54 protein-coding genes and 2 pseudogenes (1 of these 56 running past the window's edge) are annotated in these 57,125 nt (G+C 66.4%); 36 read left to right on the forward strand and 20 right to left on the reverse strand.

The window, feature by feature from the left end; all coding sequences use genetic code 11:
• Positions 1-2,253: transglycosylase domain-containing protein (locus AC1D1G_RS12325; RefSeq protein ID WP_477952305.1), on the forward strand; the 2,253-nt coding region annotated here is incomplete at its 5' end.
• A gap of 22 nt (positions 2,254-2,275) precedes the next feature.
• The gene (locus AC1D1G_RS12330) at positions 2,276-3,880 is read left to right on the forward strand and encodes a glycosyltransferase family 87 protein (RefSeq protein ID WP_477952306.1); all 1,605 of its coding nucleotides are present in this window, start codon (positions 2,276-2,278) and stop codon (positions 3,878-3,880) included.
• Here AC1D1G_RS12330 and AC1D1G_RS12335 read toward each other — a convergent pair.
• Positions 3,877-4,164: a CD225/dispanin family protein gene (locus AC1D1G_RS12335; RefSeq protein WP_009476441.1), complete on the reverse strand. Its 288-nt coding sequence runs from the start codon at positions 4,162-4,164 to the stop codon at positions 3,877-3,879. The two genes, AC1D1G_RS12330 and AC1D1G_RS12335, sit on opposite strands and share 4 nt — an antisense overlap.
• A 111-nt stretch (positions 4,165-4,275) precedes the next feature.
• On the reverse strand, positions 4,276-6,567 hold the full coding sequence (locus AC1D1G_RS12340) for an ATP-binding protein (protein ID WP_477952307.1): 2,292 nt from the start codon (positions 6,565-6,567) through the stop codon (positions 4,276-4,278).
• Between the two features lie 222 nt (positions 6,568-6,789).
• On the opposite strand from AC1D1G_RS12340, the gene AC1D1G_RS12345 reads away from it, so the two are divergent.
• A complete protein-coding gene (locus AC1D1G_RS12345; protein ID WP_477952309.1) occupies positions 6,790-8,436 on the forward strand; it encodes a flavin-containing monooxygenase in 1,647 nt (548 codons plus the stop codon).
• Between the two features lie 28 nt (positions 8,437-8,464).
• The gene (locus AC1D1G_RS12350) at positions 8,465-9,409 is read left to right on the forward strand and encodes an alpha/beta hydrolase (RefSeq protein WP_283333284.1); all 945 of its coding nucleotides are present in this window, start codon (positions 8,465-8,467) and stop codon (positions 9,407-9,409) included.
• 25 nt (positions 9,410-9,434) lie between these two features.
• On the opposite strand, the gene AC1D1G_RS12355 is transcribed toward AC1D1G_RS12350, so the two are convergent.
• The 3 genes from AC1D1G_RS12355 to AC1D1G_RS12365 form a co-directional block, all read right to left on the reverse strand.
• A complete protein-coding gene (locus tag AC1D1G_RS12355) occupies positions 9,435-10,019 on the reverse strand; it encodes a GNAT family N-acetyltransferase (protein WP_283333283.1) in 585 nt (194 codons plus the stop codon).
• Positions 10,016-11,377 carry a glycosyltransferase 87 family protein gene (locus AC1D1G_RS12360; RefSeq protein ID WP_009476436.1) on the reverse strand — a complete coding sequence of 454 codons (1,362 nt, stop codon included), beginning with the start codon at positions 11,375-11,377 and terminating at the stop codon, positions 10,016-10,018. The genes AC1D1G_RS12355 and AC1D1G_RS12360 overlap by 4 nt, the downstream gene beginning before the upstream one ends.
• Positions 11,378-11,438: 61 nt before the next feature.
• Positions 11,439-11,660, reverse strand: coding sequence for a hypervirulence associated TUDOR domain-containing protein (locus AC1D1G_RS12365; protein WP_280779753.1), 222 nt, complete (start codon positions 11,658-11,660; stop codon positions 11,439-11,441).
• Between the two features lie 161 nt (positions 11,661-11,821).
• Here AC1D1G_RS12365 and rpsF point away from each other — a divergent pair, with 161 nt between their 5' ends.
• The 6 genes from rpsF (at position 11,822) to AC1D1G_RS12395 (ending at position 18,446) form a co-directional block, all read left to right on the forward strand.
• Positions 11,822-12,109, forward strand: coding sequence for a 30S ribosomal protein S6 (rpsF, locus tag AC1D1G_RS12370; RefSeq protein WP_005249677.1), 288 nt, complete (start codon positions 11,822-11,824; stop codon positions 12,107-12,109).
• 65 nt (positions 12,110-12,174) lie between these two features.
• A complete protein-coding gene (locus tag AC1D1G_RS12375; RefSeq protein ID WP_005249678.1) occupies positions 12,175-12,696 on the forward strand; it encodes a single-stranded DNA-binding protein in 522 nt (173 codons plus the stop codon).
• A gap of 38 nt (positions 12,697-12,734) precedes the next feature.
• Positions 12,735-12,977: a 30S ribosomal protein S18 gene (gene rpsR, locus AC1D1G_RS12380; protein WP_005249686.1), complete on the forward strand. Its 243-nt coding sequence runs from the start codon at positions 12,735-12,737 to the stop codon at positions 12,975-12,977.
• Positions 12,978-12,994: 17 nt separating this feature from the next.
• Positions 12,995-13,450 (forward strand): 50S ribosomal protein L9, encoded by a 456-nt coding sequence (rplI, locus tag AC1D1G_RS12385; protein WP_009476433.1) that lies wholly within the window; start codon positions 12,995-12,997, stop codon positions 13,448-13,450.
• Positions 13,451-14,023: 573 nt separating this feature from the next.
• A complete protein-coding gene (gene dnaB, locus AC1D1G_RS12390; protein WP_317571469.1) occupies positions 14,024-16,666 on the forward strand; it encodes a replicative DNA helicase in 2,643 nt (880 codons plus the stop codon).
• A gap of 319 nt (positions 16,667-16,985) precedes the next feature.
• A complete protein-coding gene (locus AC1D1G_RS12395; protein ID WP_283352208.1) occupies positions 16,986-18,446 on the forward strand; it encodes a glyceraldehyde-3-phosphate dehydrogenase in 1,461 nt (486 codons plus the stop codon).
• Between the two features lie 279 nt (positions 18,447-18,725).
• Here AC1D1G_RS12395 and AC1D1G_RS12400 read toward each other — a convergent pair whose 3' ends face one another.
• The 5 genes from AC1D1G_RS12400 to AC1D1G_RS12420 all read right to left on the reverse strand — a co-directional run bounded on the left by AC1D1G_RS12400 (position 18,726) and on the right by AC1D1G_RS12420 (position 23,342).
• On the reverse strand, positions 18,726-19,931 hold the full coding sequence (locus tag AC1D1G_RS12400; protein WP_477952312.1) for an alkyl sulfatase dimerization domain-containing protein: 1,206 nt from the start codon (positions 19,929-19,931) through the stop codon (positions 18,726-18,728).
• 48 nt (positions 19,932-19,979) lie between these two features.
• Complete coding sequence (locus AC1D1G_RS12405; RefSeq protein ID WP_477952314.1) at positions 19,980-20,303, reverse strand: DUF202 domain-containing protein; 324 nt, start codon at positions 20,301-20,303, stop codon at positions 19,980-19,982.
• Positions 20,294-20,671 (reverse strand): YidH family protein, encoded by a 378-nt coding sequence (locus AC1D1G_RS12410; protein WP_280779362.1) that lies wholly within the window; start codon positions 20,669-20,671, stop codon positions 20,294-20,296. Before AC1D1G_RS12410 ends, AC1D1G_RS12405 begins: the two co-directional genes overlap by 10 nt.
• Positions 20,659-21,978 carry an alkyl sulfatase dimerization domain-containing protein gene (locus AC1D1G_RS12415; protein ID WP_477952315.1) on the reverse strand — a complete coding sequence of 440 codons (1,320 nt, stop codon included), beginning with the start codon at positions 21,976-21,978 and terminating at the stop codon, positions 20,659-20,661. Before AC1D1G_RS12415 ends, AC1D1G_RS12410 begins: the two co-directional genes overlap by 13 nt.
• 134 nt (positions 21,979-22,112) lie before the next feature.
• The gene (locus tag AC1D1G_RS12420; protein WP_477952316.1) at positions 22,113-23,342 is read right to left on the reverse strand and encodes a PucR family transcriptional regulator; all 1,230 of its coding nucleotides are present in this window, start codon (positions 23,340-23,342) and stop codon (positions 22,113-22,115) included.
• Between the two features lie 150 nt (positions 23,343-23,492).
• Here AC1D1G_RS12420 and AC1D1G_RS12425 point away from each other — a divergent pair, with 150 nt between their 5' ends.
• The 4 genes from AC1D1G_RS12425 to AC1D1G_RS12440 all read left to right on the forward strand — a co-directional run bounded on the left by AC1D1G_RS12425 (position 23,493) and on the right by AC1D1G_RS12440 (position 29,381).
• Complete coding sequence (locus AC1D1G_RS12425; RefSeq protein ID WP_280779365.1) at positions 23,493-24,671, forward strand: CaiB/BaiF CoA transferase family protein; 1,179 nt, start codon at positions 23,493-23,495, stop codon at positions 24,669-24,671.
• 54 nt (positions 24,672-24,725) lie between these two features.
• Entirely contained in the window at positions 24,726-26,060 is a 1,335-nt protein-coding gene (locus AC1D1G_RS12430; protein ID WP_283333275.1) for an MFS transporter, read from the forward strand.
• A gap of 199 nt (positions 26,061-26,259) precedes the next feature.
• Positions 26,260-26,922: an enoyl-CoA hydratase/isomerase family protein gene (locus AC1D1G_RS12435; protein WP_477952318.1), complete on the forward strand. Its 663-nt coding sequence runs from the start codon at positions 26,260-26,262 to the stop codon at positions 26,920-26,922.
• Positions 26,919-29,381, forward strand: coding sequence for an acyl-CoA dehydrogenase (locus tag AC1D1G_RS12440; RefSeq protein ID WP_477952319.1), 2,463 nt, complete (start codon positions 26,919-26,921; stop codon positions 29,379-29,381). The genes AC1D1G_RS12435 and AC1D1G_RS12440 overlap by 4 nt, the downstream gene beginning before the upstream one ends.
• 199 nt (positions 29,382-29,580) lie before the next feature.
• Here the strand turns inward: AC1D1G_RS12440 and AC1D1G_RS12445 are convergent, their stop codons facing one another.
• The 3 genes from AC1D1G_RS12445 to AC1D1G_RS12455 form a co-directional block, all read right to left on the reverse strand.
• Positions 29,581-30,162 carry an NAD-dependent epimerase/dehydratase family protein gene (locus AC1D1G_RS12445; protein WP_283333272.1) on the reverse strand — a complete coding sequence of 194 codons (582 nt, stop codon included), beginning with the start codon at positions 30,160-30,162 and terminating at the stop codon, positions 29,581-29,583.
• Positions 30,163-30,705: 543 nt separating this feature from the next.
• Positions 30,706-31,518, reverse strand: a complete 813-nt coding sequence (locus tag AC1D1G_RS12450) for an MIP/aquaporin family protein (protein ID WP_477952321.1) — start codon at positions 31,516-31,518, stop codon at positions 30,706-30,708.
• A 197-nt stretch (positions 31,519-31,715) separates the two neighbouring features.
• The gene (locus AC1D1G_RS12455; protein WP_477952322.1) at positions 31,716-32,216 is read right to left on the reverse strand and encodes a carboxymuconolactone decarboxylase family protein; all 501 of its coding nucleotides are present in this window, start codon (positions 32,214-32,216) and stop codon (positions 31,716-31,718) included.
• Between the two features lie 47 nt (positions 32,217-32,263).
• On the opposite strand from AC1D1G_RS12455, the gene pdxR reads away from it, so the two are divergent.
• Positions 32,264-33,703 carry a MocR-like pyridoxine biosynthesis transcription factor PdxR gene (pdxR, locus tag AC1D1G_RS12460; protein WP_477952323.1) on the forward strand — a complete coding sequence of 480 codons (1,440 nt, stop codon included), beginning with the start codon at positions 32,264-32,266 and terminating at the stop codon, positions 33,701-33,703.
• An 81-nt stretch (positions 33,704-33,784) separates the two neighbouring features.
• On the opposite strand, the gene AC1D1G_RS12465 is transcribed toward pdxR, so the two are convergent.
• The gene (locus tag AC1D1G_RS12465; RefSeq protein WP_283352358.1) at positions 33,785-34,324 is read right to left on the reverse strand and encodes an LOG family protein; all 540 of its coding nucleotides are present in this window, start codon (positions 34,322-34,324) and stop codon (positions 33,785-33,787) included.
• Positions 34,325-34,707: 383 nt separating this feature from the next.
• Here AC1D1G_RS12465 and AC1D1G_RS12470 point away from each other — a divergent pair, with 383 nt between their 5' ends.
• Positions 34,708-36,024 carry an HNH endonuclease signature motif containing protein gene (locus AC1D1G_RS12470; RefSeq protein WP_283333267.1) on the forward strand — a complete coding sequence of 439 codons (1,317 nt, stop codon included), beginning with the start codon at positions 34,708-34,710 and terminating at the stop codon, positions 36,022-36,024.
• A gap of 493 nt (positions 36,025-36,517) precedes the next feature.
• Here the strand turns inward: AC1D1G_RS12470 and AC1D1G_RS12475 are convergent, their stop codons facing one another.
• Complete coding sequence (locus tag AC1D1G_RS12475; protein ID WP_280779375.1) at positions 36,518-36,967, reverse strand: hypothetical protein; 450 nt, start codon at positions 36,965-36,967, stop codon at positions 36,518-36,520.
• A gap of 234 nt (positions 36,968-37,201) precedes the next feature.
• On the opposite strand from AC1D1G_RS12475, the gene AC1D1G_RS12480 reads away from it, so the two are divergent.
• From AC1D1G_RS12480 to AC1D1G_RS12510, 7 genes and pseudogenes are all read left to right on the forward strand, one after another.
• Complete coding sequence (locus AC1D1G_RS12480; RefSeq protein WP_283333266.1) at positions 37,202-39,340, forward strand: catalase; 2,139 nt, start codon at positions 37,202-37,204, stop codon at positions 39,338-39,340.
• A gap of 305 nt (positions 39,341-39,645) precedes the next feature.
• Positions 39,646-39,849: a hypothetical protein gene (locus tag AC1D1G_RS12485; protein ID WP_283333265.1), complete on the forward strand. Its 204-nt coding sequence runs from the start codon at positions 39,646-39,648 to the stop codon at positions 39,847-39,849.
• 88 nt (positions 39,850-39,937) lie between these two features.
• A complete protein-coding gene (locus AC1D1G_RS12490) occupies positions 39,938-40,189 on the forward strand; it encodes a hypothetical protein (RefSeq protein WP_283333264.1) in 252 nt (83 codons plus the stop codon).
• A gap of 14 nt (positions 40,190-40,203) precedes the next feature.
• Positions 40,204-40,449 (forward strand): hypothetical protein, encoded by a 246-nt coding sequence (locus AC1D1G_RS12495; RefSeq protein WP_283333263.1) that lies wholly within the window; start codon positions 40,204-40,206, stop codon positions 40,447-40,449.
• A 3-nt stretch (positions 40,450-40,452) separates the two neighbouring features.
• Positions 40,453-41,234 (forward strand): annotated as a pseudogene (locus AC1D1G_RS12500) (ferritin-like domain-containing protein).
• 66 nt (positions 41,235-41,300) lie between these two features.
• A complete protein-coding gene (locus AC1D1G_RS12505) occupies positions 41,301-41,858 on the forward strand; it encodes a CsbD family protein (protein ID WP_477952324.1) in 558 nt (185 codons plus the stop codon).
• A 29-nt stretch (positions 41,859-41,887) separates the two neighbouring features.
• On the forward strand, positions 41,888-42,571 hold the full coding sequence (locus tag AC1D1G_RS12510) for an IF2 family translation initiation factor (RefSeq protein WP_477952325.1): 684 nt from the start codon (positions 41,888-41,890) through the stop codon (positions 42,569-42,571).
• 21 nt (positions 42,572-42,592) lie between these two features.
• On the opposite strand, the gene AC1D1G_RS12515 is transcribed toward AC1D1G_RS12510, so the two are convergent.
• The gene (locus AC1D1G_RS12515; RefSeq protein WP_477952327.1) at positions 42,593-42,916 is read right to left on the reverse strand and encodes a MerR family transcriptional regulator; all 324 of its coding nucleotides are present in this window, start codon (positions 42,914-42,916) and stop codon (positions 42,593-42,595) included.
• Here AC1D1G_RS12515 and AC1D1G_RS12520 point away from each other — a divergent pair.
• Positions 42,904-43,221: a hypothetical protein gene (locus tag AC1D1G_RS12520; protein ID WP_477952328.1), complete on the forward strand. Its 318-nt coding sequence runs from the start codon at positions 42,904-42,906 to the stop codon at positions 43,219-43,221. The two genes, AC1D1G_RS12515 and AC1D1G_RS12520, sit on opposite strands and share 13 nt — an antisense overlap.
• A gap of 437 nt (positions 43,222-43,658) precedes the next feature.
• Here AC1D1G_RS12520 and AC1D1G_RS12525 read toward each other — a convergent pair whose 3' ends face one another.
• On the reverse strand, positions 43,659-44,159 hold the full coding sequence (locus tag AC1D1G_RS12525) for a hemerythrin domain-containing protein (RefSeq protein WP_477952329.1): 501 nt from the start codon (positions 44,157-44,159) through the stop codon (positions 43,659-43,661).
• 265 nt (positions 44,160-44,424) lie between these two features.
• On the opposite strand from AC1D1G_RS12525, the gene AC1D1G_RS12530 reads away from it, so the two are divergent.
• Together AC1D1G_RS12530 and AC1D1G_RS12535 are read left to right on the forward strand one after the other, a co-directional pair.
• A complete protein-coding gene (locus AC1D1G_RS12530) occupies positions 44,425-44,823 on the forward strand; it encodes a DUF4383 domain-containing protein (protein WP_477952330.1) in 399 nt (132 codons plus the stop codon).
• 397 nt (positions 44,824-45,220) lie between these two features.
• A complete protein-coding gene (locus AC1D1G_RS12535) occupies positions 45,221-45,901 on the forward strand; it encodes a GAF and ANTAR domain-containing protein (protein WP_477952332.1) in 681 nt (226 codons plus the stop codon).
• A gap of 45 nt (positions 45,902-45,946) precedes the next feature.
• Here the strand turns inward: AC1D1G_RS12535 and AC1D1G_RS12540 are convergent, their stop codons facing one another.
• Complete coding sequence (locus AC1D1G_RS12540) at positions 45,947-47,155, reverse strand: fatty acid desaturase family protein (protein WP_477952333.1); 1,209 nt, start codon at positions 47,153-47,155, stop codon at positions 45,947-45,949.
• A 176-nt stretch (positions 47,156-47,331) separates the two neighbouring features.
• On the opposite strand from AC1D1G_RS12540, the gene AC1D1G_RS12545 reads away from it, so the two are divergent.
• Both AC1D1G_RS12545 and AC1D1G_RS12550 read left to right on the forward strand, forming a co-directional pair.
• Positions 47,332-47,682, forward strand: a complete 351-nt coding sequence (locus AC1D1G_RS12545; protein WP_477952335.1) for a YtxH domain-containing protein — start codon at positions 47,332-47,334, stop codon at positions 47,680-47,682.
• 106 nt (positions 47,683-47,788) lie between these two features.
• Positions 47,789-48,472, forward strand: a complete 684-nt coding sequence (locus tag AC1D1G_RS12550) for a PAS and ANTAR domain-containing protein (RefSeq protein WP_477952337.1) — start codon at positions 47,789-47,791, stop codon at positions 48,470-48,472.
• A gap of 48 nt (positions 48,473-48,520) precedes the next feature.
• On the opposite strand, the gene AC1D1G_RS12555 is transcribed toward AC1D1G_RS12550, so the two are convergent.
• Both AC1D1G_RS12555 and AC1D1G_RS12560 read right to left on the reverse strand, forming a co-directional pair.
• Positions 48,521-49,012: a hypothetical protein gene (locus AC1D1G_RS12555; protein WP_280779391.1), complete on the reverse strand. Its 492-nt coding sequence runs from the start codon at positions 49,010-49,012 to the stop codon at positions 48,521-48,523.
• A 60-nt stretch (positions 49,013-49,072) separates the two neighbouring features.
• Positions 49,073-49,438 (reverse strand): HNH endonuclease, encoded by a 366-nt coding sequence (locus AC1D1G_RS12560; RefSeq protein ID WP_280779392.1) that lies wholly within the window; start codon positions 49,436-49,438, stop codon positions 49,073-49,075.
• Between the two features lie 92 nt (positions 49,439-49,530).
• Between AC1D1G_RS12560 and AC1D1G_RS12565 the strand changes: the two are divergent.
• From AC1D1G_RS12565 to AC1D1G_RS12600, 8 genes and pseudogenes are all read left to right on the forward strand, one after another.
• Positions 49,531-49,734: pseudogene (locus AC1D1G_RS12565) on the forward strand (winged helix-turn-helix domain-containing protein); the annotation flags it as partial.
• 61 nt (positions 49,735-49,795) lie between these two features.
• Positions 49,796-50,128: a hypothetical protein gene (locus AC1D1G_RS12570; protein WP_477952355.1), complete on the forward strand. Its 333-nt coding sequence runs from the start codon at positions 49,796-49,798 to the stop codon at positions 50,126-50,128.
• A 258-nt stretch (positions 50,129-50,386) separates the two neighbouring features.
• Positions 50,387-51,286 (forward strand): MurR/RpiR family transcriptional regulator, encoded by a 900-nt coding sequence (locus AC1D1G_RS12575; protein ID WP_477952339.1) that lies wholly within the window; start codon positions 50,387-50,389, stop codon positions 51,284-51,286.
• A 128-nt stretch (positions 51,287-51,414) separates the two neighbouring features.
• Positions 51,415-52,878: a tyrosine-protein phosphatase gene (locus AC1D1G_RS12580; protein ID WP_477952351.1), complete on the forward strand. Its 1,464-nt coding sequence runs from the start codon at positions 51,415-51,417 to the stop codon at positions 52,876-52,878.
• Positions 52,879-52,929: 51 nt separating this feature from the next.
• On the forward strand, positions 52,930-53,964 hold the full coding sequence (locus AC1D1G_RS12585) for an ABC transporter substrate-binding protein (RefSeq protein WP_477952340.1): 1,035 nt from the start codon (positions 52,930-52,932) through the stop codon (positions 53,962-53,964).
• Entirely contained in the window at positions 53,948-55,618 is a 1,671-nt protein-coding gene (locus AC1D1G_RS12590; RefSeq protein WP_477952341.1) for an ABC transporter permease, read from the forward strand. Before AC1D1G_RS12585 ends, AC1D1G_RS12590 begins: the two co-directional genes overlap by 17 nt.
• Positions 55,619-55,646: 28 nt before the next feature.
• Positions 55,647-56,750 (forward strand): ABC transporter ATP-binding protein, encoded by a 1,104-nt coding sequence (locus tag AC1D1G_RS12595; protein WP_477952342.1) that lies wholly within the window; start codon positions 55,647-55,649, stop codon positions 56,748-56,750.
• A 23-nt stretch (positions 56,751-56,773) separates the two neighbouring features.
• Positions 56,774-57,125: the 5' portion of a histidine phosphatase family protein gene (locus AC1D1G_RS12600; protein ID WP_477952352.1), read on the forward strand. Its footprint extends 197 nt past the window's final position; the window shows 352 of its 549 coding nt (coding positions 1-352); the start codon lies at positions 56,774-56,776; its stop codon lies off the right edge, out of view.

Consider the following 57,125-nt stretch of genomic DNA (forward strand, 5'->3'; position numbering starts at 1 on the left):
GGGGGGCGCCCGCCGGGACCTCCGCCGTCGAACGGTCGCAAGACCGGCGGCGGCCGCGGTGGCGAACCGCCCMAGGGTGGAAAGAAGACGGCTGTGAAGAAGTCGCGGTGGAAGATCGTTCGCCGGACGGCGTACGCGTGCGTCGCGATGGGTCTGATCATTCCGATCCTGCTGTTCATGGCGGCGTACGTCGTCCAGGACGTCCCGCGGCCCGGCGACCTCAAGACCAACCAGGTGGCGACGATCTACGCATCCGACGGAACGTCGGTGCTGAGCAAGGTCGTGCCGCCGGAGGGCAACCGCACCGAGGTGACGCTCGACCAGATCCCGAAGCACACTCGTGACGCGGTGCTCGCTGCCGAGGACCGGGACTTCTACTCGAACCCCGGCTTCTCGATCGGTGGGTTCGCGCGTGCCGCCCGCGACAACGTCCTGGGCAAGGACAGCGCCGGCGGTGGCTCGACCATCACGCAGCAGTACGTCAAGAAGACGATGGTCGGTTCCGAGCGTTCGCTGACGCGAAAGATGAAGGAACTCGTCATCTCGTCGAAGATGGCCCGCGAGTGGTCCAAGGACGACATCCTCGCCGCGTACCTGAACACCATCTACTTCGGGCGTGGTGCGTACGGCATCGCGGCCGCGTCGAAGGCGTATTTCAACAAGCCCGTCGACCAGTTGACGGTCGAGGAGAGCGCGGTGCTGGCGTCGTCGATCCAGCTGCCGTCGCTGCTCGATCCGGAGAACAACCCGGAGGGTGCGCAGGCGCGCTGGAACTACGTGCTCGACGGCATGGTGTCGGCGGGAACTCTGGAGCAGTCGGCCCGGTCGGTGATGCAGTACCCGCCGTACGTGCCGATCGCGCAGGTCGACAACGGCAACCAGGACTCCGGGCCGGAGGGCCTGATCAAGAACCAGGTTCTGCGGGAGCTGGGTGAGGCGGGGATCAGCGAGCAGCTGCTCAACACCGAGGGTCTCGAGATCACCACGACGATCGACCCCGTCGCCCAGGCGGCGGCGGTGGATTCGGCGCGCTCCAACATGGAGGGTGAGCCGGAGAACCTGCGGACCGGTGTCGTGTCGGTCGATCCGAAGACCGGCGCGGTGCGCGCGTACTACGGCGGCGAGGACGGCGGCGGGTACGACTTCGCGAACGCGGGACTGCAGACCGGTTCGTCGTTCAAGGTGTTCGGTCTCGCCGCGGCCCTGGATCAGGGCATTCCGCTGTCGCAGATGTACGACAGCTCGGAGCTCACGGTCAACGGCATCACCATCAGCAACGTCGAAGGCGAGGGCTGCGGCACCTGCACGATCGCCGAGGCGCTGAAGCGTTCGCTGAACACCAGCTTCTACCGTCAGGAACTCGAACTAGACGGTGGACCGCAGGCGATCGCCGAGATGGCCCACAAGGCGGGCATCCCGAAGGAGATCCCCGGCGTCGGGCCGTCGCTGACCGAGCCCGACGGCAGCGGTCCGAACAACGGCATCGTGCTCGGCCAGTACCAGTCGCGGGTCCTCGACATGGCGTCGTCGTACGCCACGTTGGCCGCCTCGGGTACGTACCACGCGCCGCACTTCGTGCAGAAGGTCGTCAGCGCCGACGGAACGGTCCTGCTCGACCGCGGCGGTGACACCGGTGAGGACCGCATCGACAAGGACGTCGCCGACAACGTGACGTCGGCGATGGAACCCATCGCCGGGTACTCGCGCGGCCACAACCTGGCGGGCGGACGCCCGTCGGCGGCAAAGACGGGTACCGCGCAGCTCGGTGACACCGGCAAGAACAAGGACGCCTGGATGGTCGGGTACACCCCGTCGCTGTCCACGGCGGTCTGGGTGGGCACCACGGACGGTCAGGCGCTGGAGAACAGCAGCGGCGCCATGATCTACGGTTCCGGTCTGCCCTCCGACATCTGGAAGGACACGATGGACGGCGCCCTCGAGGGCACGGACGTCGAGAAGTTCCCGAAGCCGGGTGCGATCGGTGGCCAGTCGGGTATCCCCGCCTATTCGGCACCGGCACCGACCAAGACGTCGGCGCCGCCGACGAGCACGTTCCAGCTGCCGACGGAGCTCGTGCCGCCGGTGGTCGTGACGCCGTCGCCGGTCGAGATCCTGCCCGGGATCACCATTCCGATTCCGGGTCTGGCACCGAGGCCGACCACCGCGGCCCCGGCGGTTCCGGAGGAACCGGAGACGACGACGCCGCCGAACGCCGGTAACGGCAACGGCCAACAGCAGGTTCCGGCCCGTTAACGGCGACCGGTAGCCTCGCGGAGTGGCCGACAACCCTGACGCGCACGCCGTCCGCGACGCGGGTGAGACGGGATTCGTCTCGCCCGCGCCGCTGGCGAAGGATCGGCGTTCCGCGGATTGGCGGGACCTTCCCGGGCGCACCGACCCGCTGACCGCCGACCTCTCCGGGGTGATCGGTGGTCCGGTCGGACGGCATGCGGTCGTCGGGCGCAGCCGGTTCTTCACGCCGATGCGCGCCATTCTGTTGTTGGCGATCGTGTTTCTCGCGCTCGGCTGGTTCGCGAAGGCGCCGTGCATTCAGCAGGCGCCGGTCGGCGAGAACGGCGCGCTCGGGCTCGACTGGAGTGGCAGCCGGCAGTACGTCGCCATGTGCTACTCGGACACGGTCCCGCTGTACGGGGCGGAACGGTTGAACGAGGGCGCCTTCCCTTACAAGAAGTGGTGGGAGGAGGACGCCGGCAACGGCCAGACCCAGCGCCGCTACATGGAGTACCCGGTGATCTCCGGGCTCTACCAGTACGGCGCGATGACGATCGCGAAGTCGTGGGATGCGGTGCACTGGCTGCCCGGTGCGCTGCAGGTAGCGATCTATTTCAACGTCGTCGCGTTCGGTCTGGCGCTGGCGTGGCTGGTCACCGTCTGGGCGAGTGCGCTGCTGGCCGGACGGCGCATCTGGGATGCCGCGCTGATCGCAGTGTCCCCGCTGGTGATCGTGCACGTGTTCACGAATTTCGATCCCCTCGCAACGGCTTTCGCTACGGGTGGGCTGCTGGCGTGGTCGCGGAAACGGCCGGTTCTCGCCGGAATCCTGCTCGGGCTCGGTGGTGCCGCCAAGCTGTATCCGCTGCTGCTCCTCGGACCTCTGCTGGTGCTGTGCCTGCGCACGGGCAGGGTCCGTGAGTGGTCGGTGACGGCGCTGACCGGTATCGGCGCGTGGCTGGCGGTCAATCTGCCGATCGCCCTGCTGTTCCCACGCGGATGGGCCGAATTCTTCCGGCTCAACTCCGAACGCGGCGCCGACCCGGACTCCGTCTACAACGTCATCTCGTCGTTCACGGGCTGGACCGGATTCGACGGGATCCTGTCGGCCGGTCAGGCGCCCACCGTGCTCAACGCGGTGTCGTTCCTGCTGTTCGCCCTCGTGTGTGTCGGGATCGGGTACATCGCGCTGACGGCGCCGCGACGGCCGCGGCTGACCCAACTGTGTTTCCTGCTGGTCGCGGGTTTCCTCCTCACCAACAAGGTGTGGAGCCCGCAGTATTCGCTGTGGCTCGTCCCGCTGGCCGTGCTCGCGTTCCCGCACCGGCGGATCCTGCTGGCCTGGATGACGATCGACGCGCTGGTGTGGGTGCCGCGGATGTTCTACTACCTTGGCGTGTCCAACAAGGGACTCCCCGAGCAGTGGTTCACCGCCGCGGTGGTGGTCCGCGACATTGCGGTCGTGGTCATCTGCGCGCTGATCATCCGCCAGATCTACCGGCCCGGCGAGGACCTCGTGCGATACGGCTTCATCGACGATCCGGTGGGCGGCGTGCTCGACCAGGCGCCCGATGCGCAGCCGCGGTGGCTGCCCGCCTGGCTACGGCCGCGGCCGCCGGTAGAATCGGCTCCCGCTCACAGCGTTTAGGGCTTCGACAGCACCAGCGCCGCCCCGACCGCGAACACCGCGATCGACAGGCCGAGGGCGATGGCGCGGATCGACCACTGTCGGGCGTCCGCGGCGGCGCGCACCGAAAGGTCGTATTCGCCCCGCTCCCACAGTCGGTGGACGGTGAGCGAGCGCAGCAGTGCAACGATGCCGAACGGCACGAACGCGATGATCGCAACAATGGCCAGCGGCAGACTGCTGGCGGGCGGCGGTGCCAGCGGCCCGCTGTGGTCCGCCGAGGTGTCCTGCTGCTGCGACGTCATGCGTTGCCTCCCCGTGGTGGAGCCCACGACCGTGGGCGACGAGGTGGAGTATAGACCGTCGAGATTCCCGACTGTGCAGTGCCTTTCGCGCGGCGGGCGGTAACGGTCCGGTTATCGGCCGGTCTCCACGGCGGGCGGATGAGCCCGGGCGGCGACCCACGCCGCCACCTGCGTGCGGGAGCTGACGGCCAGCTTGTCGAAGATGTGCTCGACGTGTCCGTCGACGGTGCGCCGCGAGATCACCAACGACTCGGCTATCTGCCGATTGCTGAGGCCCTGGGCGAGCAGGCCGGCGATTTCCTGTTCCCGTTTGGTGAGCGGTGACGCCTCGGCGCGAGGTGCCCTGTGCTCGGTGGGGGTTCCCAGTGCGAGGTCGACGGCCTCCTCGATCGTGAGCCGGACCGCAGGCGTTGCGAGCTGGGCGAACTCGTCCGGTCCCACGATGCGGGCCGCGGTGCGCTCCGACGAGAGAGAGTCGTCGGTGATGTGCGGGCCGAAGGCCGCGACGGACGTGCCCAGCCGATGCCACACGCCCTTCGCGGCGCCGCACAGCCTCGCCGCCGCGTTCGCGTCACCGCTCGACGTGGCCACCCACGACAGCACCTCGATCGACAGGGCCGTGCAGATCTTGTCCTTGAAGTCGCGTTGGATCCGCAATGCTTGCTGGGCGGCATCGACGGCATCGTCGTCCCGGCCCAGGTGAAAGTACGCGACGCTCGAAACCCACAGGGCGTAGGCCTTGTTCCACTTCTCGCCGTGCACGTCCGCCACCGCGATCACGTCGCGGCACGTCTCGAGGGCGTCGTCGAGTCGCCCGTCGTAGGTCTGCGCCATGCCCATCTCGAACGATGCGGTCAGCACCGAGGCCGTGTCGCCGACGGCGCGGTGAACGGCAATGGCATCACGGAACAGTCCGATGGCGTCGTCGGGGCGGCCGGAGAACACGGCGTGGATCCCCGCCCAGTGGTCGGCGTGCGCGCGCAGTCGTTCGTCACCGAGCGTGGTCGCGATCGCCGTGCACTCGTCGAGGTGCTCGCGCGCGGCGTCGCGGTCGCCCTGGATCAGCGCGGTCCACGCGGTCACCCACAGCACGTCGCCCCGTTCCCGGGTGGGTTCGGTGAGCCGTAGCAGTATCCGCTCGAGCCGGGTCCTCCCGTCGGACAGGTTGCCGCCCGCGATCCAGTGGTACCGCAGCGAGACGGCCAGTTCCGCGGCCGCCGCCCGCTGCGAGTCGTCGTGCAGGGCCCAGTCCAGGGCGGCCACGAGGTTGGGGTGGTCGATCCGCAGTTCCGCGAGGATCTCGGATTGTCCTGGCCCGCACCAGTCGAGCGACGACCGGCGGGCACGCTCCGAATAATGCTCGAGATGTCGCCGATACAGCTCGTCGCGCTCCCCGCTCAGCTCGAGGAGCTCGTGCCCATACTCTCGCACCGTCATCAGCTGCGAGTAGCGGAGACGCTCGGTCGAACGGTCCACGGTGACAAGACATTTTCCGACCAGGCGGTCGAGGACGTCGATGACCGGCGAGTCCGACAACGCACCGAACCCGCTGATGGCTTCCGCGGCTTCGAGATCGAAGCTTCCGGGGAACACGGCGAGCCGCGACCACAGCAACCGCTCGGTGCCCGAGCACAGTTCGTAACTCCAGTCGATGAGGGCGCGCAGCGTCTGCTGGCGGGGCATCGCCGCCCGGTCACCGCCGGTGAGGAGTGCGAAACGCTGGTCGAGTCGTTCGACGAGCTGCGACGCGGACAGCGACCGCAGCCGGGCCGCGGCGAGTTCGATGGCGAGCGGGATCCCGTCGAGCTGATTGCACAGCTGCGCGATGGCGGGGGCGTTCGCGTCGGTGAGGCGGAAGTCGGCGACGACGCCCTGCGCGCGCTCGACGAGCAACGACACCGATTCGAACGGGGCGATGTCCGCGGCGCGGCAGTCCTCGATTTCACCCGGAGTGCTCAGTGGCGGAAGGAGGTACGTGAATTCGCCGGCGATCCCGAGCGGTTCGCGACTCGTGGTGAGGATCCGGACCTCCGGCGCCGAGGCGAGGACGGCACCGACGAATTCGCTTGCCGCGGACAGTAGGTGCTCGCAGTTGTCGAGGACGACCAGCATATGTCGGGACTGCAGTTGGTCGATCACCTTGTCCATCACCGCACGGCTCGACTGGTCGGTGACGCCGAGGGCGGCCGCGGCCGCGGAGGGCAGCGCGGCGGGATCGCGGACGGGCGCGAGGTCGATCCACCGGACGGAATCGCGGAAGGCACGCGCGGAGCGGACCGCGAGTTCCTCGGCCAGCCGCGTCTTGCCCACGCCGCCGGCACCGAGCAGCGACACGAGCCGGGATTGCTGCAGTCGTGCGCGGGCTTCCTCGATCTCGCGGCGCCGGCCGACGAAGCTGGTCATCGACCTCGTGAGTTCTCTCGAGCGAGTCAGTGGATTTCTCCCGTGTCCGGTGGCCAGGTGTGGAACGAAACCTACCCCCATCGAATGTGACGGACAACACAGGTAACCGAGGGGGTGTTTTACCCGGTGTGGGGGTGATGTGACGTGGGTCATTGTCGTTGGCATACCCCGGTTGCCCGCTCGACTCCGGCCGGAACCCATCGCCTCGAGGAGCTCAACACCATGTCAAAGCCCATTTCTTCTGCCGACGTCGATGTCGTCGTCGTGGGTGCCGGATTCGCCGGCCTCTACGCGCTGCGCAAGCTGCGCGACACGATGAAGCTGTCGACGCGGGTGTTCGAAGCCGGCTCGGACGTCGGCGGCACCTGGTTCTGGAACCGGTACCCCGGTGCCCGCTGCGACATCGAGAGCGTCCACTACTCGTACTCGTTCGACGAGGACCTGCAGCAGGAATGGCAGTGGAGTGAGAAGTTCGCCGGACAGCCGGAGATCCTCCGCTACCTCGAACACGTCGCCGACCGCTTCGACCTGCGCAAAGACATCACGTTCGACACCCGCGTGGTCGGCGTGCACTGGGACGACGAGAACTCCGTGTGGACGGTCCGCACCGACGACGGCGCCGTCGTGCGCAGCCGGTACTTCATCTCGGGGGCAGGCAACCTGTCGGTGCCGAAGACACCGGAGTTCGGCGGTATCGACAACTTCCGCGGCGAGGTGCTGCTCACCGGAAACTGGCCGCGTGAGGGCGCCGACTTCACCGGCAAGCGGGTGGCCGTGATCGGGACCGGGGCCAGCGGCATTCAGGCCATCCCGTTCATCGCCGAGGACGCCGCCGAACTGGTGGTCTTCCAGCGCACCCCCAACTTCGCGACCCCCCTCGGCAACGGTCCGATCGACCCGAACGAGGTGGCGGATATCAAGAGCAACTACGCGGAAGTGCGGAACGCGGCCCGCAACCACTTCCTCGGCGTCCCGTTCACTCAGGTGCAGCCGTCCGCGCTCGCCGTCGATGCCGAGGAGCGCCGCCGCACGTTCGACGAGCGCTGGAACGCCGGCGGGTTCCGGTTGTTCATCGACTCCTACCAGGACATCCTGTTCGACAAGAAGGCCAACGACACGATCGCCGACTACATCCGGGACCGGATCCACGAGCGCGTGCAGGATCCGGCGAAGGCCGCGACGCTGGCGCCGACGGGCTACGCGTACGGCACCAAGCGTCCCCCGCTCGAGACCAACTACTACGAGGCGTTCAACCGCGACTCGGTGAGCGTCGTCGACGTGAAGTCCACGCCGATCGACGAGATCACCGAAACCGGAGTCCGGGTCGGTGACCGCACCTACGAGGTCGACACCATCGTCCTCGCAACCGGATTCGACGCGATGACCGGTCCGCTGATGGCCATGGACATTCGCGGTCGCGGCGGTCTGCCGCTGGCCGAGAAGTGGGAGCACGGACCCAAGACCTACCTCGGCATCATGGTCAACGAGTTCCCGAACCTGTTCCTCATCACCGGACCGCAGTCGCCGTCGGTGCTCTACAACATGCCCCTCGCAATTGAGGACCACGTCGACTTCGCGACCGACGCGATCGATTACCTGGACCGCCGCGACCTCGACGTCATCGAGCCCACCGCGCAGGCCGAAAGCGATTGGGGTGCCTTGACCAACGACATCGCCAACCAGACCCTGCTGCCGGAGACGAACTCGTGGTACATGGGCGCGAACATTCCCGGCAAGCCTCGTGCCTGCATGGTCTACCTCGGCGGCGCCCCCACCTACCGGGCGACGTGTGACGAGGTGGTGGCAGGCGGCTACTCCGGTTTTGCACTCTCCCGGGCGGAGGCCCGCGTGGCCTCCACCGTGTCCTGACCCCAAACCCCCTACGAAGGAGACCGACATGGCACTCGACGCACACGCAGCAGAATTGATCGCCGGACTACAGGCGCAGGGGCTGAAGGCTTTCGAGCACAGCACCGTGGAGGAGGCGCGGGCGGTGGTGGCGACGTTCACCGGACTGCAGGCGCCGCCCGAACCCGTCGCCCGGGTGGAAGAAGCGCACTACGAGAGCGGCGGAGCGCAGATCGCGCTGCGGGTCTACGTGCCGGAGGGCCGGGCGCCGCACCCGGTGGTTCTGTACTTCCACGGCGGCGGGTTCGTCGCCGGCGACATCGACGTCGTCGACGAACCGGCGCGGGCGGTCGCGAACGGCGCGGGCGTGATCGTCGTCGCCGCGACGTACCGCCGCGCGCCGGAACACCGGTTCCCGGCCGCCGCCGACGACGCGTCCGCCGCCCTGCAGTGGGTGGCCGACAACGTCGAAAGTTACGGCGGTGACCCCGGCAACGTCGTCGTCATGGGTGACAGCGCCGGCGGCAACCTGGCCGCCGTCACCGCGCTGCGGGCCCGGGACGAGGGCGGACCGCGCCTGCGGGGGCAGGTGCTGATCTACCCGGTGATCGATCCGAACGCGGACCTCCCGTCCAAGACGGAGTTCGCCGAGGGGTACGTGATCGGCGCCGGGGACCTCGACTGGTTCTGGAGCAACTACCTGTCCTCCCCCGAGGATGCGAAGCACCCGTACGCGGTTCCGAGTCGCGCCGGCGGTCTCGAGGGGTTGCCGCCGGCCCTCGTGCTCACCACCGAGAACGAGGTGGCCCGCGACGAGGCGGAGGCATACGCCGAGTCGTTGCGGCAGGCGGGGGTCGACACCGAGGCGATCCGCTTCGACGGGCTGATGCACGGCGCGTTCTGGATGTCCGGGGCGGTTCCGCGCAGTGCCGAAATGCGCTCGGCGGTAGTCGAGTTCGTGAAGAGAGTGACAGCCACCGCACCCGTCGCGTGACGTGACGTGACGTGACGTGACCGTGTCAGCCCTCGACTCGTGCCTCGAGTCGGGGGCAGATGCGCGGCCACTCCTCGTCGATCATCGAGAACAGTGCGGTGTTGCGCCACGTTCCGTCGCGGCGACGTCGGTGCTTGCGAAGGATTCCCTCGAACTCGGCCCCCAGCTTCGCGATGGCGCCGCGGGAGTGGGCGTTGCGTTCGTCGGTGTGCCATTCGACGCGGACCGCGCCGAGGTCTTCGAACGCCCGCCGCAGCAACAGCAGTTTCGCCTCCGGATTGATGAGCGTGCCCTGCGCGGAACGGGACAGCCAGGTGTGCCCGATCGCGAGGCTGCGGTTCTTCGGGTCGATCAGATACAGCGACGTCGAGCCGACGATCCGCTCGGTGGTGATGTCGATCTGCGCGTACGCGAGGCGGGTCGGATCCTCGTCGGCGGTGCGGACGAACGCCACCGCGTCGTCGCGATCGGCGATGGCGGCGGACGTCCAGTGGAAGATGCGGGGGTCGTCGGCGGCGTCCAGCAGGCCGTCGACGTGGTCCTCGCCCAGCGGTTCGAGTCGGACGTGCCGTCCGGTCAGTGTGGGGTGCGCGAACCAGGATTCGCTCATCGCACCGGCTCGGGAGATTTCAGCACCGGCCGCCGGCCGGATTCGGGACCGGTGCGCCCGCGGACGGGCGGATGTCGTTGGGCGGCGCGCAGGAACACGAAGAACAGCACCACCAGCAGTCCCGCGCGGCCCCAGACCCCGAACTTCACGAGAACCTCGAACGTCGACGCGTCGGTCTGGGCGGCGAGCGCGCCGAAGTATTTGAAGACGCCGATCCCCATCGACAGGTCGGCCACCAGATACGCCGCGACGAGCCCCCACGGGACGCGCAGCAGGACGAAGAAGGGGATGAGCCACAACGTGTACTGCGGCGAATGCACCTTGTGCAGCAGCAGGAATCCGCAGAGCATGGCGGCGCTGACGGCGATCCACGGGTAGGCGCCGTCGCGTTGGAACCGCAGCCAGCCGAGACGCAGGGCGATCGCGAACGCCGCGCACACGAGGAGCGGCGACAGCAGGCTCACCGTCTGGTCGTACGCGGGGAGCGGGACGTCGTCGGCGACCGGACCGAACAGCGGCCTCAGGCCCCAGTACCAGATGGAGTTGGTGGTGAGGTCGGCCTGACGGTTCTCCTGGAACGTGAACGACGCCCGCCACCCGCTGTAGGAGATGAGGGCGAACGGCAGGTTCACCGCCACGACGGTGGTGATCGCGGCCACCGCGACCATCACCGCGCCGCGCACGTCGTAACGCCGCCCGGCGGTGCCGTTCCGAGTGAGGACGTAGGCGATCAGCGGAAGCACGAACGCACCCGGATACACCTTCAGGCAGAAGCCGACGGCGAGGAGCACCGCCGCGAGGACAGCACGGGCGCGGAGGGGGATCCGTTCGAGTGTCATGACGAAGATCGCGGCCACCGACGTCGCGACCACGGGCAGTTCCCAGTTGTGGAAGGCATACAGCACCAGCGGCGGAGTGGCCGACCACAGCAGCGCCCACCAGCCGGCCAGCCGTCCCAGCATCCACGCCGTGAGCAGGCCGAACGGGGCGAGGATCAGCGCCGAGTGCAGCAGGAAGTCGGCGTCGGTGTGTGAACCGATGCCGCCGAGCCACATCAGCACACCGCTCAGCACCGGGTACTCCACGGTGCCGCCGGTGAGGATGCCGTCGGCGTTGATTCCCCCGGTGACGTAGGGAAAAACGTGCAGGTTGACGTCGCGTCCGAGCCACAGGAACTGGATGTCGGAGTAGCAGACCTGTGTGTCCTTGATGCGGTCGAAGATCAGGCTTCGCCCGACGCCGTCGAACGGAGCCCCGGCGCACCGCGCCTTCTGCAGATAGCCGGCGAGCATGGAGAGGCCCGCCAACCCGACGACGAGCGCCGTGATCGGCGACCGCTGCCGAGCTCCGATATGCATGAATCCACATTAGGGTGCGCGGGCCTCCACGTGCGAAGCGGAAACGCCGCGGGTGCGGAGGTCAGTCGCTCGGCCGGCGCAGGGCGTCGGGTCTGTGGACGGCGTCCCGCCCGCTCTTGTCGCTGACGACGCGGTACTGCGGGTCGTCCTCGGACGCCCGCACCGTGCGGCCCGCCGCCTCGGTGTCCTCGGTGATCTTCTCCTCGACCGTCCCCGACGTGGTGGTGCCGTGGGTGTTCCACTCCACCTCGTCGCCCTGTCGGAATTTCTTGTCCTCTGCCATCGTGTCGGCGTACCCCACGGTTCCCGGCGTCACACCGGCTGGCCTGATTTCGCTGGTCAGGGGCTCGTCGTGTAACCTGCAAAGGTTGCTGACGCAACGACCCTCCTGCCACGGACAGTCCGTGGCCGTTTTCACTAGTCCATAGGAGGTGATGAGGTCTTATGCGTCATTACGAATTGATGGTCATCCTTGACCCCAGCCTGGACGAGCGCACTGTTGCTCCTTCGCTGGATACGTTCCTCAATGTTGTTCGCCAGGACGGCGGCAAGATCGACAAGGTCGATGTCTGGGGTAAGCGTCGTCTCGCCTACGAGATCCTGAAGCACAGCGAAGGCATCTACGCGGTGATCGACATCAGCGCTACTCCCGCCACCGTCGCAGAGCTCGACCGTCAGCTCGGTCTGAACGAGTCGGTGCTGCGTACGAAGGTTCTGCGCCACAACAAGTGATTTCTGTCGGTCACCAGCCCTAGGCTCGTGCCCAACCGAACTCCACATTCTGCAGGAGGAACCATATGGCAGGCGACACCGTCATCACCGTCATCGGAAACTTGACGGCTGATCCGGAGCTTCGATTCACCCCCGCGGGTGCCGCGGTCGCGAACTTCACTGTCGCGTCCACGCCCCGCACCTTCGACCGTCAGACCAATGAATGGAAAGACGGCGAAGCACTGTTTCTGCGTTGCAACATCTGGCGCGAGGCAGCCGAGAACGTCGCGGAGAGCTTGACCCGTGGCTCGCGAGTGATCGTGAGCGGCCGGCTCAAGCAGCGTTCGTACGAAACTCGTGAAGGTGAAAAGCGCACTGTCGTCGAGCTCGAGGTCGACGAGATCGGCCCCTCGCTGAGGTACGCCACGGCCAAGGTCAACAAGGCCAACCGTGGTGGCGGCAGCGGCGGTGGCTTCGGTTCCTCCGGCGGATCGGGCGGCGGACGTCCGCAATCCAACACCGGCGGAGATGATCCGTGGGGCAGCGCGCCACAGGCGTCCGGCTCCTTCGGAGGCTCTGGTGGCGGGAGCGACGAACCCCCGTTCTGATCCGTACCTGATCGGAACATCCAGAAAAGAGCAAACTAATGCCGAAGCCGCCCTTGCGCGACAAGGTAATGAAGAAGAAGATCTGCATCTTCTGCAAAGAGAAGAACACGCAGATCAACTACAAGGACACGACGCTTCTGCGTAAGTACGTCAGCGACCGCGGCAAGATCCGCGCGCGCCGTGTCACCGGCAACTGCGTCCAGCACCAGCGCGACGTTGCCATTGCCGTCAAGAACTCACGTGAGGTGGCGTTGCTGCCTTACGCCACCGTGGCTCGCTAAGGAAAGGGAGGAAAGACATGAAGCTCATCCTCACCGCTGACGTGGACAACCTCGGTGCGCCTGGCGACACCGTCGAGGTCAAGGACGGCTACGGCCGCAACTACCTGCTGCCCCGCGGCCTGGCCATCGTCGCCACCCGTGGCGCCGAGAAGCAGGTCGAGGGCATCCGTCGTGCGCAGGAAGCTCGCGCCGTGCGCGGACTCGACCACGCCAAGGAGCTCAAGGACGCCATCGAGGGCCTCGAGAACATCTCGCTGTCGGTCAAGACCGCCGGTGACTCGGGCAAGCTCTTCGGTTCGGTTACCGCCGCCGATGTCGCCGGTGCCATCAAGGCCGCCGGTGGACCCGTCGTCGACAAGCGCAATCTGGAGCTGCCGAAGGCTCACATCAAGGCGACCGGCAAGCACGCCATCGTCGTGAACCTCCACCCCGACGTGGTTGCGAAGTTCCACCTGAACGTCGTCGGCGCCTAGTCGACTCGTTCACTCACAGGCCCCCCGGACGCCTCGGCGTGTGGGGGGTCTGTGCTTGTCGATTCCGGCTCGCAGCCGCCCTCTCGAACCCGTTTTCACTGGTGTGAAGCACGCAGAGGAGCGGCTTCCAGCTGTGTCTGGAAGTTAGCCGCCCCGCCGACGATCTGTGAGGTGAATCATATTGCCACGCAGGGGCGACCAACTCAACACGCCCGAGTCGTCAACGCGAAAGACACGCCGAACGGGTTTTCATCCACAGTGGTGAGAAACCAAAAAACGGCTCTGATCTGGGTTTTTGGGATTGTGATGTGCACTTATCCTCAGGTTATCCCCATGGGGTTAACAAACGTACCCAGCAGTTTCCACAATTTGTCCCCAGCTGTGTACACAGGCTGGTTTGAACACCGGGTAGCTAATCCCTAACGTCGTCCCGGCGTGTCTCGCGATCACGACGCCGGCTGCCGCGAACAGCCTGCGAAGGTTGTCGGTAGGGGCGAGTACAAAGAGTTCGGGGCACCAACACCGGGAAGTATTTCCCGGGGTGGCGCAACAGTGATGGGGAAGGTCGGTCGAGTGGCTGTAGTAGACGATCGGGGCCGTTCCGAATACCCGGGTCCGCCTGACGCGGAGCCCGGCGAAGAGTTCGGCCGGCAGCCACCTCAGGACATGGCGGCGGAGCAGTCGGTGCTCGGCGGCATGCTCCTCAGCAAGGACGCCATCGCGGACGTGCTCGAGGTGCTCCGTCCCGGCGACTTCTACCGTCCCGCGCATCAGTCGGTGTACGACGTGATCCTGGACCTCTACAGCCGCGGTGAGCCCGCCGACCCGGTCACGGTGTCCGCGGAGCTGGATCGCCGGGGCGAGCTCCGTCGGATCGGTGGAGCGCCCTACCTGGTGACGCTCACCCAGACCGTCCCCACCGCCGCCAACGCCGGCTACTACGCCGAGATCGTGGCGGAGAAGGCCATCCTGCGTCGCCTCGTCGACGCCGGCACCCGCATCGTCCAGTACGGCTACACCGGCGCCGACGGTCAGGACGTCGCCGAGGTCGTCGACCGCGCGCAGGCCGAGATCTTCGAGGTCACCGAACGCCGCACCACCGAGGACTTCGTCCCCCTCGAGGAGCTCCTGCAGCCCACGATGGACGAGATCGACTCCATCGCCAGCCGCGGCGGCATCTCCCTCGGTGTGCCCACCGGCTTCGTCGAACTCGACGAGATCACCAACGGCCTCCACCCCGGCCAGATGATCATCGTCGCGGCCCGACCCGGTGTGGGTAAGGCGCTCGCCCTCGACACTCCCCTGGCCACACCCACCGGCTGGACCACCATGGGCGACGTCCAGGTCGGCGACCACCTCATCGACGCCGACGGCAAGCCCACCCGCGTCGTCGCCGCCACCGACATCATGGTCGGCCGGCCCTGCTACGAGGTCGAGTTCTCCGACGGCACCGTCCTCGTCGCCGACGAGCAGCATCAGTGGTTGACGGAGACGCGGGCATCTCGGCGGTCCGCGCAGCAGGCCGCCACCGGCTACAACCGATACAAGAACCAGGGCACGTTCGCGGAAGTCCGCACAACTGCCGAAATCGCCGCCACACTCCGCTGCTCTACCGTGGATGCGCGCGTGAATCATTCGGTCACCAATGCGAAACCGCTCGAGTTGCCTGCACAGGACCTGCTGGTGCCTCCGTACGCGCTCGGAGCGTGGCTCGGTGACGGCACTTCGGCGGCTGCTCAGATCACGTGTGCCGACCCCGAGATCATCATGCTGATCGAGGCGGAAGGCTTGGTCGCGGTTCCGTCGACGACTGCGAAATTGCGATACAGCTTGCAGTTGGCACCTGAGGCTCCGACCGCTCCCCGCGACTGCGTGGTGTGCGGAGAATCGTTCGTGCCGTTCACGAGCCAGGTGCGCACCTGTGGTCAGTCTTGCGGCGGCAAGGCGCGTTTCATGTCGGATCCGGTGCCGGCTCCGACCTGTGCACATTGCGGCGGGCCTTCGATCGGCTTGAGGCTCTGCCAGACCTGCCGGAACGAGGTGGGCACCCTACAGGCGCGACTTCGGACCCTCGGGGTCTTGGGTAACAAGCACATTCCCGTCCAGTACCTGCGCGGATCTGAGCTGCAGCGCCGCTGGGTTCTTGCTGGTTTGCTGGATACCGACGGCACTGTGACGGCCGGTGGTTCCGTGCAATTCTCCGTTACGAGTGAGCGTTTGGTGCGTGACGCGCAGGAGCTGATCGTCAGCCTCGGCTACCGCTGCCAGATGAGCACAAAGAAGGTGCGCGGTCGCACGGAGGCGTCGTCGACTGCCTACACCCTGACATTCGCAACCGATGACGAAGTTTTCGGACTCCCACGGAAGGCTCTGCTCCACAAGGAGCGTCGCGCAAGTAGCAGCACCGTCCGTTCTGATTCGCGATTCATCACCGACGTGCGCAAGGTCGACAGCGTCCCCGTGCGTTGCGTCGAGGTCGACAACGCCGACCACCTGTACCTTGCGGGTCGCGCGATGGTGCCCACCCACAACTCCACGCTGGGAATGGACTTCCTGCGCTCGTGCTCGGTGAAGCACGGTATGGCCAGCGTCATGTTCTCGCTCGAGATGAGCAAGACCGAGATCGTCATGCGACTGCTGTCGGCGGAGGCGAAGATCAAGCTCGGTGACATGCGCTCCGGCAAGATGACCGACGACGACTGGACGAAGCTCGCTCGACGTATGAGTGAGATCAGTGAAGCGCCGCTGTTCATCGACGACTCCCCCAACCTCACGATGATGGAGATCCGCGCAAAGGCCCGGCGGCTCAAGCAGAAACACGACATCAAGCTCATCGTGATCGACTACCTGCAGCTGATGAGCTCGGGTAAGAAGGTCGAGTCACGTCAGCAGGAAGTCTCCGAGTTCTCCCGTAGCCTCAAGCTTTTGGCGAAGGAACTCGAGGTTCCCGTGGTCGCGATCTGCCAGCTGAACCGTGGTCCCGAACAGCGACAGGACAAGCGCCCCCAGGTCGCCGACCTTCGTGAGTCGGGATCGCTCGAGCAGGACGCCGACATGGTAATCCTGCTCTACCGCCCCGACGCCACCGAACGCGACGACCCCCGCGGCGGCGAGGCCGACCTCATCCTCGGCAAGCACCGTAACGGCCCGACAGCGACGATCACCGTGGCGCACCAGCTTCACCTGTCCAAGTTCGTCGACATGGCGCGGGGCTAGTACCGCCGCCGCCGACGATAACAGCAGCAGCTCGCCTGCTTGCTGCCGCCGCCGCTCCCTCCTCCTGCACTCGGCCTGTTGCCTGACGGCTACCGCTTGCGTGCTTGCAGGTGGCCGGATTCTCGTCCCACCGGACGTTTCGGCGACCGGCTGTCGGCCCGACGAAACGCTTCCATATGATGAGTGCGTCGGGCGCGCCGGTGTCCGCGAGTCGCGAAACCGGGTCCGGTGATCCAGGTCACCGCTGGTGGAACGGTGTGCGCTCGCCGGCATCCCACCTAAGGACACGCCACATGAGCCGGGAAGGCAGACAAGCGCAGTGAGCACAGTGGAACTGGCCCAGTGGAATTCAGAGGAAGCTCTCGCGGAGGCGATGATCCCGATCATCGGCGGCCTGCACCGCCGACGTTCGGTGACCATTCTGCTTCACAGTCGCTCCCTGGTGAACAAGTCGGTCATCAGTATCCTGCGGACCCATCGTTTCGCCCGGCAGATCAGCGGCGATGAACTGTCGGTCGAGGAGACGTTCCCCTTCCTCGAAGCGCTGACTCACCTCAATCTTCGGCCCTCGAAGATCGACCTCGGACTGCTGGTGATGGCCTATCGCGCCAACGGTGACGGAGCATCGGTCCCAGAGTTCGTTGCACGGAGCCTCGCCGACCTGGTCGGCGGCGCCCAGACGAGTCCCGCGCAGCCGCAGGACGTGATCCTGTACGGATTCGGGCGTATCGGTCGCCTCGTCACTCGACTGCTCATCGAGAAGGCCGGCTCGGGCAATGGGCTGAACCTGCGTGCCGTGGTGGTCCGCAAGGGTGGCAGCGACGATCTGACCAAGCGCGCATCGTTGCTGCGCCGTGACTCCGTCCACGGGCAGTTCAACGGCACGATCAAGGTCGACACCGACAACAACACGCTGATCGCCAACGGCAACGTCATCAAGTTCATTTACAGCAACGACCCGGAGAGCCTCGACTACACCGAGCATGGCATCGACAACGCCATCCTGATCGACAACACCGGAATCTGGCGCGACCGCGACGGACTGTCGAAGCACCTCCGCCCCGGAGTCGCGAAGGTGGTGCTCACCGCGCCCGGCAAGGGAGACGTCCCGAACATCGTGCACGGCGTCAATCACCGCGACCTCGACCCGAACGAGCAGATCGTGTCGTGCGCGTCCTGCACCACCAATGCCATCGTCCCGCCGCTGAAGACCATGGACGACGAATTCGGTGTGTCTCGAGGCCACGTCGAGACCGTGCACTCGTTCACCAACGACCAGAACCTCTTGGACAACTACCACAAGGCCGACCGTCGTGGTCGTTCAGCGCCGTTCAACCTCGTGCTCACCGAGACCGGCGCCGCGTCGGCGGTCGCCAAGGCGCTCCCCGAGCTGAAGGCCAAGATCACCGGCAACTCGATCCGCGTTCCCACTCCGGACGTATCCGTCGCCATCCTGCACCTTCAGCTGGGTCGTGAGACCACCAGGGAGGAGGTGCTCGAGCATCTCAGCCAGGAGTCGCTCACCGGAGCGCTGAGCCGGAACCTCGACTACACCGCTGCAACCGATGCCGTGTCCAGTGACTTCATCGGTTCGCGCGCCGCGTGCATCGTCGACGCGAACGCGACGATCGTCGACGGCGACACCGCCATCCTCTACGTCTGGTACGACAACGAGTTCGGATACTCGTGCCAGGTGGTGCGCACTGTCCAGTACCTGTCCGGTGTGGAGTACCCCATCTACCCCGCGGTCGACGCCGCTGATGCGATGTCCGTGGGCTGACCGGCGGCACCGTAGTTTCGCGACGCCCGGGCCGAGCAGTGGCTGCTCTCCCGGGCGTCGTCGCGTATTCGGTGGGCCTCGCCGCTGAAAGCTCATCGTTCGTATGGTTCCCGACGTTGAAATTTTCCGGCACCGAGGGCCCGTCGATGGATCGTAGCGGGGGAATCAAACCCTCCGGATCGTTCGGGTCCGGAATTTACGAGCTGACGGTCGTCGATCTGCCGGGCGAGAGCTGCGCAAGTTCGACCGGCTCCGCCCTGTCGTCTTGCTGGGTGCCGCTTAAGTCACGGCTCGATAGAAGCTGCGCGAGACGTAGCTTGGTGCGTCTTTGGCCAGAAGCGCACTCAGTTCGGATTTAAGTGTGCGGGCGTGGTGGGCCTCCGGGAAGTCTGCGGTCGCGAGTGCCAGCAGATCGACGACGTGCAGCGCTTCCTGAACCTGTCCGGCGTCACGCAGTCGGTGTGCCTGGTCGAGCACGGCCTGCTTGTCGGTGATCGCTGCCGCGCGTGCGTTGGCGGCGATGTCGGGCCGGGCGGGGTGTAGGTGGGTCGGGTTGCCGTCCCACCACCCGGTTTCCGAGCGGACGATGTCCCGCACGATGAAGTCCCGATGCCCGTAGGCTTGTTTCATCCACGGGACGTCGAACAGTTCGGTCGGGTAGTCGATATCGTGCACGATGTCGTCGACGCCCATTCCCTTGTTGAGGCGTTCCACGACGGCTCTGCGCAGCCAGCGAAGTGCCGCCGAGGTGGCGGCCAGCTGCTCTGCGCCGACGTCGTGGATGACTGATCCGAACTCGGGGATCAGGACGGCAGGATTGAGGGCGGCAAGACTGTCGAGGGTGTTCGCCCACCGCACGGCGTCCCGCATGGTGCGCATGGGCGTGCCGATGTTCGGGATGCTGTCGATGACTGCGGCGCTCCCGTAGAGGATCCGTTCATGGGGCAACCACACGGCGGTGACATCGTCCGTCTCCGAAGGCGCCCACAATAGCCGCACCTGACGGCTCGGGCCGCCGAGTGTCATTGCATCCCGGTAGGTTTGGTCGGGGAACGTCAGGGTCGGCACCGGCGCGAACTGTTCGATCGGCCGACGGAACTGGCGGGAGTTGATGTGGTTCTGGAGTCCGGCGGTCTCGATGTAGCGCTGGTAGCGGCGAACGACATTCTCGTGGGCGATGATCGTCGGGCGGGGTTCTCCGCGTCTCTCGGCTTCGGYCAGGAACCCTGGCACACCGTAGTTGTAGCCGAGGTGGCCGTGGCTGTAGACGATCCAGCGGACTGTCTGGTCGGTATGTTCGCGGAGTTGTGCGAGTGCCTGAGGAACCACGGATGGACTCGGTCCGGAGTCGACGACGAGCAATCCCTCATCGGTTTCTACGGCCAAGCTATTTCCCTGTAGGCCCATCGTGAAGATTCCTGGGGCCACAACGGTGATTTCGGTGCCGCCGAACAGCGGGTTGTTGTCGACTTCCGCAACGGGCATCGGTGTCTCCTTCCAGTGTGTGCTTCGAATTGTGTTTCGAGACTGCGGCTATCGGGCAAAGGCTGCGGTCGCGGCAGCGGCGACCGCTGTGGCCGTTACGAGTAGAGCTATCAGACCGGCATGGTGTCCGGTCATTCCCTGAGTCCCCCGCCGCAGCGAACGGCCTCGCCGGTGGCTGACGTACGTGATCGCGAGCAGCAGCACCGCCATCGGTACCAAGCTGAGCGAAGCAGCGCGGTCACCGTGGACGGTGGGAATGTGGAGGAGCGCCACCGTCGCCGCCGCGGCGGAGAGTGTGGTTCTCCGCCAGGCCAATGCCGTGCGATCTGGTTGTAGTCCCGGATCCCGGTCGGCGGACCCGATCACGACCACAATGCCGCTCCGGCGGCGAGGAGCGTGAGGATCCCCAGACCGAGAGCGAGAGCGGGCACGAGGACGGAGCCCGGAAGTGGCAGGTTCCGCCTGATGGCCGACTGCGCGGCCCTCCAGCGCAGATACGCGCCGGAGGCGAGGACGGCAGCTAGCCCGAAACACACCATCGTGATCGTCATCTGCAGTGCCCCGGAGGGCAAAGCAAGTAACTGATGGGCAGCCACACCCGCAGCCAGGAGCGCCATAGCGGTGCGGATCCAGGCAAGGTAGGTGCGTTCGTTCGCCAGCGTGTACCGGTAGTCCGGTTCCTCATCCACCGAACCTGAGTCCGCTGATGGACGGGGATTGTCTGAGGTCAGAATGCCCATCGCGCGCGGCCGGCTGTTTTGGCTTTCAGTTCGGTCGCGTGGTCGCTGCCGTCGAGGAAGGCCCGCGATTCCGCCACCGCCCATCCGTAGACCCCTTTCGCCATGGTGGAGGTGGCGCCTTGTTCCAGTTGGCCGAAGATGTCGACGCGGGCCTGATGTGAGTCGCGGCTCTGCGGATCGGCGTCGGTGGCCATCTGGGCGAAGTGTCCCGCCAGCCGGTGTTCGCCTCGTGCCAGTAGGGCGCGGGCCCGCTCGGCCAGTTGGGCGGCGCCGCCGCCGAGGTCCGCGACCTCGCGGGCGAGGTCGGCGCGGGCGGCGGACTTGAGGTTGGCGGGGTTGCCGTCGTACCAGCCGCCGTAGAGGCGCCAGACGTTGCGAATGACGAATTCCGGTTCGTCGTAGGAGGGTGCGAGGTAGGGCTTGCGGAGCAGTTCCGCGGGGGCGGTGACAGTGTGCACGACCTCGTCGAGGGTCGCTCCGGCGTTCATCATCTCGAGGGTGCGGCCGTGCAGGATTTCCAGGAGTTCGGCGGCGTCGGTGAGGGTGGTGCGGATTCGGTCGGCGCCGAGGATCGGGAGCCCGTGCCCGGGGAGCAGGATTTCGGCGCCCAGGTCTGCCATCCACCGCAGGGTTTGGGCCCATTCGTGTGCGAAGCGCTGCACCTTCTGCGGATTTCCGGCGTTGGGGCTGGCCCAGATGAAGAAATCACCACAGCACAGGATCTTGCGGTCGGGGATCCAGGCGATCGCAGCGTCATCGGTCTCGCCGCGGGCGTGGTGGAGGTGCACCTGCAGGTCGTCGATGGCGAGGGTGGTCTGGTCGGTGAAGGTGGCGTCGGGGTATCGGTATTCGTCCGGCCACATCAGGTTCGGTGCCTGGAATTGGCGTTGATTGATGATGCCGTTGTAGCCGCGGGTTTCCTTGTAGCGGTCGAACCTGCTGATGACGTTTTCGTGTGCGAGGACCGTGGGGCGGGTCCAGCCGCGCTCGCGCGCTTCGGTGTCGAACGGTTCCATGCCGAAGACGTGGTCGACGTGTCCGTGCGAGTAGACGGCCGTGTGCACCGGTTGCTCGGAGATTCGCCGGGTGGCTGCGAAGAGGTCTTCGGCGGTGCGGCGGTCGCCGGTGTCGTACACGAAAAGACCAGCCTTGGTGGGAAATACGTAGACGTTGCCGAACGCCGGCCACATGTATGCGCCCTCCGCGATGTAGTGCATTCCCTCCTTCCGGAGGTCTCCGTGGTGGTAGGCGTTCTGGTTGGCTTCGCCCTTCCAGACCTTGTCGGCGTAGTCGATGATGTCCGTCATGTGGCGCTCTCCTCGGCGTGGGTGTCGGACCGCGACGCTGCGATCCGTGCGCCTCATTCTGTGCACCGGACATCAGCAGAACAATCGTCTGCGCGCACACCCCTGCCGGCCCCAATCTGTGACCGATCACAGATTCACTGCGGGTGGTCGGCCCCCGCGTCGGGGTGAACGGTGGCGGCGCTGACCGCGACCGCGAGAGTGAACAGCTCCGTGGTGACGTGTACGTCGAGGCCGGTCAGTTCGCGGACGCGGTTGAGCCGGTTGTCGACGGTGTTGGGATGGACCACCAGGGTGTCGGCAGTGGCCCGTCGATCCAGGTTGCTGGCCAGATAGACCCGGAGGGTGTGCACCAGGTCCGATCGTGATTGCAACGGGGCGCAGCGCTCCAGTAGCACCGGCAGCGACGCACTGGTGTGGGCGAAATGGTGCGCAAGTGCGACATCGCCCATTCGGCTGACCGTGCCGGTGCGGCCGGACCGGATCGCGATGTCGAGTACCTCGGCGGCCGTGGTGCCGGCACGCGGAAGATCCTCGATCGAGGTGGCGTCCTCGATCGCGATGGTCACTGGTGCGCCGCTGACCCGCGCAAGGTCCACGGCCAGCGGGTCGAGAGCCCCGATCGGTGGATACAGCAGAATCCGAGCGTGCCGAGGCCGGACATCGATGAGCCACAGGCCGGGGACCGCCCTGGCGAGGTGGGCGCGAACGGCGCGGACCTTCCGTGTGGCCGCCAGTGATCGGGCCTTCCGGTCGCCGGATCCTTCGGCGGGGGTGTCACCGATGTGCAGCAACATGATGCTCGGTTCGGCAGGGACGGAGTCGGGGTCGTCGAACACCCACCCGTCGCCGCGCAGGAGGGCATCGATGGTGGGGGCATGGTTTCGGTCTTGCGCCGAAATGAGGTCGTGCGCGTGGATCTCGTACGCGGAGACGACCTCTCGTAACATGCAGTCAAACGTGGTATGGGCTCGGCGGTATGCGAACCAGAACAGTCCGTGGTCGGTGCCGAGTTCGCGTTCCAGTTCTTCGGAGAGTACGTCGAATCCGATCTGCCAGCAGCGCATGTACTCCCGTAGCGGTAATCCTTCCGCGACTCGTTCGGTGCCGCGTTCGATGTTCTCGCGCATCGTGTCGGCGACGTCGATGGACTCGTCGGTGATCGACTGCAGGCACACCTCGAGCAGCGATCGAACGGTCTGGGCGCCTTCCCGGTGCAAATGTTCGGGCACCGCGGTCTGCGTGTAGAGCGGCGAGGTGGCGATGTAGCGGTCGATGATTGCCCGTGCCATCCGCGGCACCGACCGGCGAATACGGGCGATCGTGCACTGCAGATCGTCTTTGGTTGCCTCGGGCGCGGTGCGCATCGAACGCCTCCTAGGTGTGACGGGTCACACACTACCGACGTGAAGAGTGTGACAGCCGCCGATGGTACGACAGCTACCCATTCGGCCAGGCTGAGGACCCAGAACGGCTCCACCAGCCCCGAGGTCCACACCGGCACAGAATGAGGAACCATGCCAGACTCTGCGTACGCTCCCGATGACCTGCCCCTGACCGGGATCATGGTCGTCGATTTCGGTCAGTACATCGCGGCGCCAGGCGCCGCGCAGACCCTGGCCGACCTCGGCGCCGACGTCCTCAAGATCGAAGGCCCCGGCGGGGACCAGGCGCGCGGTATCGGCGTCTACGGCGAGGCCATCATGCGCGCCTACAACCGGCGCAAGAAGTCGATCGTGCTCGACCTCAAAGCCGAGGACGATCTCCGCCACGCGCGGGCCCTCATCGCCCGAGCCGACGTCGTGATCCACAACCTGCGACCAGGGGTGATGGAAAAGCTAGGCCTGTCGGCCGACGAAATACGCGAACTGAATCCCACCGTCGTCCTCGCCGCGGTGTCCGGCTTCGGCACCGAGGGACCCTCCCGCCGCCGGCCGGGCCTCGACATCGCCGCCCAGGCGGAAACCGGCATGATGTCCGTGACCGGAGAGGCGGACGGAGACCCGCAACGGGTCGGTTTCCCGCTCGTCGACCACGCCACCTCCTACGTGGTCACGCAGGCGGTGCTGGCGGCCCTGTTCCGACGAGAACGTACCGGCCTCGGGGACGACATCGACGTCTCACTGCTCGACGTGGCGATCGATCTGCAATGCGTGAACTGGGGCGAATACTCCCTCACCGGCGTCGCGCCCCACCGGCGCGGTAACGGGCAACCGACCGCGGCACCGGCCGCCGACATCTTCCCCACCGCCGACGGCTCGATCGTCGTCTCCGCCTACACCGAGCAGCGATTCACCCAGCTCTGCGACCTCGCGGGCCGACCCGACCTGCCGAAGGATCCCCGCTTCGCCGACAACCCGGCGAGGGTCGCCCACCGCGGCGAACTCCTCGCCGCGCTCACACCCTTCTTCGCCGGCCTCGACACCGAAGCCGCCCTCACGGCGCTGACTTCCGTGGGCATCGTCGCCGGCGCCGTTCGCACCTACGACCAGGTTCCCAGTGCGCCCGATGTGATTGCCAGCGGCATCTTCACCACCGGCAGCACCGCCGACGGACACACCTATTCCATCCCAGGACTCCCCTACCGCTCCCGCAGCACCCCCCGCACCGCAGACGCCGGGCGGGTCCCCGAACTCGGCGAACACAGCCACGAGATCGTCGCGCGCTACCGGCTGGGCGAGTACTCCCTGACGTGACCTGACACGCCACCGCGCCACCCACCCCTCACCGTCACGGCCCCAGGAGCACTCGTGTCCCTACAGAATCGACAAACCCGCACCGAGGGCGGCCTCGCCGCCGACCGTGAACTCGACAGCCCCCGCGTTCGCCGGCGCGGCTGGATCATCACCCTGATGCTGATGGCGTTCATGCTGATCAACTTCGCCGACAAGGTCGTCGTCAGCCTCGCCGGCGTCGAGATCAAGGCCGACCTCGGACTCACCAGCGAACAGTTCGGCACCGCCCAAAGCGCATTCTTCTGGCTGTTCGCCCTGGGCGCGATCGTTCTCGGATCCCTCGGCGGCCGTATCTCCGCGCGATGGCTCCTCGCCGGTCTGGTCGGACTGTGGGTGCTCAGCCTTGCCCCGATGACCACGACGGTCGGATTCGGGGTCTTCCTCGCCTGCCGGATGCTGCTCGGATTCGCCGAAGGCCCCGCCGGGGCGTTGTCCCAGCAGATCGCCCACACCTGGTTCTCCCCGACCCGCCGTTCACTACCGGCGTCAGTAGTCATCATGGGAGCCTCCCTCGGCCCGCTGATCGCCGCCCCGGTCCTGACCTGGATCATCCAGAGCTACAGCTGGCACGCAGCGTTTCTCGTGCTCATGGCCGCCGGAGTGATTTGGCTGGTGGCCTGGCTGTTCATCGGCGGTGAAGGACCCGCCGGCAATGCCGGGGCGGGCACCGGGAAACAGGCGGTGACGCTTCCCGACACCGTGCCCGTCCGGCTCCTGTGGACTCGCCCCACGGTGATCGGTGTCGCGATCTTCTCGTTCTGCTCCTATTGGGCGACCGCGTTGAAGGTGAGTTGGTTACCGCTGTACCTGCGCGAAGGCCTGCACTACAGCGCCAACGCCACCGGACTGCTGATCACATTGCCCTTCGCCGCGGCCGTCATCCTGACCTTCCTCGCCGGCCTGATCTCCACCCGCCTCTCGCTGGCCGGACGATCGTCCCGCACCGCCCGCGCCCTGTTCGCGGCCGGCCTACTCGCCGCCGGCGGTGTGTGCATGATCGGATTCACAACATTGCCCGTCGGACCCACTCAAATGGTGCTGATCGCGCTCGCGTTCTCCCTCAACACCGCAGCCTGGGGACTGGCGTTCTCCCTGCTCTCCGACGTAGTACCCGCCAAACAACGCGGATCCGTCATGTCCATCACCGTCGCGATCTACAGCCTCGGCGGTGTCGCGGCACCACTTCTCATCGGCTCCCTCGTCTCCGGCGCCGCCGATACCGCCGCTGGATACGGCCGAGGCTTCGTCATCGTGGGAGTCATCATGCTGGTCGGCGCACTCGCCGCCACCATCCTGGTCAACCCCGAACGCGACGCAACCACGATCGCCGCACACCACCCGAACAGTTAGGAAGAACCAGAACGTTCGACGGCACCGCCGTCCATAAACCTGGCCTGACGGCACCAGCCGGTCGTCAGCGACTCTGGAAGGAAGCAATGAGCACACCAATGTGGTTGAGAGGCAACGTGTCCCTGATAGGCGGCGAACGCGCCACGGGACGGCAGGCTGCTCCCGTCGGGCAGTTCGACGGCCTCGTGAGGAGCATGTTGTGAGTTCTACGGAGAGCGATGTCGTGGTCGTTCGGCACCATCAGAGCGGACGGCTGGACATAGAACTCAATCGTCCCGAGCGCAAGAACGCCCTGACGGTCCCGATGGTCACCCAGCTCGCCAGAACGTTCGCCGACGCTCAGGACGATGACACAGTCACAGCGGTGTTGCTGTATGGCGCGGGCGGATGCTTCAGTTCCGGTTTGGATCTGGCCGAGGTACGCCCGGGTGAGCCGGCGATTACCGCGGCGATCACCGACCTGCACGCCACCCTGTCCGAGTTCGAGAAGCCGCTGATCGGGGCGCTGGAGCGGGCCGCTGTCAACGGTGCTGCGGCGATCGCGCTGTCCTGCGACCTCCTCGTGGTGGGAGAGACGTCGTTCCTCATGGTCGGCGAGGCGGAGATGGGGGTGGCTGCGCCGAACAATCTGCGGTGGTTGCTCGCGAAATTCGACGTGAACCAGGCACTGCAGCTCACGCTGGCCTGTGAACGTCAGTACGGTCCCGACCTGTTGCGCCGCAGCTTCGCCTACGAGATGGTGCCGGACGAGCAGGTTTTGGTCCGGGCCACCGAGCTCGCCGACAAGATTGCGGCCTACCCCAACGGCGGGGGAATCGCCATGAAGCAAGCGATTCTGACGCGCCGAACACTGCTCGTGTGAGTGCGTGCGCACGGCGGCACCAGCGGTCGAAAAGCCATATAAGACAACATAATGCACAGCCGGGCGGGCAGGTCGCAGGCCGCCCGGTCATCCCAGGTCTGGGGATCCCGACCGAGGTGGTGCTACACGGGACACTCGAAGGAGACAATCGAATGGGTATGACTACAACCGCTGAACACCGCGCGCTTCGCGACGCGGTTCGAGAGTTTCTCACCGCAACCAGTGCACCGGCCGAAGTATTGGCCGTCCAGGACACGGAACTCGGATACCGACCCGAGATGTGGGCGACGATGGCCGAACAACTCGAACTGCAAGGACTGCTCGTCGACGAGAAATACGGAGGATCAGGCGCGAGTATCGGTGACCTCGTGGTGGTCGCCGAGGAATTCGGGCGCTCCGCAGCGTGCAGCCCCTTCTTCGCGAGTTCCGTGTTGACCACGCTCGCCATCGCGGATTGCGCCCGGGAGCGGTGGCTCAGTGAGCTGCTGCCAGGTCTCGCCGCCGGCACTCGTCTCGGGTGTCTGGCATTTGCCGACGCCGACGGGTGGTGGCAGGCCGGCTCGGAGACCGTGCGTGCACAGCCGGACGGCGATAGCTGGCGGATCGATGGACGGGCCGATCACGTGATCTTCGGACACTGCGCCGACACGATCGTCGTCGCCGCCCGAACCGAAGACGGGACCGGCCTGTTTCTGGTGGAACCATCGGACGCGAGCATGCTGCGGGTCCGGCAACCCGCGCTGGACCTGACCCGCCCGCTCACGACCATCACCTTCGACAGCGCAGCAGCACAACGGATCAGTGGCACCGCAGACATTTCGGAGGCGCTGTCCCGAGCGCTCGACAAGGCGCTCGTCGTGCAGGCGGCGGAGAGGGTCGGTGGCGCTCGCAGGTGCCTGCACCTGACAGTTGACTATGCGAAGACCCGCAACCAGTTCGGTCGTCCGATCGGTACCAACCAGGCTGTCAAACACGGGCTGGCCGATCTGACCCGTGCGCTCGAACCGATCGCCGCCGCCGTCGACGTCGCCGCTCACGCCGCGGATGACGGAGCACCGGAACTGCCGGCACTGGTGAGCCTGCTCAGCGTCGCGGGGACCGAGAGGTACCTGCAGATCGCCGGCGAGACGATTCAATTGCACGGTGCGATCGGATTCACCTGGGAGCACGAGGCTCATGTTCATCTCAAGCGGGCGAAGACGGATCAGCTGATGTCCGGGTCGTCGGCGTGGCACCGCGAGCGTCTGCTCGCCGGAGTCCTCGCCACCGGCACCGCGTTCGAGGCGCCGGCGCGGGCCGACGAACCCGCTCCGCTGGCGGACCTGCGGACCGAGGTCCGCGCCTGGCTGGCCGACCACCGCGCCGAGGGGATGCCACTCGAATACGCGCAGGAACCGTTCGGGCACGAAGACACCGATGCCGAGAAGCACTGGACCGATCTGTTGCGGAAGGGGCGTTGGCTGTGCGTGTCGTGGCCGGAGGAACACGGCGGCCGGGGCCTGGGACCGGTCGAAACTCTCGTTGTGGAAGAGGAGTTCGCGCGCGCGGGACTTCGACGCCCGCAACTCGGAATGGGCGAGACCCTGCTCGCGCCCGCCCTGTTGGCCCATGGGAGCGAGGACCAGAAGCGCCGGTTCCTGTCCCGCATTCTGTCGGGCGAAGACACGTGGTGCCAGGGCTTCTCCGAACCCGAGACCGGATCCGATCTCGCCTCGCTGCGGACCAGCGGAATCGTGAACGGTGACGAGTTGCGGATAACCGGTGACAAGATCTGGACCAGCAACGGAGCCCGGGCCAACATGATGTTCCTGTTATGCCGCACCGACCGCGAAGCACCGAGACACCGCGGTATCTCGTTTGTCCTTGTTCCCATGACGGACAACAGCATCGACGTCGACTCCATCCGGATGGCGTCGGGCGACAGGGGGTTTGCGCAGGAACGGATAACCGATGCCCGCGCCCCCTTGACCAATGTGGTGGGTGGGCTCGGCAACGGTTGGGTGGTCGCGATGACCACACTCGGCGCCGAACGAGCGGGCAAGGCGGCGACGCAGTACGTCGGCTATCGCCACGAACTGGACGTGCTGGTGGAGCGGCTGGACAAGAACGGTCGGCTCGGCGACGTGATCGTCCGCCAGCGGTTGGCAGATCTGGTGGTCGAGGTCGAGTTGATGCGTGCCGTTGGTTCCGTGATCAGTGCCCGAGTCGCAGAGGGGCAGGCCGTCGACGAGTTGCTGGCTATCGACAAGGTCAACTGGTCGGAGTATCACTGCATCTTCGGCTCGACGGCGCTGGAGCTTCTCGGCGCGTCTGCGTTGACCCGTCCTGAGGGGGACGGATATCAACTCGACTCCCTGCAGCGAGTGTTCCTCGAGAGCCGGGGACGCCGGATCGCTCGCGGGTCGAATCAGATTCAGCGCAACATCATCGGCGAAAGAATCCTGGGTTTGCCGAGGTAGACACTCAACTGTAGGTAGTCGACCAGACGTCCGTGCCGGTCGGAACCCCGTGTGCAACATGTTTACGAGCCCGCTTCTCCAGATGTGAGTCCCACCAACGGTCGATGGCGTCAGTACCGGCGGACAGTTCCACGGAACTGTTGGCGGACAACGTCGTCGCCGTGTCAGGACTGTGGAAACAGTAAGAGCCCGGGAACGCTCAGTCGACTATGACGACGACGCCCGTAGGCTCGCCCAGCGCCTCCACCGTTCGTTCGGCAGCTCGGTCGATACCAACCCGAGGTCCCTCGGGTTGTTGCTGCTCGTGATAGGTACCGGGACCGTAGAACTGTCCATAGCGCAATACAACACCGCCCTCGGCGAGAACGGAACGCTCCAATTCTGCGACCGCCCGAGCGGCGGGCCCATCAGGCAATTGCCAGGCGACGCTTTGAGCCAGGATCTTCGGCGACCCGCTCTGCCGAGCGGCCTCGATAAGATTCTGGGTTCCCTCGGTTCGGATGCGAGCGTTCAGATCTGCGTGTTCACTGATCTGCGCCGAATCATCCGGCAGATCGGTCAGCTCGTTCAGCATGACGTCCGGTGTGAAGTCACGAACCGCCTGAATTACAGCCTCCCGATCGAAGACATCACACAGCACCGGTTCGGCACCGAGGTCGCCCAGTAGCTCCGTCTTGCTGGGTGAGCGCGTCATACCGCCGACTACGTGCCCCGCCTGAATCAACCGGGGAATCAGCCGCTGCCCGATCACGCCGGATGCGCCGGCAAGAAATATCCTCATGATTACTCCTTACTATACGAAATGGAAGTGAGCACCGAACCGCCGCTGTCAACCGCGGCACGGTGATGTCATACGGGTCCCTGCCTTTTCGGAAGCGCTGGCCTCTGTGCAGGCCCAAGGAGGCCGACTACCGCGGCCCTCGAGGGAAGCAATGGCTCTGGGGAGAAGAGCCGGGACAGATACCCCACTGGAACGGGTTGAACCTGTGACGTTCTGTTGGGCCTCCCCGCTCGTGACCGAATGGGTTGGGGCCGACGCGGTGAGGGGCGATGGGGTGGTGAGGATGGGGAGGGAACGAGTTTTCGATCGACGACTGGTGGACCGATGCCAGACTGTCCGGAGCGCCTGTCGGATGTGCCGACGCGGCGCCGGCGCCGTACCCTCCGACGACTGTGACGGCCGCAACCGCGATCAGCGCACCACGCGCAAAATTCTTCATGTCGAACTCTTTTCTGTGTTTCCAGGCAATCTGATGCCGAGAAGGGAACGGGGCGAACGCGAATCGGTACGTCCCAGCTTGTGAGGTCAGTGGATGCGATGATGTCATCGCTCCGGCCCCAGGTGACGAGTGTCGGAGGGCTGTGGGCTGCGCAAGTATTCATGCAATCGCGGGCCCCGCTCGTGGTGCGGTGTGCGGAACCGCCGGTTGATTACGTGGTCGAACGAGGCCCCGAGTGCCGCTCCCAGGACCGGCGCGACCAGATAGATCCATAGATCGGTGGTACGCCCAGAGAGTGCAGCAGGACCGAACTGGCGGGCGGGGTTGATCGATCCCCCGCTGCGGGGACCGAGGAGGGCGATGACCAGCCCGACCGACACTCCGATGACGTACGGCAGCAGGCGTGCACGGCCGGGACAGGCAAGGAAGAACCCGACGACAACGATCAGGACCATCATCGAGCCCATCTCGGCGAGAAAGACGGACGCGGGCTGCCAGTCGGACGCGGCCCTGATCGCGGCGTAGTCGACAGGAGCGAACGAGACCGCATGCCCCCACACCAGGCGCCCGAGCACCGTCCCCACCGCTGAACCCGCAAGTTGGGCGAGTATGTAGGGCGGAACGCTGCGACCAGGGAAGCCGTTCATGAGCCACAGGGCGATGGTCACGGCGGGATTCATGTGCCCGCCAGCGCGTTTGCCGGGTGGACTGAACATCAGGCCGGTGAGGATGATCCCGCTGAGAACCCCGATGACGGCAAGTGCGACGTGCAGGTCGGCGATGTAGAGGGTGGAGGCCGGATCACGCAACCACCGGACGACAGTCACCGCGAGGAACAGCAGGACGGTGGTGAGCGCGAACTCGTCGGCGGCGCGCGCCAGTGGCTGCCGGCGTGGCAGAGGCGAAGCGGTACTCACCATGATCTCCTAGTGTCGGTGTGTCGGTGTGTCGGTGTGTCGGTGTGTCGGTGTGCCGGAAGCGGCGTGGATTCCGGACGCATCCGGACAGCAGGTCCCGGTCGTTCTCGGCTACCGGCCGCCCGGATACCAGATTTCAGACGCGAGCCCCTCCGCGAGTTCGCTGGTCGCCCTATCGCGTTCGCTCGATCGGGTCGTTAGGAGTCCGGCGTGTAGTGACCGGGGACCAATCGGGTGGATACGCCGAAGCGGTTCCACGTGTTGATCGTCGCGATGGCGACGATGAGTCGGGCGAGCTCGGTATCGTCGAACTCGTTCGCGGCCTTCGCGTACACCTCGTCCGGGACGAATCCGTCTGTGAGCACGGTGATCGTCTCGGTCAGCTCGATCGCTGCGATCTCCTTCGCCGTGTAGAAGTGTTTCGACTCCGTCCATGCGTTGAGCTGGATGATCCGCTCCGCCGATTCGCCGGCGGCCAGTGCGTCCTTGCTGTGCATGTCCAGGCAAAAGGCGCAGTGGTTGATCTGCGATGCGCGGATCTTGACCAGGTTGAGCAACGTCGGCTCGACGCCCAGCCCTGCGGTCGTGTCGAGGCGGATCATGGCCTTGTAGGCCTCGGGTGCGAATTTTGCCCAGTCCAGGCGGGGTGCGTGCTCGGGGAGAAGTTCAGTGCTTTCGTGTACTTCGTTCATCGTCATGCCAGCAACGCTACGTCCCGAGTGGCGCTAGAGTATGGTCCATTTCTATGCCAGATATTCATACCAATTCTGGGGGCGTGCCACCTTCTGGGTTCGGTGCCGACCTGCTGGTGGAACTGAACGGACCCAAGCTGCGCGCCGGTCTCACGGACGCATTGCGAGAGGCCGTGCGCACGGGGCGGCTGGCGCCTGGCACCCGGCTGCCGGCGTCCCGCTCGCTCGCCGCCGATCTCGGTATCTCACGCAATACCGTGACCGAGTCCTACGCCGAATTGGTGGCCGAGGGCTGGCTCAGCGCGCAGCAGGGTTCCGGGACATGGGTGGCCAGGCGGGCCGTGGCGCGCACGGCCGCGCCTGCAGCTGCCCGTGCGAGGCCGACTCAGCGCCGTCCCACGTACGGACTGCTGCCGGGTTCACCGGACCTCACGGACTTTCCGCGCATGCAGTGGCTCTCCGCGGCCCGTCGCGCCCTGACCGCGGCGCCGCACGAAGCGTTCGGCTACGGCGATGCCCTCGGCCGGGTCGAGCTGCGTACCGCCCTGGCGGACTATCTGGCGCGGGCCCGTGGGGTGTACGCCGAGCGGGAGCGGGTCGTCATCTGTTCCGGTTTCCATCATGGTCTGACGTTGATGGCGCAGGCACTCAGGGCGCGGCGGGTGCAGGCGGTGGCAGTCGAGTCGTACGGCCTCGACCTCTATCGGGACCTGCTGACCGGCGCAGGACTGCGTACCCCGCCCCTCTATGTCGACGAATATGGCGCCCGTACAGACGAGTTGGCACGATTGCGCGGAGTAGGTGCGGTTTTGATGACTCCGGCGCATCAGTATCCGACGGGGGTCGCGCTGAGCCCGGACCGGCGCTCGGCGGCTGTCAACTGGGCGCGTGCCACCGGCGGCCTGATCTTGGAGGACGACTACGACGGGGAGTTCCGATACGACCGTCAGCCGGTGGGTGCTCTGCAGGGCCTCGACCGCGAGCGGGTGGTGTATTTCGGTTCGGTGAGCAAGTCGCTGGCGCCGGGGTTGCGGCTCGGCTGGATGGTGCTACCAGAGGAACTCGTCCCGGATATCGTGACGGCCAAGGCGCACGGCGACTACATGTCGAGTGCGCTGGAGCAGCTGACACTTGCGGAGTTCATCGCATCGGGCGCGTACGACCGTCATGTGCGCTCGATGCGGCTGCGCTACCGGCGCCGCCGTGACCAACTGGTCGCGGCCCTGGCGCAGAGGGCGCCCGGCATCCGCGTGACCGGCATGGCCGCAGGGCTGCAAGCGGTCCTCGAACTCCCGCGCGGGACCGAGCGCACGGTCGTGGAGGCGGCGGCCCGGCAAGGACTGGCGGTCAGCGGAATCGCTCAGTTCTGCTACGAAGTGGCGGACGCCGGGTGGCAGTTGCCCGAGCGGGACGCGTTGGTGGTCAACTACGCGGCTCCCTCGGACAGTGCGTGGGCAGGCGCGCTGGACGCATTGTGCAGGGTGATGCCCTAGGCAGGGCGGTGCCGTAGCCCGATGCTGCTGACAGTCGGTTCGCACCGGAGGCGCCAATGTGTTCAGTGCGGGATGATTCCATCACCGGCTCCTGACGGAATCCTCCAGGTGGCCCAGTGCGTCGGCACCCTCGTTGGCGAGGTAGACCAGCTCCATGAGGGGTAGCGGCAGGAACCCTTCGTCCTCCATCCGTCGGAGCTGAAGTATCACCCCGTCATAGAAGCCGACCGTGTTCAGCAGGGCCACCGGCTTGTCGAGCAGTCCGTGTTTCCTCAACTCCAGGATTTCAGTCGCCTCGTCCAGCGTGCCCAGGCCGCCGACCATCACCACCACCGCATCCGATCTGGCGAGCAGCAGCGCCTTGCGTTCGGCGAGATCCTTGGCGATCACCATCTCGTCGGCGTCCTTTCTGGCAAAAGCCCGGAGAAACTCGACCGAGATCCCGACGAGCCGCCCTCCGGTCTCCTGTACTCCGTCGGCGACAACCTTCATCAGCCCGGTATCGGATCCGCCCCATACCAGGGTATGGCCGCCGTTTCCGATGAGTTCTGCGAACTCGCGAGCCGGTCGGGTATAGCGCTCGTCGAGGTCGGCGGAGGAGAGGAAGACACAAATGTTCATGGTTGAACTATAGGACTCTGATTAGAGGACTGCGATGTGCGATGCTGAACGCTTAAGGGGGACAACAGCAAACGGGGCCTTATGGTGGAGGCCCGGCGCACCTTCGCGGTCGAGCATGTGCGTGTGATCAGCCACTGGTCATCCCGATCAGGCCGGTGAAGCCCGGCCATCGGCAGCCGTCTCCGGAAGTTGATGTGGTCCGGCAAGGGCCTTGCTGATCGCGCTGGAACGCCGGAACCCGCGGTCCTTCGGCATCCCGCGTTCGCGTGCGTGCGTTTTCGCGGGGGCTGGGGTCGCGGTCGCCTACGTGTGGTGCTGACCAGGCCTGATGCCGATGGCGGGAGGCCATTGACTCGAAAGTGTGTTCGAACTAGAATTCGAGGATGGGGCTCGGGGGAGATATCCAGGGGGCGTTGTCGGACGAGATTCTGGCGACCGCGGTCGGTGATGCGTGGCGTCTGGCCGAGGCGGAGTTGCTCGAATCGGTCGTTCGTATCTCGGAAGAGATTCAGCGGCTTGAAGCCTTGCGCGTCAAGCTCGTCGGTGCCGTCGACCATCGCTGCAAGGTTGATGTGCTGGGGTTTCCGAACGCCAAGATGTGGCTGGCCTCCAAGACGTTGCTCGAGGTAGGTGCTGCGGGGCGAATCGTGCTGTTGGGCCGAGGGTTGCGTCTCCAACCGGAGATCGCGGACGAGTACTTCGATACGAACATTTCGGCGGAGCATGCTGCGCTGATCATGAAGTTCTGCGAACGGCCACCCAAGGGCATGCCACTCGAAGCGTTGGATGACTGCCGAAATGCTTTGCTGTTCGCGGCAACCGGTCCCACCGCGAACACGGATGCGGTGCGCGCCGTGATCGCCAGGCTGGAACGCGCCTTCGAGTCCGACGATCCGCCGCCCAGTGAAGACACCGACCTCAACGAGTTCCACGCCTCCAAGACACTCAACGGCCGTGTCGCCGTCAAAGGCGACCTGGATGCCGTGACCGGCGAGATGCTGCTCTCGGCGCTCTCCGGACTGTCCAAGCCACGGCCCGCGCAGGACGGAACCAAGGACCCCCGCACGCCCGGACAGCGGCGGGCCGATGGGTTCACCGAACTCCTGCGCCGCTATCTTGACTCCGGGATCGCCGGCGAAGAAGGCGGCGAACGGCCACACGTCTCGCTCCACGTGAACGTCAAAGATCTCGCCGACCGCACCGACTGCAGTGCACGAGCACAGCAGGATGCTGCTTCGTCCGACGACTCGCTCTTCGCCGTCGATGGGGTGGCGTGGACGGAGTGGATGGGGCCGCTGAGTCTCAGGGCGGCCCGGCTCCTCAGCTGCGATTCGATTTACACGCCGATCGTTCTCGACGAGAACAGGGCGCCACTCGATCTCGGTATTTCCACCCGGACCGTCACGAAGAGGCAGCGAAAAGCGTTGGTGGCGAGGGATCGAGGATGTGCGTTCCCCGGGTGTGGTGCGCCGCCGTCCTGGTGCGAAGGTCACCACATCGTCCACTGGTCCGCAGGCGGGCCGTCCGACATGGGAAACCTGGTGCTGCTCTGCGGTTTCCACCACCGCTTGCTGCATCACAGTGACTGGGAGATAGAGATGGGAGCGGATCGGCACCCCACGTTCATTCCACCGCGGCAGGTCGACTGGGAACGGAAGCCGCTGCCGGCGCACAACCGGGCCCGGCCCCGAGCCTCCTGACCGCGCGGCACAGTACATCACCGACTCGGCGACAGGACAATTCCTGTCGCCGAGCCGGCATGCCGCCGTGGCGGGTATGCCAGCCACCCGTGGGATCCTGAATCGGTGGCGGCTGCAACAGCCAGCACCGGCGCGATCGGACCTCAGAAAACCGCCATACGGCCCGAGGGCGCTTCCACTGCGGTTGTGTCCGCCCCGGCACGCGGGAATGGCACCTCAGAAATAAAACAAACCAATTGGCCCGTTTTCTGGTAACGTCTGGGCCGTCATGGTGGTCACATGACGACGCGGACGTCTCAGGCACACGAGTCGGTTCACGCGAGGGGTGGAGTGCAGGTGTCGCCCGAGCTGCTGGTTGGGCGGCACCTGCACCCGACGTCGCCGGCGTCGAGACGAATCGTCCGAAGCGCAGTGGTGCTTCGGAACTCAGTGGTGCTTCGGAACTCAGTGGTGCTTCGGAACTGATATCACACAGCTATTTTCATAGCAACAGTCACTTCTTGTCTTCGGCCTTGCCGACGCCTCCTTGATGCGCGGGTCCCACTCCGGAGTCGCTGCCCTCGGTCTCGGCGGCGTGTGCGGCGGGTGTCTCCTCGGCCGGCGAGGCGACGGCACCGCGGGGAGTCTCCCCGGGCTTCGGTGACTGCGTTCCGCCGGAGTCCACGTGGTCGTCGTGCTCCGGGCGTCCTTCTTTCGTACTGGTCGTCCGGCCGTCGTAGGGCGGTGTCGCCGGCTCGGCGTCGCCTGGGGGCAGCGAGCCACCGGCGGGCGCCGGGTTCGTGCCCGACTCCGCGGAGGAGGTGACTTCCTCCTGGTCCAGAGATCCTGGCTTACGGTCCGTCTGGCCTGCTCCGGCCTGGTCCGGGCCTGCGTCTCGTGAGCCCTTGGGGCCACGCTCCGACTGTGGTTCCTCGTGCAACTGCGTGCCTGGTTCGGTACCCATGATCACTCCTTTCCGACGCAGCAGAACGCCGGATTCTTACTTCGTTGGTGATTGATATCTGTTGTAGCTATGCCCTGGGACGCGAATGCGAAACCGCGTCTTCCGATTGGGGCACGATGCGGCGCAGTGCCCGCCCTGATTCGTTTTGCGAACGTTTGGGCACTCCGAGAAGAACGGCCCGTACAGCCACGATGCGGCGCCGATCCCACGGATTTTTCAGCGAGGAGCTACGCCGTGCCCAAGAAGAACCCGCGCATTCCCGGAACTCCCGGTTCCGGTACCCCGACGCTCGCCGAGCCCACGGAACCCACCGAGCCGTTGCCCCCCAAGCCCGATCAGCGGGCTCCCGCGCTCGGCACCGCGACCGGGCTGCCCGTCGAGGGGCCGGACACGGCCCGCGGCCAGCAGGGTGAGCACCTCACCACGGCGCAGGGGGCGCGGCTGTACGACACCGATCACTCGCTGAAAGCGGGAACCCGGGGACCGACCCTGCTCCAGGACCACCATCTGCGTGAGAAGATCACGCACTTCGATCACGAGCGGATCCCGGAGCGCGTGGTGCACGCACGGGGGGCGGCCGCCCACGGCGTCTTCCGCGGATATGGTTCCGCCGACCCGATCAGCAAGGCGGCGTTCCTCGGCAAGGACGTCGAGACGCCGGTCTTCGTCCGGTTCTCCACCGTCCTCGGCTCCCGGGGGTCGGCCGACGCCGTCCGCGACACCCGGGGGTTCGCGACCAAGTTCTACACCAGCGAAGGCACTTTCGACTTGGTGGGAAACAACATCCCGGTCTTCTTCATTCAGGACGGCATCAAGTTTCCCGACGTCATTCACGCCGCCAAGCCGCACCCCGATCGCGAGATTCCGCAGGCGCAGAGCGCGCACGACACGTTCTGGGACTTCGTGTCCCTGCACACCGAGGCCACCGCGCACACGTTGTGGAACATGTCCGATCGCGGTATCCCGCGGTCGTACCGGATGATGGAAGGTTTCGGCGTCAACACCTTTCGGATGGTGAACGCGGCGGGCGAGAGTTCACTCGTGAAGTTCCATTGGAAACCGAAACTCGGTGTGCACTCACTGGTGTGGGAAGAAGCGCAGATCGTCAACGGCATGGACCCCGACTACCACCGCCGCGACCTCGCCGACGCGATCGAGTCCGGCGCGTACCCGGAATGGGAGCTGGGCATCCAGGCGTTCCCGGACACCCCGGACCAGACGTTCGAGGGCATCGACCTGCTCGACCCGACCAAGATGGTGCCCGAGGAACTGGCCCCCGTGCAGCCGATCGGGCTGATGACGCTCGACGCGAATCCGACGAACTTCTTCGCCGAGACCGAGCAGGTGGCGTTCCATCCCGGGCACCTCGTTCCCGGCATCGACGTCACCGACGACCCGTTACTGCAGGCGCGGCTGTTCTCCTACCTCGACACCCAGATCAGCCGGCTCGGTGGGCCCAACTTCGGTCAGATACCGATCAATCGGCCCCAGGCCGAGGTCAACGACATGCTGCGCGACGGCATGCACCAGACGGGCGTCCACCCGGGTGTCGCGCCGTATCGGCCGAATTCCCTCGACGCCGGTTGCCCGTTCCTGGCTGGAGCGGACACGGCGTTCGTCGAGGTGCCGGTGCCGATGCCGGAGTCGACGAAACTACGCGCCGCCCCCGCGAGCTTCGACGACCACTTCTCGCAGGCCCGACTGTTCTACGCCAGCCTCAGCCCGGTCGAGCAGGCGCACGTCGCGGAGGCTTACACGTTCGAGCTGGGCAAGTGCTACGAGCAGGTGATCAAGGAGCGCGCACTCGGTGTCGTCGCGAACATCGACCCCGGTCTGTGTGAGCAGGTGGCCGCGGGTCTCGGCCTCCCGGCGCCCGCGCCGACCGTCGCCTACGACGTGGCCCCCACGCCCAGTCCCGCGCTGTCGCAGGTCGGAGCCGAGTGGCCGCTGGACGGCCGGATCATCGGCATCGTCGCCGACGACGAGTCGGACCTGTCCGAGGTGGCCGACGCGGTCGAAATGATCGGCAAGAACGGCATGGTGCCGCTCGTCATCGGACCGCACGGTGGCAAATTGGGGTCCGGTAAGGGCGCCGTCCCGGTGTCCCGGACGTTCCTCACCATGCGGTCGGTGGAGTTCGACGCCATTCTCGTCGCGGCGCCGGCATCGGACCCGCGGGTACAGGTGTTGCTGACGGAAGCGTTTCGCCACTGCAAGGCGATCGGGGGATGGGCCGCCGGCCGCGGCCTCCTCGAAGCGGCCGGAATCCCGGCAGAGGCCCCGGGCATCGTGATCGCCGACGACGCGTCCGCGCTGTTCGACGGCCTCACGGCGCTGATGAAGTCCCACCGGGTCTGGGAGCGTCAGGTGTGACGTGACCGGATGAAGTGAATGGTCTGGACGAGGGTCTCGACGCCGCCGGTGGTGGTGTCGGGACCCTCGTCGAGCTGTGTTGCGTACCGGCATAGTCGGCGAATACGAAAGCGAGGCAGCGTAACCGGTGAAATTCGCCGTCGGTGCCTACGCTGTAGAATTGCACTGAAGTTACTAATGGGTATACTTGCGGTGTATGGGTTCGCTCCAGCAGAGGGTCGCGCTCACCAACGTCCACCTCATTCGAGGAGACGTACGTGGTGACCCGAATCTGCAATGCCGGGCACCCCATTGAAAGGTCGTCCATGACCTCCACCAACCCCGTCGCCCGCACCGCAACCGGAACCGCAGCCCACGGCCCACGCGCCGATCGCGATCCACGCCGCAGCACCGAGACGAAGGCCGCGTTCAAGACCACCGAATTCTTCGGCTACATCGCCAGCCGGGGCAACGTGAAGACCGGTAGCCGCGAGCACTACACGGACACCGATCGGAATACCGGCGTCTAACCCTTCCTCGCCACGTCGTTGTCGATCGAATCCGTGACACCTCTCTCGAACGAGATGTGTTCGCGCCCCAGACAGTTGGATCGAAATCGTGCCAGAATTGTTCTCACCCTTGTTCGTTGACGGTGCAGCGCCGTCGCAAATCCACACCGCTCCCCCCGTCCACGCCGTGCACCCGTCCCTGGTCGAACTACCCACCGTCCGGCGTGTCCTCGACCTCGCGGCGCTCACCATGTTGTCGGTGGCCGCGGCCGCCACGACATCCTTCTCAATTGCGACCCTCGGTCTGCTCACCGTGATCGGCGCCCGGGTTGCGCTGCGCCGCAGCTTGACTGCACGATAAGAAAGGTTCTCCCTATGTGGATTCTCGTCAGCCGTCTGCTACGCCGATGGAAGATGATCGTTCTCGCTCTTCCCCTCGTGGCCACCGTACTGTCCCGACTCGGTAACCACCTCGAACGCCGCGCTGGTAAACCGACCACCACATCACGCGGGCTGCTCGGAATCTCGCGGTTCGCTCGTCGCAGGGCCGGCGCCGATGACGCCCGCAAGCGTCCGGCCGGCGTACACCGCACACCCGACCTCACTCGACCTCAGGAATAATGCATGACCGACAACACCGCCACAGTGATCAACCAGCTGCGAGTCGTACTGGATCTGACGCACACGGAAATTCAGGTCGCGGAGACCAGGATCGGGCAAGCCCGAACAGAGCCGTCCGCCGGGAGCTGTCGCAGAATGCCGGCAATGCGCGTGAGCGCGCCGGTGCGGTGGAGGAAGCAGTCCGTTCCCTGGGTGGACTTCCCGATGTCGTGGGCCCGTTCCTCGGTCGCGCGACTGCGATGGTGAAGGCGATGGCCGAGCAGGCCCAGCCGTTCGACGGTGCTGGCGGAGGGCGCCCTCGGTGGCCCGGCGGCATTGCGACGCACCCCGATGCAGGCCGCGACCGGGTCCCGGCAACATGGTCGGCGCGCGGACTCGATCGCGCCATCGACACCGTCCGGGCAACCCCGAACCGGATCGGTGCGCTTCTCAGCCGGGGCGCCCACGCCGGTGACGTGGCCACGAAGACGCTCGTCGCCAGTCGCGACGCGGCACTCGAGTCGGCCGAAGAGGTGACCCGCCGAGAAGGCGCGTCCGGCGTCGCGAACGCCATCCGCAATGCCCGAACCGTCAACGGTTCACTCGTCGACGAAGAGCTCCCGATATCCGACTACACGGAACTCAATGTTTCCGGCGCCGTGGCCGCGGTGAAGGAACTCACTGCACCCGCCGAAATCCGCATCATCGTCGCCCACGAAGAGGTGAACAAGAACCGCCACGGGGTGGTATCGGCAGCGCAGACCCGCCTCGCCGCCATCGCGCAGGAAGTCGTCGGCATCAACTGATCTGGCGCCACCGCCCCACGCGGGTGGCGGTTCCGTCGCCCGCCCGAATACCAGGAGAACATTCCCATGAACGAGCAGAACACGTCCGGACAAGCGCGCAAGGGTCTCCTCGACTCGGTCAAGGGCAAGGTGAAGGAAGTGGCCGGGGCAGTGACCGGCAACGACTCGCTGGCCACCGAGGGACAGCTGCAACAGGCCCAGGCGCAGCAACGTAAAGAGGCGAACAGTGCAGAGGCCGTCGCACGGGCGGAAACCTCGCAGGCCGCAGAGGAACTCGGACAGGTGCGTCGCGAGAGTGCCGAGGAACGCGCTGCGATCGGCGCCGAGACGGCAGCCGCCGAGGAAGCTGCCCGGAACCGGCAGCACGCAGAGCACAGGGCCGCGGAGCAGCAACAGCACCGCCTGGTTGCGCAGGAGCAGTCCCGCGCGGCGGCCGACGCCCGCGACGAAGCGGCCCGCGCGGAAACTGTCGAACGAGCGAAGATGGCCGCCGCCGCCGAAGAAGCCGTCGACGCCACCGACGAACACCGGCGCGCCGTCCGTGAAGCGAACGCCGCCCGCGACGAGGCAGAACGAGTTCGGCGCGCCGCCGAGGGCCTCACTGGCGACGCCGGCCTGTCCTGATCCACACCCCACGAATCATCGGAGATTCCATGAACATCCTCACCGTCCCCATCACGATCTTGCGGTTGCAGTACACGATCCTGCGGATTCCTCTGCAACTCGTCGAAGACCAGCTGATGTCCCGGCTGGCAACCGAATCACCGGCCCGGCTGATGTACGAACGCACCCTCGGCGTGCTCGACGGCGCCGTCGGCAGTGCGCTCGGCGACCGTGACACCGAGCGGCGCGGCGACGCACTCACCGAGCGCAGCGACGCACTGGCGCGGGCAGCGGAACTCGACCAGGAAGCGGCACGCACCGAGGCCGAGGCCGACACCGCACTGGAAATCAAGCGTAAGCAGGTTCACGACGACCAGGCGGCGGCGCGCGAGGCGAAGCAGCGCGACATCGAGCAGGCACACCGACGTGAGGACGAGCGCAAACAAGCCGCCGAACGAGACGCCGAGCAGCGCAAGCAGGTCGCGAAGAAGAACGCCGATCAACTTGCCGCCCAACGCACCCAGGCTGCAGAGGCCGAGCACCGCGCCGAGCAGGCCACACTCCGGGAGGCGGAGAAAGCGGCGGCAGCGCCGGCCAAGGCCCAGCTGAAGGACGCCGCGAACAAACAGGACGAGGCAGCGGACAAACGCGCTCGCGCCGACCGCGTCGAGAAACTGGCCGAAGCGGAAAAGTCCAAGCGCCGCAACGAGACGGTAGCCAACGGGCAACGCTGACCGAAGAGCCTGATTGGGTGCTCAGGCCGGCCCGCCGCGAGTCTCGTCCGTTCTGAGTCGAGCGTTGTCGCTCTCGAGCCGGCTATTGGCCTCGACGAGCCGAGCGTTGTCGCTCGCGAGTTCCATATTGAGGTGCTCGAGGTCGAGGACGCGAGCGATGCCCGTCAGGTTGACCCCGTCCGCAATCAGCTCGGCGATGCGCCGCGAGCGTAGGAGGTCGTCGTCGCTGTAGCGGCGGGTTCCGCCGCTGGTGCGCGCCGGGTTGATCAGGCCGTGCTGCTCGTAGAAACGTAGCGCCTGGCCGATCCGACATACCGCGGAGGGAAAACACGATGGTGTACGCACAAATCAGCCCCTCGACCGTGGAACCGGAACTGCCACAGGCCGAGGACGAATGGGATGACCTCGAGTGTCTGATGCTGGCCGCCGAGGTGGACCTGATCTTCGCCGACGCGCTCGCCCCCGTCCACACGGACACGGCACCGGCTGTGACCACCGCCGCCGACGGCGAGAACACCAGGACCCCACTGCGCGCGGTGGCGCCCACCACGCGACGCCGGGTTCCGAACCCGGAAGTATCTGTCACCCAACGCTCGCCACCGCAGGGGGACAATCGACGGCCACCGRTGTGGAAGGTAGGTGATGAATAGCGCATGAATACCTCCGAGGTGCAGCACCCACCTCTCTGTCTGCGATGTCCATCCGTGTGCCCCCGGCGTTCGAGGTGAAAGCAATTGCGATGACACGGATTACTCTCGCTCGCCGCGGGGTACTTCGATACTCACGTCCTCGTCGTGTCCGGACGCGACGACGGCCAGGCTCCCCGGTTAAGCCCATAGCCGGCGGGGCCGCCCAAAGCGAGAGGGCGGCAACAAGCCCGGCGCAGAGCGCGATTGGAGGCAACGCTGACCGGCGGGGTCTCCGGGGACGGTTCGCCGCGTCCGTGGCGACTTCCCCCGCGTCGGTGAGGGACTGCCTCCCCGCAACGCGGCGGCCGCCTGAAATGGTGCGCGGACGAACACGGTCCTCGCCGCACCGACAGCGTGTCCGGTCCGGTTCACCGTGCCGGCCCTCCACGCGATCGCCGCTACTTGATCACCGCGTCGACCGTCTTCTTCAGGGCCGACGGCTGGGCGGGAGACCTGGGTGCCTTGTCCCTCAGCTCCAGCATCCGCGCCCCCATCTCCCGGAGTTGTTTACGCCCCAGCTCTTCTCGCACCTCCGGGAACCACTCCTGCTCTTCTTCTTCGATGTGGTGCTCGACGCTCTCGATCAGCACGGTGGTCTTCGCGTCGAACCTCTCGTCGTCGGGTTTCATGGCTGCCAGCTCGACGACCAGCACGTCCGCGACGTGGTGCTCTTCGTAGGATTCGAGGATGTCGTCCTCGAGGTCGGGGGCGAGATCGCGCACCTCCGGGTACATGCCCTCGTTCTCGATGTAGGTGTGCACCGTGAGGGCTTCGATGATGTCGTCGACAATGCGACCTTTTTCGACGCGGGCGTTGGGCCCGGCACCGCGGAAGTCGCGGAACAGTTTCCGGATCTCCTTGTGGTCGTTCTTCAGGAGCACGATCGCATCAGTGGACATGGATACCTCACAGTTGGTCGGGACGCGCACGTCGTCCATCGCAACTGATCGCGGGCACGGTGACGTCGTCCCTACGTTGTACCCAACCGCGTCGTTCGCTAACACGGCCCGCTGTTCCCGTGACTGTTTCACGGTGAGATGCAGGGGTACCACTCGGGAACAGACATTCGAGTTCCTACCCTCCGAGAAAGGCACTCCCATGACTTGACCGGCTGCGTCACCAACGACGCGCTCACCACTCCAACTCGCCGCCCTGATCGTCGGTGTGGTCTTTCTCCTGGTCGGAGTCCTCGGCTTCATCCCGGGTGTCACCACCAACTACGACATGCTCACCTTCGCCGGCCACCACTCCGAAGCCAAGCTGCTGGGCGTGTTCGAGGTCTCGATCCTGCACAACATCGTGCACCTGTTGTTCGGTGTCGCCGGTATCGCGATGTCCCGCCGAGCGGACACCGCCAAACTGTTCCTCATCGGTGGCGGAGTCATCTACCTCGTCCTGTGGATCTACGGCCTGCTCATCGACCAGAACAGTGGCGCGAACTTCGTGCCCGTCAACAGTGCCGACAACTGGCTGCACTGCGTACTCGGTGTCGCCATGGTTGCGCTCGGGTTCCTGCTCTCCCGTAACACCGCGGCGACCGCGTCCCGAGCCGGGGTGCTGTGAGCACCGGACCGTCCTCCGGATGACCAGACGCCTCGGCCCGGGGTGCGCCGACGGAGCCCGAGTCGGTGATTACCGTTCTCGGTGAAGGGCATTCGGCTTCGATGTGCAGCGAGCATGTGCAGCGAGCACGGACTGAGGGTCCTGGAGTATTCCCCACATCCAGCTCGCTCGACGAGGGAGGGGCGAGCAGAACGGGTGCCACGGCGTCACTCGCACCGATGCTGCTTCATTCCGACCACCGCGAAAAAGGGCGTGCCGCTCCCTTCGCCGAAACAGCGCCGCACTCCCTGCCAACGGAAAGAACCTGCATTTCCGGTTCGGCACAGGAGCCGGGGTGCCTATGGTGGTGTGGGTGGCTTCCTGCAGCCATCCTTTTCGATCGAACCGAGGAGCGGTAATGAGCGATTCCGGCGCCGGCGACCTCAGTCGCACCATGGCTGAGCTGGCTCGCAGTCTCTCCGGTCCACGCACCCTCGACGAACGCCTGCGCGCAGTCACCGCCGCAGTGGTCGAGCTGATGCCGCACGAGACATGCGCGGGTATTCTGCTCATATCCGGCGGCAAGAAATTCGAGACCGTTGCGCCGACATCCGAGCTGCTCCGAAAGCTCGACCACGCTCAGCAGCAACTCGGGCAGGGACCGTGTGTGGCGGCGGCGCTCAACAACCTCGTGGTGCGAAGCGACGACCTTCGCTCGGAACCGCGATGGCCGCAGTTCGCTGCCGCCGCCGTCGATGTGGGAATTCTCAGTTCGATGTCTTTTCAGTTGTATACCTCCGCAGGAAAGATGGGGGCACTCAACCTCTTTGCATTCACTCCGAATGCGTTCGGTCCCAACGAGGAGGTAGCGGGCGAGGTTCTGGCCGCCCACGCCGCGCTGGCGCTCACCGCTGTACGCACCGAAGAGCAGCTGCGGTCGGCGGTCGCCTCACGTGACGTCATCGGGCAGGCGAAGGGCATGCTGATGGAGCGATTCGACATCGACGCGATCCGTGCGTTCGAGCTGCTCAGCAGACTCTCCCAGGAAACCAACACCCGGTTGAGTGTTATCGCGCAGCGGATTGCCGAGCGCAGATGAGAGTGCCGGCCACGAACCGGCACTTGGCCCATCCTCCAGCGATCCTCAGACTCCCGCCCGAGCGCGAAGCGCTGACAGCAGCCCACGGCGCTTGCCCGTGACCGGATCGATCTGTGGGCGCGGGTCGGTGAACTTGTGTTCCGATGCGGTTTCAGGCGCGTCGTCGGCGGTCGCTGTGAGGAACTTGTTCGGCAGCGCCAGCTTGGCGATGGTCCGCCACGACTCGAAGTACTGCGTCGACATCGAACCCGTGGTGTAGGGCAGGTCGTACTTCTGGGCCAGCGCCTGCACCCGCACGGAAATCTCACGCAGGCGGTTGCTCGGCAGGTCCGGAAACAGGTGGTGCTCGATCTGGTAGCAGAGGTTGCCACTCATGAACTCCATGACCGGGCCGGCCTCGAAGTTCGCGCTACCCAGCATCTGCCGCAGGTACCACTGACCGCGCGTCTCGCTCTCGAGGTCCTTCGTAGTGAACTTCTCGGCGCCGTCGGGGAAATGACCGCAGAAGATCACGGCGTTCGTCCACACGTTGCGGATCATGTTCGCCGTCAGGTTCGCGGTGAAGGTCGTCAGGAACGCCGGACCGGTGAGCGCCGGGTAGACGACGTAGTCTTTGCGCACCTGGCGGCCGACCTTCTCGAGCACCTCGCGGAACCGGCGGTCGAGCTCGTCGCGGTCGAAATCGCCCGTGGCCACCTTGCCGAGCTCGAGGTGCTGGAGGGCAACGCCGTACTCGAAGAACAACTGCAGCAACAGATTGTAGACCGGGTTGCCGACGCTCAACGGCGTCCACTGCTGATCGCGAGTGACCCGCAGCATGCCGTAGCCCACGTCGTCATCCATCCCCAGCACATTGGTGTACTTGTGGTGAACGTAGTTGTGGGTCTGCTTCCAATGCTCCGACAGGCCGACGATGTCCCACTCCCAGAACGACGAGTGGATCTCCGGATCGTTCATCCAATCCCACTGACCATGCAACACGTTGTGACCGAGTTCCATGTTCTCGATGATCTTGGCGGTGCCGAGCATCGCGGTGCCCGCGAGCCATGCCGGCGGAAACAGGCTCGCGAACAGCATTGCGCGCCCACCGATTTCGAGCGACCGCTGCAGTCGGATCGCGTTTCTGATGTACCGGGCATCACTCTCCCCGCGCGAGGCTTCGATGTCTCGCCGGATCGCGTCGAACTCGATCCCGAGCGCTTCTACATCGGCCTCGCTCAGGTGGGTGTACATCTTGACATCCGAAATCGCCATGACCTAACGCTACGGCAAGTTACGCCACCGTAGGTTACGTGCAGATGAGATGTGGGTGAGTTCGGAGGTCGTCGCCGGCGCGGTTTGGGTTCGGCAGTTGAGGGCAAGCTGTGCAGGAGGGCGTTCGGACGATGATTCGGCCGACCGCTCGTGCCCCACAACAATCAGGAGATGTCATGCAGAAAGCGTTGATCTTCGCAGCTGGCGCGGCCGCGGGGTTCGTCCTGGGCACTCGGTCCGGCCGGCAGACCTACGAGAAGATGAGGCATCAGTCCGTCGAACTCTGGCACAACCYCACCGTGCAGGAGAAGGTGRGCGRSGCSACGGAGRCCSTRAARGACAWGGCSCCGMAGGTGCAGCASAAGGYCGGCGMACTGGCGAAGAAGGCCACCCACCGTGGCACCGACACGAACACCCCCGCGAATGGAGTGTCACTAGGGGAAGCTGCGGGCCGCACTCCGATGACCACGGAACCGGCAACCGTCACGTCGCCGACGGAGGGCAAACACACCCAGGGCCCGAACTGAGCGAGTAGGCAGTAGTGCGGGCAGCTGATTTCTGCGCATTCGGATGTCAGTTCTCGGCATACTGTGACAGTGGTGTCGAGGCGAGGGTGGTCGAGCACGGCCGGCTGTGGGTGTCGTCGTGGACAGTCATGAGCTCCTCGGCTCGAACGCTCCCCCACAGGGCGGAAGTTTCCGGTTCTACCTCGACGGCGAGCGCTGGGAATGGTCCGATCCCGTCGCTCGGATGCACGGCTACCACCCGGGCGAGATCACCCCCACCACCGAACTGATGCTCTCCCACAAGCATCCGGACGATCATGCGCAGGTCGCCGCACTCTTCGACAGGATGATCCACGCGGGTGAGCCGTTCAGCAGCAAGCACCGCATCATCGACACCGACCGCCGCATCCACCACGTCATCGTGGTCGGCGATCAGCTGCTCGACGAGAAGGGCCAGGTCATCGGCACCTCGGGTTACTACATCGACGTCACCGAAACGTTGGAGACCGACCTCCGCGAGTTCAACGCGGCGCTCACCGAGGCCGTCGCCGAACTCGAACAATCGCGGGCGGTGATCGAGCAGGCCAAGGGTGCACTCATGCTCGTCTACGGCATCTCCTCCGAGCGTGCCTTCGGCATCCTCACCTGGCGCTCACAGGAGAGCAACACCAAACTTCACACCCTCGCCCAGCGCTTCGTCGACGCCCTCGCCGCCGAGGCGACCCTCCCCGAATCGTTTCGCGCCCGGTTCGACCACCTACTCCTGACCGCACACGAGCACTCCGACACCCAGCCGGGGGCACCGGGCTGACTGGCGGCCGACATCCCGCAGGAACCGCTCCCGACCAGGTGTCCCTACCTATGTGGTGGTGACGTCCGGTGGGTCGGGAAGGTCGACCTCGAGAACGAAGTCGAGCCAGATGAGTGCGTCGGCCAGGGTTTCCGCGCGCATGGTGAGGTCGAATTGCTGTTCGGCGGCGGTGAGCGACCGCTGCACCTCTTCGTGATCCTCGGCGAGGAAGGCCGACACCGTCCGCAGCACCCACCGCGCCGATGCCGGAAGGGCATCGACGTCGACGTACCCGCCGTCCGTGAAGCGCAGGTCGAGGATGAACCTCTCTCCCGGGCCTGCGGCGCCCAGGCGCGCGATCACCACTCCGACGATGGAATCGACAACCCAGGCGAGCAGATCGCCGTAGAGCGACCGCTCTCCGACGGGGTGCGGTTCGGCGGACACTCGGGATATCTCGCACGAGAACCGGGCGGCGTCGCGGTCTCCGACCAGTTTCATCAGGCGACCACCGAGAGCAGCGGCCGTCGAGCCGGCGGGGCGGCCTGCGTTCGATCCCATACTGGAGAGTGCCCGGCCCCGGGCGCAGCCACACAGGCCGCCATCACTGTCTCGCGCACATCACCGGCCGCTCCGGCAGCGCCGCAGTTGGCCGGACAGGTACCGCTTGGCGCGGCGATGCCCACCCACGTGGTCGAGTTCGACGTCCAACGCGTTCAGGAGGGTCGCGAGCAGGCTTGCCTGCGGGGCCCAACCGTGTCGGCTTCGGCATTGCGCGAGCCAGTCGACCGGACCGGTGTGGCCGCGGTCCGCATTGCAGCGCGGGCAGGCGGCGGCCTCGTTGGCTGCGATGCTGGGCCCGCCCTTCAGTCGTGGCACGAGGTGTTCGGTGGTCGGGGGAATCAACGGTCCGAAACGACGACCGCACCACAGGCATCGTCCGCCCTGCCGGTCGACGGCGAGGGCGAGTCTGGCGGTGCGGTCCACCCGTCGATCGTGACCGATCCGCCCGCCGATGGCCAGTGCTCCGCCGGCCCACGGGCCGAGACCAGTTTCGCTACCTCTCCTCCTCCACCGAACTTCTCGACTTCCTGATGGTCACTGCGGTTCCGGAACAAATCAGCGGCGACCTCGCGGGGGTCCTTGCCGACGCGACCCGCGGGCAGGCGCTGCTCGAGGAGGTCGAAGAGCGGGATCTTTTCCTGCGCAGCCTCGACGACGACCGCGACTGGTTCCGTTATCACCATCTGTTCGCCGAGTTTCTCCGCCGCCGACTCGAGCGCGCCAGCCGCGATCAGCACACGAACAACCGAAATCGACGAAGATTCCCAGATCCGGCTGCTCGTGACCGCTCACGCCTACGACCATGCCTGTGCCCGTGTGGAAGCGGTGGTACGGGCACTCGAAACAGCGCGGCGACCGCGGGCCCTCCTCGAGGCCAGGATTCTGCACGCCCGGTGCCTGGCCGCCGCGGGAAGGGCCGTGGACGCGAAACGGGTCCTCATTCCCGTTACCGCCGACTGCGCCGAATACGGACTGCCCCGCCTGGTGGCCGACGGCGGCGAACCCGTCACCGGTCTCCTCACCGAAATCGCCGACGATCAACGCCGCGGCCGCTGGCAGCCCGAATGGCCGTCCATCCCGGAGACGTTCCTTGGCCAGACGCGCCCGCACTAGTGTCGCGGAGTGTCCCCCTCGCGCGCTGCCCGAAGGCTCTGAACGCAGCACACGGCGTCGATGCCCCACCCCTCACCCACCCGGACTGTGAAATCCGATCGTCACCGGTGGCGAGCCGATGGACGGTGTGCAACCGTTCGATGACGCCGTGGTGAATCGGCGCCGCCCCTCGTCGACAGCCGTGCAATGGTGGCTACCCTGACGATCCTGACACCGCCGGAGTCCACCGGCGTGGGGACGAACAGGACAGCAGCCGACATGTCGCATTCCTTCGCCGACCCGTGGCGTTCGAGCGCCACTCTCGCCCGGCTGCGTGCCGGTCTGGCCACACTCGGCCCCGGTGAACAGCGAGTCGCGCGGGCTGTACTCGCTGAGCCGGCGGCGGTGGTCGAGCTGTCGACGGCGGAACTCGCGGCGGCATCGGGCACGTCCCCGGCTACTGTGGTGCGCGCATGTCAGAGACTGGGATTTCGTGGATTTCAGCATCTCCGGCTCGAACTGGCCCGCGTCACAACGGACCCCGAGCATCAGGCGGCTACCCCGGTGGACGCGGCGTTCGGGGCTGCCACCGAGGCGCTCACCGCGACCCACGCGACGATCGATGCCGCCGGATTCGCGGTCGTCGTGGACCTGATCGTCCGGGCCCGACGGATCCTGATGGTGGGTAACGGCTTCTCGTCCCCACCGATCCAGGACGCGGCGTTACGTTTCACCACCGCAGGTCGCAGTGTGGAGGCGCCGCTCGACATCCTCGGGCAGCAGTTCTCGGCGCGGTTGCTGAACGCCGAGGATGTGTGTCTCGCGGTCAGCTACTCCGGCGCGAACACCCACACGTTGAGGGCGTGCGCGGCGGCGCGTGAACGGAACGCGTCGGTAATAGCGATCACGAGTTACTCCAATACCCCGCTGACCCGTATCTCCGAGCACGTCTTGTGGGCAGGAGCAGGTCTGCACGAGAACGAGGCGGATTCGTTCTCGGCGAGGATCAGCCAGTTCACGATCCTGTATGCCCTGCAACGTGCGGTGCTGGGCCATCCCGAGCGGGGTGCGGTGGACACCGGGGCGCGCGACGTCGTCGCTGACGCGCTCAGCGATTCACTTCCCGATGAACCGCATCGTACGTGCGGTTGCGACACTCGGAACCCCTCTGACTGTTAGCGTTCCCGCCACCGACTGTTGGGCGACGCGGTCCCACCCGTTCAATCCCGCCCCACACGATGTCACCGACGGAACGCCGTTCCGGAACGAATGGAACGTTGAGTGGTGAAAGGTGGATCGTGGAGGCGATGGAGGTTGCCGGCACATTCAATGTGCGGGCGGTCGCGGGACCCGGCCTCTCACCGGGCGTACTGTTCCGCTCCGCAGCGCTCGATCACCTTCGCGACGAAGGTCGGAACAGTTTGCGCGCGTGTGGTATCCGCACGGTGATAGACCTGCGCGACGTCACCGAACGTGCCACCGCGGATACGACGGGCGACTGGTCGGTGGCGCACCATCCGCTGTACGACCCGCGCACGGGTCCGCCGCAGATCGGGGACATCGCCGTCGTCTACCGGACACTGCTCGACGAACGTGGCGGCGCCCTCACGGAGGCGCTACGCGCCCTCGCCTACGCCCCCGCCCCGGTCTTGGTGCACTGCACCGCAGGTAAGGACCGCACGGGACTGGTCGTCGCCCTGGCTCTCGCGGCAGTGGGCGTTCCGCACGCGGTGATCCTCGACGACTACGCCCGGTCGGGAACGCAGGTGCGACCCCACCGTGAGGAACCGGTGCGGCGACTGTTGGCGGGGCTTTCACTCGACCCCGCCGACTACGCCCGGGCACTCGAACTCCACCTGGATTCGCCACCGCCGGCGATGGCCGCCGCCCTCGCTCACGTCCGCAGCCGGTACGAAACAGTCACGAACTATCTTCGTGCCCACGGGTTCACGGAGCCCGACTTCGAGGCGCTGCGCATGCGATTGCTCGACACCACCGAACTCACGGTGCTGCACCTGAGCGACGTGCACGCCACCGCCGCCGCACCGCTCTACACACAGGTCGACGGCACCGCCCGGGTGCGGCAGGTCGCCGAGCGCGTGGAATCGTCGATGCTGCGTCCGGACGTCGTCGTGGTCACCGGAGACCTGTCGCACCACGGTGAATCCTCGACCTACCCGGCCCTCGCCGCGGCGTTCGCCGAGTTGCGCGCCCGGCTCGGATGCCCGGTGGTCGTCGTCCCCGGAAACCACGACGAACCAGCGAGCTTCACAACGGTTTTCGGGCGAAACCCGATAGAACACGTGCACGGATTCCGGGTGATCGGGCTCGACACCGCGGCCGGATCGGTGTCGCGGGAGGACCTGGACCGGCTGCGCGCCGAGCTTGGCTCGCCCGCACCGAACGGCACGATCCTGGCCCTGCACCACCCACCGGTACCGTCACCGGCGGCCACACTCGCCGGACGTGAACTGGCGGCCCCGGATGAACTGGCCGCGGCGCTCGACGGCTCCGACGTCATGGCGATCCTCGCCGGCCATTTCCACCACCCGATGAGTGGGATGTTCGCCGGGATCCCGTTGTGGGTGGGTGGTTCGCTCGCCTACCTGCAGGACATCGGGACGTCCGCCGACACCGTCGTCGGGTTCGATGCCCCGACGTATTCGATAGTCCGCTGCTCACGGCACGGGGTGAGCGCGCTGCCTATTCCCCTGCACACCCCCGACGTGCTGTTCAGGTCGAGCCCCACCCTCACCGCCGCCGCGCCCTGACCCGAACTCCTCATCCCATCGATACCCACCCCTTTCGACCAGGAGAAACTTGTGAAATCCCTGTCCCGCCGCATATCGGTCGCCGCGCTCGGCACCGTCGCCGTGCTCACCCTCGCCGCGTGCTCCGAGCCCGCCGCATCCGACGCCGAACAGACCGGCACCGCCGCGAGCGGCGACGCCCAGACTCTGACGGTGTACACCTCCGAACCGCAGGCCAAGATCGATGCGCTCGTCGCCGCGTTCACCGAGGAGACGGGCATCGACGTCGAGGTGTTCCGCGCGGGCACCGGCGACCTCACCGCCCGCATCGAGGCCGAGCGCACAACCGGCACGATCGGCGCCGACGTGCTGCTCGCCGCCGACGCCCCGACCTTCGAGGGCTACAAGGCCGAAGGGCTCCTGCAGCAGTACACCCCCGCCGACGTGGACGCACTGAACCCGGACGTCGTCGACCCCGACGGCTTCTACGTGGGCACCCGCATCATCCCGACGGTGATCGCGTACAACACCGCGGCGGTCGACGCGCCTCCCACCTCGTGGAAGGACTTGGCCGACCCGAAGTACCTCGGCAAGATCACGCTGCCGAACCCCGATGTGTCCGGTGCCGCCGCCTTCAACACCGCGGTGTGGCTCAGCACCCCCGAACTCGGCGAGAGCTGGCTCGAGGCACTGGCCGCGAACGAACCGGTGGTCGCCGAAAGTAATGGACCGGTCGGGCAGGCCGTCGCGGCCGGAACGCAGCCGGTGGGCATCGTCGTCGACTACCTGGTGCGGGAACTGGCGGCGAAGGGGTCTCCGATCGGGCTGGCCTATCCCACGGACGGCATTCCCTACATCTCGCAGCCGGCAGGCATCTTCACCGACTCGGACGCCGCCGAGGCGGCACGTAAGTTCGTCGACTTCCTCGTGAGCAAGCAGGGTCAGGAACTGGCCGTCGAGCAGCAGTATTTGCCGGTGCGCGGCGACGTCGGCACCCCCGACGGAGCACCGGCACTGTCCGAACTCGCGCTGCTCACCCCGGATCTGCAGAAGATCGCGCAGATCCAGGACGAGGCAGTCCGGAAGTTCAATGGCCTCGTCGGTTAGCACCGAATCTTCTCCCGCCGCCCGAGCCCTGCCCGGGCGGCGGTTCGAGCCCGTCGGCGCCGTGCGGGTGGCGGTGTGGTTGTTCGTCGCGGCGGTGATCGTCGCGCCGCTCGCCACTGTCGTGTCACTCGGCTTCGGCGGCAACCACATCGGACAGCTGATCGACGACGATATCGTCGGCGCCGCGACCCACAGCGTGGTGTCGGCCGGTCTGTCGGCGGTGTTCGCGGTGGTTCTCGCGACCGTGATGGCGTTGCTGCTCGACCGCACCGATCTGCCCGGGCGCGGTATTCTGCGCCTGATTCTGTTGTCGCCGCTGCTGATCCCGCCCTTCGTCGGGGCGATTGCGTGGACCGGCCTTCTCGGCCCGAGCGGAATGGTGAACCGGGTCTGGTCCGAACGGTTCGGTGGTCCGCTGTGGAACATCTACGGCGGCGACGGCGTCGTGTTCCTGCTGACGGTGCACTCGTACCCGATGGCGTACCTGATCGTCGCGGCGGCGTTGCGGAGGGTGCCCGGCGACCTCGAACAGATCGCCCGCATCGGCGGTGCCTCACCTGTGCACGCGATGCGCACCGTGACGCTGCCGCTGCTGCGGCCCGCCCTTCTCGCCGCGTTCACCCTCACGGCGGTGTCGAACCTGGCCGACTTCGGGATTCCCGCCCTGATCGGGCTGCCGGACCGGTACGTGACGTTGTCGACGATGGTGTACCGCTACATCCAGTCCGGCACGGTGGACCGGCCGCTCGAGGTGGTCTCCACCATCGGGATCGTGCTGCTGCTGCTCGCCGTACTCGCGGTGGTCGTCGATCGGCGACTGTCTCGGCGCAGCCGGCAACTCGACGGCCCGGTCACCGCCCCGCAACTGCTGCCGCTCGGCGGTGTCCGGATCCTGTCCGGTGCAGTGGCCTGGGCCGTGGGTCTCGCGCTGACGGGACTCCCGATCCTCGCGCTGGCGTCCCAGGCGCTCCTCCCCGCGCCCGGCGTGCCGTTGACCTTGGACAATTTGACACTCGACAGCATCGTGGCAGCGGTGACCGCGCCGGGAACCCTGGTCGGCGTACAGAACTCCCTCTTCCTCGCCGTCGGTGCGGGAATCGTGTGCGCGGTCGCCGGGCTGGTCGTCGGAGTGCTCACCACCCGCACCCGTGCGCGGGACAACACGAGCCTGGATCTGCTCACGATGCTGCCGCAGGCCGTGCCCGGGCTGGTCATCGCTGTGGGCTGGCTGATCGTCGGCCGCTACACGAGCTTGTTCGACACACGCTGGGTGATCCTGTGCGCGTACGTCACCGCATTCCTGGCGATCGTCGTGCAAGCGGTGCGTGCGCCGTTGTCCACCACCCCCACCTCGCTGGAAGAGGCTGCGCGCGCGTCCGGTGCGTCCCGCCTGCGGTCGTTACGGGACGTGCCGTGGGCGATGACGGTGCCGGCCGCGACGACAGGCGGCATGCTGGTGGCGTTGACCGCGGTGCGCGAGCTGACCATGTCGGTGCTGCTTGTGGCACCGGGCACCCAGACCCTGGGGGTGTCCATCTTCAACCTGCAGCAGGCCGGCGACTACAACGCCGCGTCCGCGCTGTCCCTGCTCGTCGCGCTCGTCGGCATCGCGGGTATCGGCCTGCTCGCGGGCAGCCGCGCCGGGCGCTTTTGACCCATTTCACAGATCGGAAGTCATCGTCATGTCCGCGATCACCCTCACCGGTGTCGACCTTCACTACCCCGACGGCACCGTGGGACTGTCCGGTATCGACCTGGACGTGCGTGATGGCGAGTTCGTCGCGCTCGTCGGACCGTCAGGTTCGGGTAAGACCACCCTGCTGCGGACCGTCGCCGGTTTTCTCGCCCCCACCGCCGGCCTCGTGCGCCTGGGCGACGAGGTCGTCGCCGACGGCGCACACACCGTGCCCCCGGAAAAGCGCAAACTGGGAATGGTCTTCCAGCAGCATGCGATCTGGCCGCACCGCAGCGTCGGGCGCAACGTTGCGTACCCGCTCGAGGTCGGGAAGGTGCCGCGCGCCCGGCGGGCCGAGCGGGTCGCCGAAGTGCTCGAGCTGGTGGGGCTGCCCGGGTTGGCGAAGCGCGATCCGGCGACCCTGTCCGGTGGTCAGCGCCAGCGCGTCGCGCTCGCCAGGGCACTGGTGGCACAGCCGCGCGCGTTGCTGCTCGACGAGGCGCTGTCTGCGTTGGACGAACCGCTGCGCGATCGGTTACGTCTGGAACTGCGCACCCTCACCCGCACGCAGAACCTGACAGTCGTGCACGTCACGCACGACCGCGCCGAGGCCCTCGCCCTGGCCGATCGGGTCGTCGTGCTCGACAGCGGGCAGATTCAGCAGGTCGGCACACCGGAGGAACTGGTGCAGCGACCGCGCTCGGCATTCGTCGCGAAATTCCTCTCGGACGCGAACCTATTGCACGGCACCGTGTCCGACAACGGGTTCTCGAGCGCCGACGGCACCGTTCACGTGGGGCGGGATCGGCTGGCCGACACGTCGTCCGGCGTGGGCACGCTCGCCGTGCTGCCCACCGACATCGCGGTGACGACGGTGGAGAACGTCGGTACCACGCAGGGGATCGTCATGTCGTCTCTGTTCGGGCGTGACGCGAGCGACGTCGTCGTATCCTGCGACGGTGCGCAATTCCGTTGTGCGGTACGCGGCACCCGGCCGGTGGTCGGCGACCGCGTCGGGCTGACGATTCGCCGAGCCCTGTTCTACCCGGACCCGACGCAGGTCGCCGCACCCGCTCTCGGTGCGGCAGCGCTGGCAAGTACGTCGCGATGAGCCAGACGACCCGATTGGCGCTGGTGCGCCACGGCCGCACCGACTGGAACCGGCGGGGGCTGCTGCAAGGCCACACCGACACACCGCTCGACGACGTCGGCCGCGCGCAGGCCCGCGATGCCGCGCGGATGCTCGGAGCCGATGCGTGGGATACGGTGGTCACCTCCCCGCTCTCGCGCGCGATCGACACCGGCAGGATCATCGCCGCGCACCTCGGAAACGGTATCGCAAGAACATATTCCGACCTCATCGAACGAAGCTACGGTGCCGCCGAAGGGCTGACCCGGGCGGACGCCGAGCAGCGATGGCCCGACTGCGACTTCCCCGACCTCGAGCCCCTCGAGGCGGTTTCTGCACGTGGACGCCGCGCCCTCG

This window comes from Rhodococcus sp. P3_B8, from assembly GCF_056402775.1.

Excerpts from the sequence above, each read along its gene's own strand:
- AC1D1G_RS12455 (WP_477952322.1), bottom strand. The coding sequence starts at position 32,216 with ATGACGATGAACGAAGTACACGAAAGCACTGAACTTCTCCCCGAGCAC.
- AC1D1G_RS12575 (WP_477952339.1), top strand. The coding sequence starts at position 50,387 with ATGTCGCATTCCTTCGCCGACCCGTGGCGTTCGAGCGCCACTCTCGCC.
- AC1D1G_RS12590 (WP_477952341.1), top strand. The coding sequence starts at position 53,948 with ATGGCCTCGTCGGTTAGCACCGAATCTTCTCCCGCCGCCCGAGCCCTG.
- AC1D1G_RS12410 (WP_280779362.1), bottom strand. The coding sequence starts at position 20,671 with ATGGGCATTCTGACCTCAGACAATCCCCGTCCATCAGCGGACTCAGGT.
- AC1D1G_RS12475 (WP_280779375.1), bottom strand. The coding sequence starts at position 36,967 with ATGGGTACCGAACCAGGCACGCAGTTGCACGAGGAACCACAGTCGGAG.
- AC1D1G_RS12345 (WP_477952309.1), top strand. The coding sequence starts at position 6,790 with ATGTCAAAGCCCATTTCTTCTGCCGACGTCGATGTCGTCGTCGTGGGT.
- AC1D1G_RS12335 (WP_009476441.1), bottom strand. The coding sequence starts at position 4,164 with ATGACGTCGCAGCAGCAGGACACCTCGGCGGACCACAGCGGGCCGCTG.
- AC1D1G_RS12470 (WP_283333267.1), top strand. The coding sequence starts at position 34,708 with ATGGGGCTCGGGGGAGATATCCAGGGGGCGTTGTCGGACGAGATTCTG.
- rpsF (WP_005249677.1), top strand. The coding sequence starts at position 11,822 with ATGCGTCATTACGAATTGATGGTCATCCTTGACCCCAGCCTGGACGAG.
- AC1D1G_RS12420 (WP_477952316.1), bottom strand. The coding sequence starts at position 23,342 with ATGCGCACCGCGCCCGAGGCAACCAAAGACGATCTGCAGTGCACGATC.
- AC1D1G_RS12495 (WP_283333263.1), top strand. The coding sequence starts at position 40,204 with ATGTGGATTCTCGTCAGCCGTCTGCTACGCCGATGGAAGATGATCGTT.
- AC1D1G_RS12485 (WP_283333265.1), top strand. The coding sequence starts at position 39,646 with ATGACCTCCACCAACCCCGTCGCCCGCACCGCAACCGGAACCGCAGCC.
- AC1D1G_RS12510 (WP_477952325.1), top strand. The coding sequence starts at position 41,888 with ATGAACATCCTCACCGTCCCCATCACGATCTTGCGGTTGCAGTACACG.
- AC1D1G_RS12340 (WP_477952307.1), bottom strand. The coding sequence starts at position 6,567 with ATGACCAGCTTCGTCGGCCGGCGCCGCGAGATCGAGGAAGCCCGCGCA.
- AC1D1G_RS12375 (WP_005249678.1), top strand. The coding sequence starts at position 12,175 with ATGGCAGGCGACACCGTCATCACCGTCATCGGAAACTTGACGGCTGAT.
- AC1D1G_RS12525 (WP_477952329.1), bottom strand. The coding sequence starts at position 44,159 with ATGTCCACTGATGCGATCGTGCTCCTGAAGAACGACCACAAGGAGATC.
- AC1D1G_RS12415 (WP_477952315.1), bottom strand. The coding sequence starts at position 21,978 with ATGACGGACATCATCGACTACGCCGACAAGGTCTGGAAGGGCGAAGCC.
- AC1D1G_RS12535 (WP_477952332.1), top strand. The coding sequence starts at position 45,221 with ATGAGCGATTCCGGCGCCGGCGACCTCAGTCGCACCATGGCTGAGCTG.
- AC1D1G_RS12555 (WP_280779391.1), bottom strand. The coding sequence starts at position 49,012 with ATGGGATCGAACGCAGGCCGCCCCGCCGGCTCGACGGCCGCTGCTCTC.
- AC1D1G_RS12505 (WP_477952324.1), top strand. The coding sequence starts at position 41,301 with ATGAACGAGCAGAACACGTCCGGACAAGCGCGCAAGGGTCTCCTCGAC.
- AC1D1G_RS12465 (WP_283352358.1), bottom strand. The coding sequence starts at position 34,324 with ATGAACATTTGTGTCTTCCTCTCCTCCGCCGACCTCGACGAGCGCTAT.
- AC1D1G_RS12445 (WP_283333272.1), bottom strand. The coding sequence starts at position 30,162 with ATGAGGATATTTCTTGCCGGCGCATCCGGCGTGATCGGGCAGCGGCTG.
- AC1D1G_RS12580 (WP_477952351.1), top strand. The coding sequence starts at position 51,415 with ATGGAGGTTGCCGGCACATTCAATGTGCGGGCGGTCGCGGGACCCGGC.
- AC1D1G_RS12355 (WP_283333283.1), bottom strand. The coding sequence starts at position 10,019 with ATGAGCGAATCCTGGTTCGCGCACCCCACACTGACCGGACGGCACGTC.
- rpsR (WP_005249686.1), top strand. The coding sequence starts at position 12,735 with ATGCCGAAGCCGCCCTTGCGCGACAAGGTAATGAAGAAGAAGATCTGC.
- AC1D1G_RS12595 (WP_477952342.1), top strand. The coding sequence starts at position 55,647 with ATGTCCGCGATCACCCTCACCGGTGTCGACCTTCACTACCCCGACGGC.
- AC1D1G_RS12540 (WP_477952333.1), bottom strand. The coding sequence starts at position 47,155 with ATGGCGATTTCGGATGTCAAGATGTACACCCACCTGAGCGAGGCCGAT.
- AC1D1G_RS12360 (WP_009476436.1), bottom strand. The coding sequence starts at position 11,377 with ATGCATATCGGAGCTCGGCAGCGGTCGCCGATCACGGCGCTCGTCGTC.
- AC1D1G_RS12365 (WP_280779753.1), bottom strand. The coding sequence starts at position 11,660 with ATGGCAGAGGACAAGAAATTCCGACAGGGCGACGAGGTGGAGTGGAAC.
- rplI (WP_009476433.1), top strand. The coding sequence starts at position 12,995 with ATGAAGCTCATCCTCACCGCTGACGTGGACAACCTCGGTGCGCCTGGC.
- pdxR (WP_477952323.1), top strand. The coding sequence starts at position 32,264 with ATGCCAGATATTCATACCAATTCTGGGGGCGTGCCACCTTCTGGGTTC.
- AC1D1G_RS12425 (WP_280779365.1), top strand. The coding sequence starts at position 23,493 with ATGCCAGACTCTGCGTACGCTCCCGATGACCTGCCCCTGACCGGGATC.
- AC1D1G_RS12350 (WP_283333284.1), top strand. The coding sequence starts at position 8,465 with ATGGCACTCGACGCACACGCAGCAGAATTGATCGCCGGACTACAGGCG.